The organism is Ensifer sp. R-19 (assembly GCF_049905105.1).
GTDB lineage: Bacteria > Pseudomonadota > Alphaproteobacteria > Rhizobiales > Rhizobiaceae > Ensifer.
The window spans coordinates 1346880-1404550 of the sequence record NZ_CP184569.1 but is presented as its reverse complement, the minus strand read 5'-3'; the positions used below and the strand labels follow the sequence as shown (position 1 = coordinate 1404550).

Here is a 57671-nt window from a genome sequence, read left to right as displayed (position 1 = left end):
ACGTGGACCAGCACGTCCTGCATGCCGTTGTCAGGCACGATGAACCCGAAGCCCTTGGCGACGTCGAACCATTTGATCACGCCCGTGATTTCGATGAGGTCGAGAGCGTCACTGCCAAAGTCGTCACCATGCATGACGTCTTTTGAAGATGTCCTATCCGCCATTCTCTCCCAGCCCCTCGTTTACGCGCGACTACCGATACGGTTAACTGATTCTTATTGACCAGAATAACATCGTCCCGCCGCGGATACGCAAGACCCTCGGCATATTTTGGCCGAGATCTAATATGCGGACGCAGCCTTGCCTCTGGCTTGCTGGCGGCTCAGTATACGCCATCTTCTGCAAAACAGGGACATTGCAATGCGCTATCTGCACACGATGGTTCGCGTCAAGAATTTGGACGAGGCCTTGAACTTCTACTGCACGCTTTTCGGCCTGACCGAAATCCGCCGTTACGAGAACGAGAAAGGCCGCTTCACGCTCGTTTTCCTCGCGGCCCCCGGCGACATCGATCGCGCACGCGGAGAACTCTCACCCTGCCTCGAACTCACCTACAACTGGGATACGGAAGATTACACCGGCGGGCGCAATTTCGGTCACCTCGCCTATGAGGTCGACGATATCTACGGCTTCTGCCAGCATCTGATGGACAATGGCGTGACCATCAACCGCCCGCCGCGCGATGGCCATATGGCCTTCGTACGTTCCCCAGATGGCATTTCGATCGAAATCCTGCAGAAGGGCGAGAACCGTCCGGCGCAGGAGCCCTGGGCTTCGATGGCCAATACCGGCGCATGGTAAGCCCCGCGCAATTCTGACTGGCGAGGATGCCCCTATGTGGCCGGTCATACCGGCTGGCATGGCCGAGTCGCCGATCAGCAGCAGCAATGAATGATCCAAGGCCCGGTCGATCCGGGCCTTTGCATGTGTGCAACATGCGGGCTCAAGGTTAGCGCCGGTTTACAAATCGCGTGTCGTTGAGTATTTTTTCGCGCGAAACGTTGATGCCGGGTCCTATCCGCGATGTCTCGTGGCGGCGACCCCCTTTGTACTTGGCCTGATCTTTTCCCGTGGCGTTCTTTCGGACCGCCGCGAGAAACATGAGTTTGTTTGTTCTGAGCGATGTTTCGGAACTGAGACTTAATGCACGACAAGGCGAAGGTTTCGCCCGTCATGCACGGAGAGCGGGGATAGGACGTTGCAACATCCGGATACGAAGGGCGCAGTGCTCGCTGCCATTGCGCGGGCGGCAGCTTTATCCGTCTCACTCCTGGCACTCAGCGGCTGCGTGTCGGCCGTTGCCGACAACGACGTCACCGCCGGGCTGGGCCTTGAGGGACAGACAGCGGCCCAGGCGGCCGAATCGGCCGAGCAAGGCACGGTCCGGGATGCGCAGGTGGCCGCGCTCGGCAGCGATCCGCAGGCGCAACAGACCGCCACCACGCAGGATTCCGGGCAAGCCCAGTCCCTGACGATGCAGAACACAGGCCTGCGTGCCGCTTCTTCCAGCATCTACGGACAGGCAGCGGCGACGCAGGGCATGCCGAATACCCAGCCGCAGGCCAATGGAACTGTGCCGCTGCCGGCGGGCCAGCCCGCCATGAACGCAACCACCAACAGCTTGTTCAGCGGCACCCAGCGACAGCCTCAGCCCATCATGACGCCGCAACAGGGTGCCGCGAACGAGGCCACCGCTGCGCCGGCAGACACGGCGGTCGCAGCCTACGCTCCCACTCCGGCGCCGGACGCCCTTCCCGCAGCCGTCCCCGTACCGCTCAGCGCCGAGGCGGCCGCCGGCGGCGAAAAATCGGCTGCACCTCAGGCCCTGGCCAATGCAGAGGTTGCGCCAGCCGCGGCTGAAGTGGCGATCGCGGAACCGATGCAGGCGACCGCGGAGGCAAAGGAAAGCGACGGCGACAAGGAAGCGCCGAAAACCTGGACACTCGCAACGCTCTTTGCCGGGAAACGCAAGGAAAAACAGCAGGAAGCACTGCGCGCCGCGCAACCAGCGGAAAAAAAGACGATTACCACCAGCAACGCGAGCCGGCCGCAGACGGCCTCCCTCGCCTACACGCTTCCGGGCGTCAAGCTGACTTCGCTCTATAATTTCGAGCACGAGGAACATCTCGGCGACGACGACGATGGCGCGCCGGTTCAGGTCGCATCCCTGTCGGGCCTGGCACGGCTGGCCCCGAGCGGGTTGATCCTGCAGACCGAGAAGGTTGATGCCGGCTGCTTCAAGCCTGAGCTCATGCAGATGCTGAAGAAGGTGGAAACGCATTACGGCAAGCAGGTGATGGTGACCTCCGGCCTCAGGCCGATCAAGGTCAACCGGGCGAAGCAGTCGCTGCATACCCGCTGCGAGGCAGCAGACATCCAGGTCCAAGGCGTCAGCAAGTGGGATCTTGCCGAATTCCTGCGCAGCGTTCCCGGTCGCGGCGGCGTCGGCACCTATTGCCATACGGAGTCGGTCCATATCGACATCGGCGCTCAGCGAGATTGGAACTGGCGCTGCCGGCGCGGCAAGGGCTGAAGCCAACCGCTTGTTTCCATGGATTATTCCAAGGAATCTACCCTTCGGCTCGCGACTGTGGAATTTTTACAGAAATATGAAGATTGCCGCTTGCGGTTCTCAAATCCGCTGGCTATAAGGCGCCCACACAGCGAGTGCGCCCTTCGTCTATCGGTTAGGACACCAGATTTTCATTCTGGGAAGAGGGGTTCGACTCCCCTAGGGCGTGCCACTGTGTTGAGCTTCCTCCCCCACATAAATCACTGATTTTCCCGCCTGACACAGCGATCTTTCCCGTCGCCGACGTCTTCCAATCCGGTCATTTAGTCCGCGGATTTTTCTCGTTGTTTTGAACAGGAAAAGCACAAAAATCCTGAGATTGGCGCTTGCGGTATCCAGAGTCGCTGGCTATAAGGCGCCCACACAGCAAGTGCGCCCTTCGTCTATCGGTTAGGACACCAGATTTTCATTCTGGGAAGAGGGGTTCGACTCCCCTAGGGCGTGCCACTGTGTTGATCTCCTCCCCCATGAAAATCGATATTTTCCTCGTCTGAAACGGTGATTTCCTGCCTCGGACACGTCTCCGATTCCGGCCTTCAGGCGCCGAATTTTTCTCGTTGTTTTGAACAGGAAAAGCACAAAAATCCTGAGATTGGCGCTTGCGGTATCCAGAGTCGCTGGCTATAAGGCGCCCACACAGCAAGTGCGCCCTTCGTCTATCGGTTAGGACACCAGATTTTCATTCTGGGAAGAGGGGTTCGACTCCCCTAGGGCGTGCCACTGTGTTGAATTTCTCCCCCACATCTCCAATATAGCTACGCAGCAAACTTGCGCTTGCGGCTCACTTTCGATCGAATCTCGCGACCTTGTCGCCGGAGCGATGCAGTTGGATTTATGTCGTCGTTTGCGCTGAAAAAGCATAATATCCGCAGCTGAATTGCTCACGGACGCAAGACTGCGTTGCAAGTTCATCAGTCAGAAGCATGGGCGCCCATCGTCTAGCGGTTAGGACGCCGCCCTCTCACGGCGGCAACACGGGTTCGAGTCCCGTTGGGCGTGCCAATCCCTGCTCGCAAGAGCACCAGCCGCCGCTCAAATCTGAGCTATTCCTGTTCGGCGAGGTTACAGGGCCCTCGCCGCATCCGTGACGCGTAGCTGCACGCGGCGCTGGCCTTGCCAAAGGTCCGCCGAGACCGAACCTGCCACATGAATAGACGTGCCGCGGCTCGCGAGCAGAAAATCGCCGAGTGGCGTCTCCGTTGCCCGGAACGCAATCCCGTCGAGCCGGCTGCCGTCCTGGCCTTCCAGCGTCACCTTGATGTGGTTGGCGCCCACCTGTCGGCTGTCGCGCAGCCGATGCTGCGGGAATGCGAAGACGGGCTGCGGATGCGCCGAGCCGTAGGGGCCGGCCTGCTCTAGGAGGTCGATGAGATCCAGCGTCGCGCCGGAGGCGGCGAGCGCGCCATCAACCTTGAGCGTCTGGATGGCGACGAGGTCGCGCACTGCCGCCTCCGCACGCTCCTCGAAGAATTGTCGGAGTTTGCCGAGCTTCGCACGCTCCACCGTGAGGCCAGCGGCCATCGCATGACCGCCGCCTTTGACCAGCAGGCCCCCATCAACCGCCGCCCGGACCATCTTGCCCATGTCGAAGCCATTGATCGAACGGCCAGAGCCGGTACCGCGCCCATTCGGATCGAAGGCGATGGCAAAGGTCGGCCGGCGGAATTTTTCCTTGATGCGGGCGGCGAGCAGCCCGACGATGCCGGGGTGCCAGTTTTCGCGCGCCGTAACGATCACCGAGGCGCCCTCACCGGTGCCGTACTCCGCAAGAACCTCGGCCTCTGCCTCGGCCAGCATGGCGGCTTCCATGGCCTGGCGTTCGCGGTTGAGTTCATCAAGCTGTGCCGCGATCTTTTCCGCCGCTCCGGCATCGTCCATCGCCAGAAGGCGACTGCCGAGCGCGGCGTCGCCGATGCGGCCACCGGCATTGATTCGTGGCCCCACCAGAAATCCCAGGTGATAGGGCGTGACCGGGCCACCGATCGCCGCCTTCCTCAGCAGCGCCGCGAGCCCAACATTGCCCATGTGCCGCGCGGCAATCAGTCCCTTGACGACATAGGCCCGATTGAGGCCCTTGAGCGGCACGACATCGCAGACGGTCGCCAGTGCCACCAGATCGAGCTGGGCCAGCAGATCGAAGGATGCAACACGGCCATCGCCGGCATTGCGGAGAACGCGCAGCGTGTTGACGAGAACGAGATAGACGACGCCGGCGGCGCAGAGATGTCCCTGCCCGGAAAGATCGTCCTCCCGGTTGGGATTGACGAGCGCATGACAGGCCGGCAGCGCTGAGCCAACCTGATGGTGATCGATGACGACCACATCAATGCCGCGTTTCGCCGCCACCGCGAGCGATTCATGGCTCGTCGAGCCGCAGTCGACGGTCACGATAAGTTCGGCGCCGTTGTCGATCAGTTGTTCGATGGCCACGGGATTCGGCCCGTAACCCTCGAATATCCGATCGGGAATATAGATCTCCGCATCGATGCCGAAATGACGGAGGAAGCGGGTCATCAGTGCCGAAGAGGCGGCACCGTCGACGTCATAGTCGCCGAAGACCACGACCTTTTCGCGCCGCTTGATGGCCACTGCCAGGCGATCGGCGGCCTTGCGGCAATCGGTGAGCGTATCGGGATCCGGCATCAGCGACCGCAGCGTCGGATCGAGGAAGCTCGCCGCGTCGTCAAGCACGACACCGCGGCCGGCAAGCACGCGACCGAGCAGATCGGAATAGCCGTGGACCTGGCTGATGGCGAGCGCCCGGTTCTGGCCGGCCTGATCAAGGCGCGACACCCAGCGCTGACCGCTGATCGACTGCTCGACGCCGAGAAAGGCCCGCTGTACCGGATCCACCAATTCTTCCATGCTCGTCCACCCGCCTGCGCTTAACGTTTCTTAGCGCATAACCCCGAAAATCGTGACCGTTTTTGGAACGACATACACAGAGATCCACGTTCCGCGATCCCTTTTTGGCACCAACCTCCTGCCCTGCCCAAATCAGGAAGCCTCGCCGGCATGCTTGCACGACGAGGCTTCCATTCTATCGGTGGCAGTCCAGCGCTACGCGCCGTCGTGCCTTGCGGCCTGAGGGCTATGCCGTCCTCAGTTCGCCTTCGGGCGTTCGATGCGGATGACCTGCGGTTCGCCGACCAGATAGCCCTCGCCCTTGATCGCCTTGATGGCATCGCGAACGGAATGCTCCGAAGTCGCATGCGTGACCAGGATGATCGTCTGCGGCTCGCCGCCTTCCATGAGTTGCTTGGAGTGCTGCATGATCGATTCCAGCGAGATGCCGTTGTCCGCCATGCGGGTGGCGATGCTGGCGAAAACGCCGGTGCGGTCGACGACCTTCAGGCGGATGAAATAGCCGCCCTCGTGGCTCTGGATCTGTGCGCGCTTGTAGGGAAGCAGCGCATTGGTCGGACGGCCGAAGGCCGGAACGTGCTGGGCGCCGGGACGGCTCTTCGCAATGTCGGCGATATCGCCGAGAACCGCCGAGGCGGTTGCATTGCCGCCGGCACCGGGGCCGACCATCAGCAATTCGCCGAGAATGTCGGATTCGATCGCGACCGCATTGGTCACGCCGTCGACCTGCGCGATGACGGAATCATAGGGCACCATCGTCGGGTGGACGCGCTGCTCGATGCCGCTGTCGGTGCGCTGTGCGACGCCCAGAAGCTTGATCCGGTAACCGAGATCGGCTGCCGCATGGATGTCGTCGATCGAGATGTTGGTGATGCCTTCGAGGTAGATGTCGTCGGCCGCAATCGCTGTTCCGAAGGCAAGGCTCGTGAGGATCGACAGCTTGTGCGCCGTGTCGTTGCCTTCGATGTCGAAGGCGGGATCGGCTTCGGCATAGCCGAGGCGCTGCGCTTCCTTGAGGCAGGCTTCGAAGGAAAGCTCTTCCTTCTCCATCTTCGTCAGGATGTAATTGCAGGTACCGTTCATGATCCCGTAGACGCGCGAGATCGTGTTGCCGGTCATGGATTCGCGCAGAGCCTTGATAACCGGGATACCGCCGGCAACCGCCGCTTCGTAGTTAAGCAGCGCGCCCTTCTCCTCGGCGATCTTGGCGAGTTCGATGCCATGAGCCGCAAGCAGCGCCTTGTTGGCGGTCACGACATGAATGCCGCGCTCAAGCGCCGCCTTGACGGCCGAATAGGCCGGATCGCCCGAGCCGCCCATCAGCTCGACGAAGACGTCGATATCGGCGTCCCGCGCCAGCGAAACGGCATCTCCGAACCAGGTGGCCTTCGAAAGATCGACGCCGCGATCCCTGTTGCGGTCGCGCGCGGTTACGGCCGTGGTCTCGATTGCCCGCCCGCACGTTGTCGCAAGCATCTCGTGACGATCCTGGAGGATTCGCACGAGCGAGGCACCGACGGTACCCAAGCCCGCAATGCCGATTTTGAGGGCATCTGCCATAGCCATTTCCTAACATGTAGAGGGCGAGCCGCGAGAACCGCGGTGCCGGCGTGGAAGGAGGCGCACACGTAGCGCGCCTCCCGTCTTAATCACCTGTGTGCGTTGAGCGAGATGACGTTATGCATCGTCTCGTCGGCAGTCGACAGGAATTTCTTGATGTTGCGCGCCGCCTGGCGAATGCGGTGTTCGTTCTCGACGAGAGCGAGACGCACGTAGTCGTCGCCCTGCTCGCCAAAGCCGATGCCCGGAGCAACTGCCACATCAGCCTTCTCGACCAGGAGCTTCGAGAACTCGAGCGAACCGAGATGACGGAACTTTTCCGGGATCTTTGCCCAGGCAAACATGGTCGCTGCCGGCGGCGGCACTTCGAAGCCGGCCTTGCCGAAGCTCTCGACCATCACGTCGCGACGGCGCTTGTAGACGTTGCGGACTTCGGCGATGTCGCTGCCGTCGCCGTTCAGCGCCTGCGTGGCCGCCACCTGGATCGGCGTGAAAGCGCCGTAGTCGAGGTAGGACTTCACGCGCGTCAGCGCTGCGATCAGCCGTTCGTTGCCGACGGCAAAGCCCATGCGCCAGCCCGGCATCGAGAAGGTCTTCGACATCGAGGTGAACTCGACGGTGCAGTCGATCGCGCCCGGAACTTCCAGAACAGACGGCGGCGGCGCGTCGTTGAAGTAGATTTCCGAATAGGCGAGATCGGAAAGCACGATAATGTCGTGCTTCTTCGCGAACGCGATTACGTCCTTGTAGAAGTCGAGCGTTGCCACCCGCGCCGTCGGGTTCGACGGATAGTTGAGGATCAGCGCCAGCGGCTTCGGGATCGAGTGCCGCACGGCGCGTTCCAGCGGCCCGAAGAACGTTTCGTCGGGTTCGACCGAGATCGAACGGATAACGCCGCCCGCCATCAGGAAGCCGAAGGCATGGATCGGATAGGTCGGGTTGGGGCACAGGATCACGTCGCCGGGCGCTGTGATCGCCTGCGCCATGTTGGCGAAGCCTTCCTTGGAGCCCAGGGTGGCGACGACCTGCGTATCCGGGTTCAACTTGACGCCGAAGCGACGGGCGTAATAGGCGGCCTGGGCACGACGCAGCCCGGGAATGCCCTTCGACGACGAATAACGATGCGTGCGCGGGTCCTGAACGGCCTCGCAGAGCTTGTCGACAATCGACTGCGGAGTGGGAAGATCCGGATTGCCCATGCCGAGGTCGATGATGTCAGCACCGGCCGCTCGCGCGCTTGCTTTCAAACGGTTGACCTGTTCGAAAACATAGGGCGGCAAACGCCGGACTTTGTGAAACTCTTCCATCTCCAAACCTCATTTGGCGCACGCTCCCGCCAGCGGCTCAAGCCTTGGGAAACCGTGCGCTGTGGTGAACGGCCGTCCATGCGGCCATTGAACGCTTTGCGTCCAAATCACCGGAAAGGCAAGCGCTAATTCTGGATCTCTTTCAGCGTGTCGGTACCGTGCTGTTCGGCGAGTGCACGCATTTCTTTCAGACGACGCTGATATTCGGCCTCCGAGATCGCGCCGGACTTGCGCGCAGCGCCAAGCGACGTCAGGCGCGCCTGCATGTCGGCCGCCTCCTCATTGGTCATCTGCGTCGTCGCGGCCGGCTTCTGGCCATAGACCGAAGGATAGTTCTCGAAGTTTGTCTTCTGACTGTTGCAGCCTGCAAGCGTACCTAGCAGAACGATCCCGGCAAGCCAGGTGATGGAACGCTGTTTTCCGACGGCAAGCATACTGAAGACGACCTCTGTTTTGACACGCGACGATGCGCTAGCCCTTGTAATCATTTTCGGGCAGAATGTAAAAATACAAAACAAACAAGATGCTGTGGAGGACGCCGGGTGACAGCAGAGAGGAATGCGGAAGGCACCGCTGGCAAGGACGGCTTCACGGGATTCGACCCCAAATCCGTCGAACCTTATATCGTCAAAGACCCGGAAAGCCTCGCCATCAACCTCGCCCGCGCCATGGAGCAACTCGGCAAGGCAGCCTCCGCCTGGCTGGCGCCGCGTGAATCGGGACAGAAATCGGACGTCTTCGCCGAACCCGTCACCGACATGGTGAAAACACTCTCCAAGGTCTCCGAGTACTGGCTTTCCGATCCCCGGCGCACGCTTGAAGCGCAGACGCACCTGATGGGCAGCTTCTTCGAGATCTGGTCGCGGACGCTCCACCGCATGTCCGGCGACGTCGGAATGCCGGAGCCTGCCGCTCTCCAGCGCACTGACAAGCGCTTTACCGACGAGGATTGGGTGAAGAACCCGTTCTTCGATTTCATCCGGCAGGCCTATTTCGTCACGTCGGATTGGGCCGAGCGCATGGTCGAGGACGCCGAAGGGCTCGACGATCACACCAAGCACAAGGCGGCTTTCTACGTCCGCCAGGTTTCGAGCGCGCTCTCGCCCACGAACTTCGTCACCACCAATCCGCAACTCTATCGCGAAACCGTCGCATCGAACGGCGCCAACCTCGTCAAGGGCATGCAGATGTTCGCCGAGGACGTCGCCGCCGGCCGCGGCGACCTCAAACTGAGGCAGACGGATACCAGCAAGTTCGCGATCGGCGAGAATATCGCAATCACGCCAGGCAAGGTCATCGCCCAAAGCGACGTCTGCCAGGTGCTGCAGTATGAAGCAACGACGGAGACGGTGTTGAAGCGTCCGTTGCTGATCTGCCCGCCGTGGATCAACAAGTTCTACGTTCTCGATCTCAACCCGCAGAAATCCTTCATCAAATGGGCCGTCGACCAAGGGCACACGGTGTTCGTGATCTCCTGGGTGAACCCGGATGAACGGCATGCGACCAAGGACTGGGAAGCCTATGCGCGCGAAGGCATCGGCTTTGCGCTCGATATCGTCGAGCAGGCGACCGGCGAGCGCGAAGTCGATGCCATCGGCTATTGCGTCGGCGGCACCTTGCTTGCGGCGACCCTCGCGCTGCATGCCGCCGAAGGCGACGATCGCATTCGCTCCGCGACCCTCTTTACCACGCAAGTCGATTTCACCCATGCGGGCGACCTCAAGGTCTTCGTCGACGAGGAGCAGATTCGCCAGATCGAACAGAACATGAGCGTGACGGGCTATCTCGACGGCTCGAAGATGGCGACCGCCTTCAACATGCTGCGCGCCTCCGAGCTGATCTGGCCTTACTTCGTCAACAACTACCTCAAGGGGCAGGATCCCCTTCCCTTCGACCTGCTCTACTGGAATTCCGATTCGACAAGGATGCCGGCCGCCAACCACTCCTTCTATCTGCGCAATTGCTACCTCGAGAACAAACTCTCGAAGGGCGAGATGATGCTGGCGGGCCGGCAGGTGTCCCTCGGCGACGTGAAAATCCCGATCTACAATCTCGCCACCAAGGAAGACCACATCGCCCCGCCGCGGTCGGTTTTCCTGGGCAGCTCTTCCTTTGGCGGCAAGGTCACCTACGTGCTTTCCGGCTCCGGCCACATTGCCGGTGTCGTCAACCCGCCGGACAAGGGCAAGTATCAGTTCTGGACCGGAGGCGCGCCAAAGGGCGAATTTGACGATTGGTTCAAGGCTGCGAAGGAAACGCCGGGATCCTGGTGGCCGCATTGGCACCAATGGATCGAGAAGCTCGACAAGAGGCGCGTTCCGGCCCGCAAGCCCGGCGGCCCGCTGAATTCGCTCGAGGAAGCGCCGGGCTCGTACGTTCGCGCCCGGGCATGAAACAGTTGCAGGACATGTCTTGATCTTCGACCCGCCGCTCGCACAGGCAACCCTCGTGCAGCGCTACAAGCGCTTTCTCTTCGATGCGATCCAGCCCGACGGTACCGCCATGACCGGCTCCTGCCCGAACACAGGCTCGATGCGAGGCCTGACGACGCCGGGCTCGCGCATCTGGATGTCGGAACACGACAGCCCGACGCGGAAATACCGTCACATGCTCGAAATCGTCGAAGCCGACGGCACACTCGTCGGGATCAATACCGGCTTGCCGAACCGACTCGCTGAAGAAGCCATTCGGCTGGGCCTCGTTTCCGATCTGCATACATATCAAGGCTTCGCGCGGGAACAGAGATACGGCCGCAATTCGCGGATCGATATCCTGCTCAGCGACGCCGATCGAGGCCTTGCCTATGTCGAGGTGAAGAACGTGCATTTCAGTCGCACGCCCGGTCTCGCGGAGTTTCCGGATAGCCCGACGGCACGCGGCGCCAAACATCTCGACGAACTCGGCGACATGGTCGCAGCCGGTCACCGCGCCATCATGATCTATCTCGTGCAGCGCGGCGACTGCGACCGTTTGAGAATCTGCCGCGATTTCGATCCGGCCTATGCGCAAGCCTTCGATCGCGCCATGGCGCGTGGGGTCGAGGCCTATGCGATCAAATGTCAGGTATCGCCGACGCAAATCCGTCCGACCGGATTGATGGCAGTGGACGAAGGCGCCCTCGCTGCTCTATGAAATCCGACTTGGAACAAATGAAAGCTTTGGAATGGTGACTTACATCGAGGCAGGGTCGGCCCCCTACAAAAACACCGGCGTTATCCGGCTCTACGGACCGGAAGATTTTGAAGGCATGCGCAAGGCCTGCCAGGTGACGGCGCGCTGCCTCGACGAACTCGTTTCGCACGTTCAGCCGGGCGTCACGACCGACGAGATCGACCGCTTCGTTTTCGAGTTCGGCATGGACAATGGCGCCCTGCCCGCGACGCTGAACTACCGCGGCTACACGAAGTCCTCCTGTACCTCGATCAATCACGTCGTCTGTCACGGCATCCCCAACGACAAGCCGCTGCGCGAGGGCGACATCGTCAATATCGACGTCACCTATGTCGTCGATGGCTGGCATGGCGACTCGAGCCGCATGTATCCGGTCGGCGAGATCAAGCGCGCGGCCGAGCGGCTGCTCGATGTCACCCATGAAAGCCTGATGCGCGGCATTGCCGCCGTACGCCCGGGTGCTCGCACCGGTGCCATCGGCGAGGCGATCCAGACCTATGCCGAAGCGGAACGCTGCTCGGTCGTGCGCGATTTCTGCGGCCACGGCGTCGGCAAGCTTTTCCACGACGCGCCGAACATCCTGCACTACGGCCGCGCAAACGAGGGCCCCGAATTGCGCGAGGGCATGATCTTCACCATCGAGCCGATGATCAATCTCGGCCGCCCGCATGTGAAGGTGCTCTCGGACGGCTGGACCGCTGTTACCCGCGACCGGTCGCTTTCTGCGCAGTACGAGCACACGGTCGGCGTGACCGCCGCGGGGTGCGAGATCTTCACGCTGTCGCCGGCAGGCCTGTTCAAGCCGGGCCTCAACAACGTCGGCGCTGCATGAAGAAGCGTCCGATCTCCCCTGAAGGCGACGAAACGCCATCGGCGGACGAGAGGACGTTTTTCCCGCAATTGCAGTTGGACGGCGGACCGGCGGCCAAGAAGGCGCCGGCGCCCGAAGCGCATTATCACGGCCATCGCGATCGGCTGCGGGCGCGTTACCGCGAGCACGGCGACGCGGCGCTGGCCGACTACGAGATCCTGGAAATGCTCTTGTTCCGGCTGATCCCGCGCAAGGATACCAAGCCGATCGCCAAGGCGCTCATCAGCCGTTTCGGTACGCTTGCCGGCGTCTTCGGCGCGCCGATTGCGCTATTGCAGGAGGTGAACGGCATCGGCGAGGCCGTTGCCCTCGACCTAAAGCTGATCTCCACCATCGGCCATCGCACCCTGAAAAGCGAGCTTCGCCAGAAGCACCTTCTCTCCTCCTGGAGCGCCGTCATCGATTATTGCCACGCGGCAATGGCCTACGAAACCAAGGAGCAGTTCCGGATCCTGTTTCTGGACAAGCGCAACACGTTGATCGCCGACGAGGTGCAGCAGACCGGCACGATCGACCACACGCCTGTCTATCCGCGCGAGGTGGTCAAACGCGCACTCGAACTCTCCGCCACCGCGATCATTCTCGTGCACAACCATCCGTCCGGGGACCCGACGCCGTCGCGCGCCGATATCGACATGACCAAGCTGATCGTCGAAACGGCGAAACCGCTGGGGATCGCCGTGCACGATCACATCATCATCGGCAAGGATGGGCATGTCAGCCTGAAGGGCCTACGCCTGTTCTGACGGCGCAGCGCGATCAGAGCCACTTCGCGCGACGGAAGAGGCGAAAGAGCGTCAGGCACAAACCGATGATCACCGCCAGCACGACGAAGTAGCCGTAGCGGAACTTCAACTCCGGCATATCGTCGAAGTTCATGCCGTAGATACCGGCTATCGCCGTCGGCACGGCAAGGATCGCGGCCCAGGACGCCAGCTTGCGCGAAATTTCCGTCTGTTCGGATTGCCCGACCATCAGGCTCGCCTCGAAGGTAAAGGCAAGCACCTCGCGCAACGCATCGATATCCTCCTGGACGCGGCGCACGTGGTCCGTCACGTCACGGAACAGCGGCTGCAGCGCCGCATCCATGCCTGGCAGATCGATGTGCTCGTGGCGACGGCAGACATCGACGAGTGGCACCACGGCATTGCGCAACCTGAGAAGATTGCGGCGCATCAAGTAGAGCCGTTCGATGTCACCCTTGACCAGTCGCTCCCGCAACAGCCGATCTTCCAGTTCCTCGACCTCCTCATGGATCGCCTCGATGACCGGCATATAGTTGTCGACGATGAAATCGAGGATCGAATAGAGGATATAGTTTTCGCCATGGGCGAGTGCTGCCGGGGAAGATTCGCAGCGCTGACGCACCGCCATGTAGGACGTGGACGCACCGTGCCTGACCGAGACGACATAACCTCGCCCGACGAAGAGATGGGTCTCGCCGAAGGCGATCTCGTCACCAACCATGTGCGCGGTGCGCGCCACGACGAAGATCGAGTCGCCATAGATCTCTAGTTTTGGCCGCTGGTGCGCCTTGCAGGCGTCCTCAATCGCCAGGTCGTGCAGGTCGAACTCCTGCTGTATCTGGCGCAGCAGTTCCGCATCAGGCTCATGCAGCCCAATCCAGACCACCGCGCCCGGCCGCGAGCGCCATTTGCCGGCATCTTCGATGCCGATATCGCGTACCCTTACGCCGTTTTCATAGACCGCCGCCGCAACGACACCCGGCCGATGGTCCGGTTGCCGGATGACGCCCTCGTCGTCAGGCTGCGGCACCGCCCTGTTCGTCAGCTCCAATCCCATCGCCACCCTCCCAGGCAAATACGACACCGATGGGCCCGGCATGTCGTAACGAAGCCAAGCATACGCACATTCCCTTATATTCTCATCCAGCTGTTTCGGCTATGAAAACCACTTCATTAAACCGTGCCATTGACGGTATAGACGCTTGCAAGCGAGAGTTTTTGCGATGCACAACGATTCTTCCCTTCAAACGGAAATGCCCATGACTCAGTTCGATCTCATCGTCGTCGGAAGCGGGCCCGCCGGCCGCCGCGGCGCCATCCAGGCCGCCAAGCTCGGCAAGAAGGTCCTCGTCATCGAACAGGGAAAACGCGTCGGCGGCGTTTCGGTGCACACGGGCACCATCCCCTCCAAGACGCTGCGGGAGACGGCGCTCAATCTTTCCGGCTGGCGCGAGCGGGGCTTCTACGGGCGGGCCTATCGCGTCAAGCAGGAGATCAGCGCCGACGATCTCCGGCAACGGCTGATCATCACCCTCAATCACGAGGTCGAGGTCCTCGAACACCAGTTTGCCCGTAACCGCGTGCAGCAGATGCGCGGCAAGGCAAGCTTCGTCGATCCGACCACGCTCGAGGTCGTCAAGGACGACGGCGAGACCCTGCTTGTTTCAGGCACCAGCATCATGCTTGCCGTCGGCACCAAGCCTTTCCGTCCGGACTACATGCCCTTCGACGGCAAGAGCGTGCTCGACAGTGACGAACTGCTCGATATCGCAGAACTGCCGCGTTCGCTCGTCGTCATCGGCGCCGGCGTCGTCGGCATCGAATATGCGACGATCTTCAGCGCGCTCGACACGCACGTGACGGTCATCGACCCGAAGACAACGATGCTCGACTTCATCGACAAGGAGATCGTCGAGGATTTCATCTACCAGCTGCGCGATCGCAACATGAAGCTGCATCTCGGACAGAAGGCCGAGACGGTCGAGCGGCTCGACGATGGTAAGGTCCTGCTGACGCTCGACAATGGCCGCAAGATCGTCACCGACATGGTGCTTTTCGCCGCCGGACGCATGGGGGCAACCGATACGCTCAACCTGCCGGCCGCCGGGCTCGAGGCAGACAGCCGCGGGCGGCTCAAGGTCAATCCGGAGACGTTCCAGACATCGGTCCCGAACATCTATGCCGCCGGCGACGTCGTCGGATTCCCGAGCCTTGCCTCGACCTCTATGGAACAGGGCCGCATTGCGGCTCGCGTTGCTGTCGGCGCGATTGCCATGGAACCGCAGAAGTATTTCCCCTACGGCATCTACGCGGTGCCGGAAATCTCCACCTGCGGCCTTTCGGAAGAAGAGGTGAAGGAACGCGGCATCCCTTACGAATGCGGCATTGCCCGTTTTCGCGAGACCTCGCGCGGTCACATCATGGGTCTCGAATCCGGTCTTCTGAAGATGATCTTCTCGATGAAGACCCGCCGTCTTCTCGGCGTGCACATCATCGGCGAAGGCGCGACCGAGCTGGTCCACATCGGTCAGGCTGTGTTGAACCTCAAGGGCACGGTCGAGTATTTCGTCGAGAACACCTTCAACTACCCGACGCTTGCCGAAGCCTACAAGATTGCCGGCCTCGACGCCTGGAACCGCATGGGCGAGATCAAGCAGGAACTGCCGAAAGCGTAAGCCGCTAGCGACATATCTGAGCACGCATCAAACGACGACAACGGCAGTCAAAGGGATCCAATTCGATAGGTGACGAGCAATACCGCTTTGTCACCTATCGCCCAGAGCGCCGTTCAAGATTGCGTGCACGCCACCATGCCAGCGAATCGGGTAGCCTTGCCGCTCCTGATGAAGAGACATGAACGCCATGCGCATCCTTTCCCTCAATGCCTGGGGCGGCAAGCTCCATTCCCCATTGATGAGATATCTGGCGGAAGTCGACGCCGATGTCCTGTGTCTGCAGGAGATCGCGCGGTCGCCGACGACCGACGCCGAATGGCTCACCTATCGCGATACAGATGTCGAACTGCCGCAGCGCGCCAACCTCTTCGATGAGATCGCGGCAGCACTTCCTTGGCATGATGGCTGCTTCTGCCCGACGGCGCGCGGCACGCTCTTTGACGGCGACAGGCCGGTGGCCTCGGAATTTGGGCTCGCGACCTTCGTCCGACGCTCCCATTCCGTCATCGGTCAGGCGCTCGGCTTCGTGCATGGCAGCTTTTCATCCGAGGGCTGGGGGCCACATCCACGTGCCCGCAATGCCCATTGCATCCGCCTGTTCGACCATGATGCCGGCACGGCAATCACCATCGCCCAGATGCATGGCCTACGGGAGATCGGCGGCAAGAACGACACACCGGCACGGCACGCGCAGGCAGACGCGCTGGTAAACCTCATCCGTCAGGTCTGGCCGGGCGATGAGCGGCTTGTCGTGTGCGGTGACTTCAACGTGCTCCCGGACAGCGTGACCTTTCAGGTGCTCGCAGAGCTAGGGCTGACTGACCTGGTCGTTTCCCGTGGCCACACGGATACTCGGACGTCGCACTATCTGAAGGGCGGCCGCTTTGCCGATTACATGCTGGTGAGTGGCGAGGTTGATGTCGCCCGGTTCGATGTCGTCGAACGGCCGGAAGTCTCCGACCATCGCGCCCTCCTCCTGGACATCGGCCGGGCCATTTCGCCACGCCGCTGAGACGGCGACGTCACCGACGCCCCTCAAACGAAAAAAGCCCTGCCGCAAGCGGCAGGGCTTTTTGATTCCTAAGGCTTCGGTCCGATTACTCGGCGCTGTCGTCAGCGGCCTTCTTCTTGGCCGGAGCCTTCTTCTTCGGAGCGGCGGCTTCTTCGCCTTCGGCGGCTTCAGCCTTGGCAGCGGCCTTCTTCTTGGCCGGAGCCTTCTTGGCAGCCTTGCCTTCGCCCTCTTCGTCGTCAGCCGTCAGCTCTTCCTTGGAAACCGTCTTGTCGGTTACCGAGATTTCGCCGAGCAGGTGGTCGACGACCTTTTCTTCGAACAGCGGAGCGCGCAGCGAAGCGGCAGCACCGGGGGTGTTCTTGAAGTAGTCGAGGATCTGCTTTTCCTGGCCCGGGAACTGGCGGAGCTGTTCGAACAGCGAACGCTGCAGTTCGTCGTCGCTGACCTGGACGCCGGCCTTTTCGCCGATTTCCGAAAGAACCAGGCCGAGGCGAACGCGACGCTCGGCGAGCTTGCGGTATTCGGCGCGGGCTTCTTCTTCGGTGGTTTCTTCGTCAGCGAAGGTCTTGCCGGCCTGCTGCAGGTCGGTGTTGATCTGGCGCCAGATGTTTTCGAATTCGGCTTCGACGAGGCGCTCCGGCGTTTCGAACTGGTAGAGTTCGTCGAGCTGGTCGAGGATCTGACGCTTGACCTTCTGACGGGTCAGGTTGCCGTACTGGCTTTCGATCTGGCCGCGGACGATTTCCTTCAGCTTGTCAGCCGATTCGAGGCCGAGCTTGGTGGCCAGTTCGTCATTGATTTCGATGTCCTGGGCGGCAGCGACGTCCTTGACGGTGATGTCGAAGGTCGCTTCCTTGCCGGCGAGGTTTGCAGCCGGGTAGTCAGCCGGGAAGTTGACAGTGATGGTCTTTTCGTCGCCGGCCTTCAGGCCAACGAGCTGCTCTTCGAAGCCCGGGATGAAGCGGTTGGAGCCGAGAACCAGCTCAGCGTCTTCGTCCTTGCCGCCGTCGAAGGCAACGCCGTCGACCTTGCCGAGGTAATCGATCGTGACGCGGTCGCCGTTAGCGGCCTTGCCCTTCTTCGATTCGTAGCTGCGGGCGCTTTCGGCGATCTTCAGGATCTGCTCGTTGACTTCCTCGTCAGCGATCTCGACGACTTCGCGGGTCACCTTGATGCCGCTCACGTCCTTGAGTTCGATCGCCGGGATGATTTCGTAGGCAACGGTGAACTCGAGGTCAGCTTCCGCGTTGAGGATCTTGTCGGCTTCGGCCTCGTCCTCGGTCATCGCGACTTCCGGCTGGGTCGCCGACTTCTCGCCGCGGCCCGACAGGATCTCGGTCGGCTTCTCGCGGACGATCTCATTGACGAGGTCAGCCATGATCGACTTGCCATAGACCTTCTTCAGGTGCGCAACCGGCACCTTGCCCGGACGGAAGCCGTTGATCTTCACACGGTCCTTCACTTCGGCCAGGCGCTCGTTCATCCGAGCTTCCATGTCCTTGGCCGGGATAACGACCTTGAGTTCGCGCTTCAGCCCTTGAGCGAGCGTTTCGATAACCTGCATGTTCAAACCTTCATTTCACGTTGACTGTGCTCTTCCCCTTCGAAAGGTCTGGCGAGCACGTGAGCCGATCCATTTGCCGGGAGTGGCTTTACGCAGTTCTGCAACCGTTTTGCAAGCAAAATGGCACTCCAGCCCCCTTCATCCTCGCAGAATCCGGACTTTAGGCGCGATCGCTGTCTGGTGCGGGTAGAGAGACTTGAACTCCCACGCCTTGCGGCACCAGAACCTAAATCTGGCGTGTCTACCAATTTCACCATACCCGCGTTCAGACAATCGCACCGCCTGACCGTATTTCCGCAAGTCCAACCAGCGGAATACCGCGGATACAATGGGCATGCTGAAAGTTCAGGGCTTTCCCGAGCGCGGCGTCTCTATATCACTCGTTTTCACGGGATCAAAGGGAAAATGCGGAATTCCACGACGGATCGGAGCGCGTTCGCGGAGCCTCAATAAAGGGGCTCTTCATAGACCGGGCTGCCGTTGACCGCGATCTCGCGAATCTGTGCCCTGCCCTTGCCATCAACGCGGATGTTGACGGAGAGCGCCTCGGCATTGCGCGCCTCTTCCAACGTGCGCCCTTCACCCTCCGGCACGTAGAAGCGCTCGATGCCGTAATCCACGGTCATGGGTAGCGGCGACGGCGACGGATAGTAGGAGAATGGAAGCGAGTGGAGCACGACGCTGTCGCCGGTCACCGGCAGCGGCTGGAACGACGCTTCGGTCGCCGTCCAGAAACCGTCGGGCTGCTTCTCCAGCCGAACATAGAGCATCACCTCGCCCGATTGTGTCGGAAGACCACCTTTGAACAGTTCCGGCTGCAACCTGGAAATATCGTAGCTCAGTATCACGTAGTCGCCCCTGAGCAGGTCGCGCGGATCGACGGGCACGGTCTTCAGAAGAACATCCCGCCCGCTTCTGAGGATCGAAGCCCTGCTTTCGATCATGTAGCCGAGCGCCGCCGTCTGGACGCCGGCGACAAGCAGGGCGGCGAGTAGCGGGTTCAGCCAACGTCTCGTCGATGCGCCACTGTTCATTGGGAAACCTCCGCCTGGCGCGTTCGCGCCATGTGCCCCTCGATCCGAATGACCAGCCAGGCGATGCACGCGACGACCAGGCCCGAAATCAGGAAGAAGCCCGATGTGCCAAGCATCGATCCCAAGGTTTCGAAGGCGAGATAGAGAAGCTCGCCGGCAAAGGCGATGTAACCGAGATAACGCACCGCCCCGTTCTGCGCACCGGCAAGCGCAATGCCCAGGAGCGCAACCAACAGCGTGCCTGTTCCGGTCGCGACCTCCGTCGTCAGCCCAACCGCCTCGTATTGAAGTCCGGTGAAACCAAGCAGGGCGAGCGCGAAGGAATAGAAAGCGGGCGCTGAACCCGCCTCGAGCGCAAGTTGGCGCACGGGCGAACCCGGCAGGGTCGCCGCCAGAAAGGCCGCAAGGCCGAGGACTGCGAGGCCGACCGCGAAAGCAAGTGACGGACTATCCAGATAGAGCCAGCCGAGCCAGGAAAGGACGAGCAGATAGGCCAGATGCCGGGCCCTGCCCGCCTCCGTGAAGCGTACCAGAAGAACGACGATCACGGCCAGAACCGGCACGGACCACAAGCGCCAGTCAGAAGCCGTGCTGAAACCATTTTCCGTCAACATGGTACCGAAATAGAACCACGCGAGCCCGCCAGCGACCGTTGCCATCGCTGCAGAGCGAAACGCGAGCGCCGAAAGGCAGGCGCCGACGAACCAGAGCAGCGCTGCATCCGCCGCGTCGCCCGACAAATGATACATCTGCCCGATGAGCGCGATGCCGCCGCCAAAGGCCGCCGCGCCCAGAACCAGCGCCGCGGCGGCAAATGTCGTCCTGCCACTCTGGATCAGCCAGGCAGCAGCAAAGTGGAAGCCCCAGATCAGGGCGACGATGCCGGCGACGCGCGCGAGGCGCGGCAGTTCCTCCCAATTGGCGGCAACAAGCAACAGGATCGATGCGGATAACAGGAGGGCCGCCAGCATAAGCAAAACGCGCCCTGCCCGGAACGTCGACTCGCGTCCGTCATACTCGGCAAGCATGGCGCGCGCGGCATCTTCCTGCAGCAGCCCCTTGTCGATCCAGTGTTTGAAGTCTCGCTCGAGACGCGCGCGATACATCCTGCCCCCAGCCCTAAGAATCCAATGCTTGAAATGATCCCGTTGCGTCACCAACTAACCACGTATCGGCGCGGAAACACAATCGCTCTGTCGCGACTGAGGCCCCGAGCCGAAAGGGACTGATGAACGGCTTGCGCGATGCGCATATCTTCCATGCGGATATTGCACTGCACAAATCGATTTAAAGCCCCTATATTCAAATCATCAAAGGCGAACGACGGCATGAAGCCAGACGGTCGCCGGCGGAAACGGCCAAACGCCTCAGTTTACTGAGAAAGGCCCGGGCAAAACCCGACGGAATTCGGTCGAGCGTACTCCTCCTCCCAACGCTCCTCCGATCAGATTGGCAACACTCCTCCTCCCAGTTGCCAATCACTTCAAATGACGCTCGCTGGACCTCCTCCCCCAGCGGGCGTTATTGTTTTCAGCCCTCCCACAGCAAGAAAATCTCCGACTTTGCGCAATTGCACAATATTCGTGCACACTTTCTCTGTATTCGCTCGCAGCCATGCACTCGGTGCATAGGTGCCATTCTGGATCAGCGCTACCCTTCCGCCCGGCTCCATACTATCTTCAACTCATCGATCGGGGCGGCGCACTCCTCCTCCCAGCGCCCCTCGATTTGGATCGGCGACACTCCTCCTCCCGGTTGCCGATCAGAACAAAGCGACGCTCGCTGGATCTCCTCCCCCAGCGGGCGTTGTTTGTTTTCCGGCCCTCGATTTGGGTCGAAAGCTTCAATCATCAGAACCTGATTGCAGGTGCGTTTCGAACGCCATCCGACATCTGTCCGCCGCGCTCAGGCTTGCACGTGCTGCATGGGTGCGATGCAGCATTATCTCTGTAACTTCTGGTCAAAACGATTATATTCCAGAGCATCAGATGACGGCCAGCAAGAGAGATGAGCGCTGGCACACGACCCTAGAAAGGATAGGATCATGAACCTCGCACGTTCTTTCAACAATTGGCGCAAGTATCGTCAGACCTGCAACGAACTCGGCCGCATGAGCGACCGTGAGCTGAGCGACCTCGGCATCGGCCGTGGCGACATCCCGTACGTTGCCCGCCAGGCGATCAAGTAATTCAGGCTGCGCTTCAAGCGCGACCGACCTCCAGTAAACGCCCTCCGGTTCATTCCGGGGGGCGTTTTCTTTTGCCTCTTGCTCTGGCGTCACCGCCGCCCTTTCGCACTTGCGAAACGCTGTTGCGCACCTGGCCGGCGACACCGGAGCGAGCAGCGAGCGCCACCCTCGTGGCGCGCATTGCGACCGCTCGCGCTCGAATTCCAAAAAGATATGAAAAACAAAACACTAGAGCGTAGCAAACCGCATTTTAATCAGTCGTTAATTGATGCTGCCTTTTGAAGCGGTGCCCATCTATGCGGCGATGCACTGCACAAATGCATAGCAGCTGCATTTTCTTTGCACTCCACCTTCTAATTAGACAAGCGTATAAGAACCTCAACGACGCAGACAGATGGCTGTCGCGACAAACCGATCTTGAGGAAAAAGTCATGAACCCGATTCGTATCGCAAAAAGCTGGATCAACTACCGCCGCACCGTCAGCGAGCTCGGCAACCTGTCGAACCACGCTCTCAGTGATATCGGCATCACCCGCTACGATATCCGCAACATTGCGGCCCGTTCCTTCCGTTAATCTCAACGGTTCGAACTGACTTCCAAAACGGCGCCCTTCGGGCGCCGTTTTCGTTTATTGACATTGGAACGAAGGGCCGAGCCGTGATAGGAAGCCGCCCATGAGCAAAGACACCTCTTCCCATTCTCCCATCCATGTCGTCGGCGGCGGCCTTGCCGGTTCGGAGGCTGCCTGGCAGATCGCCGAGGCCGGAGTCCCGGTCATACTGCACGAGATGCGCGGCGTGCGCGGCACCGACGCGCACAAGACCGACGGCCTTGCCGAACTCGTCTGTTCCAACTCGTTCCGCTCGGATGATGCGACTAGCAATGCGGTCGGCGTTCTGCATGCGGAAATGCGCCTTGCCGGCTCACTGATCATGAAGTCCGCCGACGCCAACCAGGTTCCGGCCGGCGGCGCGCTCGCCGTCGATCGCGACGGATTCTCTGACGCCGTCAGCGCTGCGATTGCGGCCCATCCGCTGATCACGGTCGTGCGCGAAGAAATCACCGGCCTGCCGCCGAGGGAATGGGACCTCGCGGTCATCGCGACCGGCCCTTTGACGGCACCCGATCTTGCAGAAGCCATCCGCACGGAAACGGGCGCCGATGCGCTCGCTTTCTTCGACGCCATCGCGCCGATCGTCTACACCGAGACGATCGACATGGACGTCTGCTGGTACCAGTCGCGCTACGACAAGGTCGGCCCCGGTGGCACCGGCAAGGACTACATCAACTGCCCGATGACCGAGGAGCAGTACCACGCCTTCGTCGACGCGCTGGTTGCCGGCGACAAGACCGGCTTCAAGGAATGGGAAGGTACGCCCTATTTCGATGGCTGCCTGCCGATCGAGGTCATGGCCGAACGCGGCCGCGAGACGCTGCGTTACGGACCGATGAAGCCGATGGGCCTCACCAATGCCCATAACCCCACGGTCAAGCCCTATGCCGTCGTGCAGTTGCGCCAGGACAACGCGCTTGGCACGCTCTACAATATGGTCGGCTTCCAGACGAAGCTGAAATACGGCGCCCAGGCGGAAGTCTTCCGGATGATCCCGGGCCTGGAGAATGCCGAATTTGCACGCCTCGGCGGCCTGCACCGCAACACCTACATCAATTCGCCGACGCTGCTCGACCGAACGCTGACGCTGAAGTCGCGCCCGGGCCTGCGCTTTGCCGGTCAGATCACCGGCTGCGAAGGATACGTGGAGAGCGCCAGCATCGGCCTGCTCGCCGGGCGCTTCGCCGCCGCTGAGCGCAAGGGCGCGACTTTGGCCGCACCGCCAGCGACCACCGCCTTCGGCGCGCTGCTGAACCATATCACCGGCGGGCACATCGTTTCCGACGATGAGCCGGGCAAACGTTCGTTCCAGCCGATGAACGTCAATTTCGGCCTGTTCCCGCCGCTCGATCCGGGAGCAATCACCAAGCCGGAGGGCGCCAAGCGCTTCCGTGGCAAGGAAAAGGCCGCTGCCAAGAAGCAGGCAACGGCGTCGCGTGCGCTCGCAGATTGCGCCGCATGGCTCGGCAAGTCCGCCTGACGGCGAATATTATACCAGAACACGAAACGGCCCGCTCGCGATGACGCCAGCGGGCCGTTTCTTTTGAATGGATCTGTGATGTCGCTACTCGCTCGCCTGCGCCGTAGGGGACGGTTCCGAGTCGGGCTGCGTGAATTCCGATTTCGGGTTGAAGCTGCCGAGCAGCCAGAGAGAAACTTCCGCCGCCTCGCCGGCGTTCTGGAACTCGAAGGCATTGTCCAGATAGGCAAAGTCCGGGAAATGCACGATCAGCCCGCGGCCGGTCTCCGAGCTGTTCACCCGGACCTTTCCAGGCTGGATGACGTGGCAGACATAGTGCGTGCCATGCGATTGGATGAAGCCCGCCTTGCCGTCGTGCAGCCTCAGGAAGATCGCCTTCCGGTCCGCGGTGGAATGCAGCGCCCGGATCGCTTCATCCGGAAATGCGCGCCCGAATTCCACCATCGCAGAACCTGCATCGGGATTGTCCCAATCCCGCTCCGCACGAGCGTTCATCCACATGTAGAATGCGCCGGCCAGAACAATGACGGCGATGAGCAATAACCAAAGCATCCGCGGGCGCTCCCCTTCGCTCGGCATGACGCCGATAAACCGCTTCTATAGACTACGAGGCTTGTGCCAATTTGGCGTCCCGTCGGGCGCGCCGACGCGGAACGCATCGGGTTTTTACCGGGCAGGCGTTCCGCTACAGCCGGCTGCCTTGCCGCGCTAGATCATTTCACTGTTTCATCGAAACACTGAAGTGATCTAAGTTTTTTGAAATTACGCAATTCCGGACGGAAAACCGTTTCACACTTTTCCAGGAATTGCCCTAGAAGCGACGACGCCGAGCGGCACGCCACATCCACCATTGCCGTAGCCATTGCGCCGGGCGAATGGGCGCCTTCAAAAGTCCAGCGCCAGCCGCCTCGGCGCGATCGAAGATCGGCTCGGCCAGCGCGAGCGGCACGAACGCCGGAAAATTCGACGGCGAGATCGCCGCCATCTGAGCCCGTGCCTTGGCCAGATGATCCCGCCCGAACCCAGAAAATGCCCTAATCGCCCGGCCGATACCGTCGCTGTCTTTGCCGGCAATAAGCGTTTCCCGATCAAGGCCGGTCGCGCGCAGCAGTTCTGCCGGCAAATAGACCTGGCCGCGTCTCAGATGCAGCGGCAACAGCATCAGGAGGCCGGCGACAGTCTGCGCCACACCGGCGTGACCAGCGGCTTCCGCCGATTTGGCCGCATTCTGCGGGTCGAGCACCAGCGACGAGAGCTGGATCAAGGCCGAAGCGGTCTCGCCGGCGTAACCTTCGAGCGCCGAGCGGTCTTCCAAGGGGTCGTCATAGAGATCGAAGATCCGGGCATCGATCATGTTCTGCAGGACCGAGACCGGCAGCCTGTGCTCGCGAATGCACTGCAGAAGCGCTTCGGCGAGCGGATGCCCCTCACCGGAGGCTGCATCGTTGCCGATGAGATCGCGCCACCACTGCATGCGGATTTCGCCTGGAATCGGCTCATGCACGAGATCGCGAATTCGCGCGATTTCCGCGTTGAACGCATAGAGTGCCGCGAGCGAGCGCTGCTTGTCGGCGGGGGCAAGCAGGCAGGCGAGATAGCGGTCGCGGTCCGTATCCCTGAGGTCGGCCAGGATCTGAGCGGAAATATCTTGCACGTCGTCTTCCCCGAATGCCCGATCAGACAGCGATCAGCGCGACGGCGACAGCACGCGATTCGGCCAGCATCACATTGTAGGTGCGAACCGCAGCCCCGGTGCTCATCGGATCCGACGATACATTGACGGCACGCAGCGCGGCCTTCAGGTCTGCGGGCAGCGGGCGGATGTCCTTACCGGTGCCAACCAGCAGCACTTCGATGTCTTTCGCCTCATCGATGACCCTGAGGAATTTCTCGACGGCCAGGGGATCGCCTTCGGCCACGTCCCACGCATAGACGCCCGAGGGCAGCATCAGGATCGAGCCGCGATGCGACATGTCCGCAAAGCGAAAGCCGCCGTTGCCATAGGCATCGATCGGTGCGCGGCCCGGAAAATGCGCTTCGCGAATTTCAATACCCTTGGGCATTTCAAACTGTACCCTTTGCCGCGCCGGCAGCACCCGTATCCGCGCCGGACGCGTTTTCGTCCCCCGGAATGTGGTCGGTCCGCTTCCCGAAGAGGATGAGGATCGGGCCGGCGATATAGATAGAGGAGATCGTCCCGGCGACGACACCAAACAGCATGGTGATGCTGAATGAGCGAATGAGGCCGCCGCCGAAGAGATAGAGCGCGGCGAGCGCCAGAATGGTCGTCAGCGCCGTCAGGATCGTGCGCGAGAGTGTCTGGTTGATCGACGTATCGATCAGCACCGAAAGCGGCATGCGGCGATAGCGGCCGAGATTCTCGCGAATGCGATCGTAGATCACAACTGTATCGTTCAACGAGTAGCCGACGATGGTGAGAACGGCGGCGATACTGCCGAGATTGAACTCGATGCCCGTCAGCACCAAGAACCCAATCGTCAGCAGCACGTCGTGCACGGTTGCGATAATCGCACCGACGGCAAAGCGCCACTCGAAACGCAGCCAGACATAGAGCAGGATCGCCACGAAGGAGATTGCGAGCCCAAGCGTTCCCGCGCGCGTCAGCTCGCTCGAAACAACCGGGCCAACCACTTCGACGCGGCGGAAGTCGTATTCGTCGGCCAGCTCCGTCCTGATGACGCTGGCTGCGGTCTGCTCGGCATTGTCGCCCGCTTCTTGAGACGGAACCCGCACCAGCACATCCTCGCCCGAGCCCAGTTGCTGGACCTGGACCTCGCCAAAGTTCAGCTCGTCGAGGCGGGTGCGGAGGTCGGCAACGTCGACGGGACCGCCCTTGGAGTGCAGCTCGATGATCGAGCCGCCCTTGAAGTCCACACCCAGATTGAGCCCGATACCCGCAAGCAGGAGCACCGAGGCCGCCGACAAGGCGGCCATCAGGATGAACACCGGATTACGGATCCGCATAAAACGGATGTCCAGATCGCTGAAGCGCCCGGTTCGAATGCCCTTCGGCAGGCGTTCCGACTTCCACTGCCGGAGCCAACGCTTCACGATCAGACGGGTCACCGTATAGGCGGTGAAAAGCGTCGTGACGCTGCCGATCGCGAGAGTGACGGCGAAACCGCGCACTGGCCCGGAACCGAGGTAGAACAGGATGGCGCTGGCGATCAGCATCGTCAGGTTGGCGTCGAAAATGCTGCTGAAGACGCGAGAGAAGGCGTTGTTGATCGTGCGGAGCAACGGCTCGCCACCACGAACCTCCTCGCGAAGGCGCTCGTAGATCAGCACGTTCGAATCGACCGCGACGCCGATCGTCAGGATGATGCCGGCAATCCCCGGCAGGGTCAGCGTCGCCCCCGACACGGAAAGCGCCGCAAGGATCAAGACGATATTCAAGGCGAGCGCGATGACGGCAAAGACACCGAAAACGCCGTAAAAGAAGATCATCGAGGCGGCGACGGCGATCGCCGCGACAAAGCCGGCCTTGAGGCCATAGGCAATCGCGTCGTCACCGACACCAGGGCCGACCGTCCGCTCCTCGACGAAAGTCAGCGGTGTCGGGAGCGGTCCGGTCCTGATGAGGGCGGCAAGATCCGCAGCAGAGTCGGCCGGAAGCTCGGCGGAGATACGCGCCGTGTCGCCTTTGACGGCATCCGAAAGCTTGGGCGTTGCGGCAACCTGGCCATCAAGAACGATCGCAATCTTCGCCTCGGGCTGCTGCTCCGTGACCGCGGCAACCCGCTGCTGCGCGGCCGCCTCGAGCTTGACCGCGACCGACGCCGTATCGGCGCCGGCATCTGCTTCCGGCTGCGCGGCGACAAAACTGGCCGCCGCCAGCAATGGTTCCTTCTGGACTAGATAGGGAACCGGCGGATCGTCATAGGAATAGAGGACTTCTGCGCCCGCTGGCACCTGGCCATCGACGGCTCGCTCAACCGGCACGGACGTATCCAGCAATCTGAAAGTCAGATGTGCGCTTTGGCTGAGCAGATCTTTCAGTCGTTGCGGGTCGTCGAGCCCCGGCACCTGGACGATGAGCCGATCTTCGCCACGGCGCTGGATCAGCGGCTCCAGAACGCCAACTTCAGCGACGCGGCGACGCACCACATCGATCGATTGTGCAAGGGCCAGTGACAGCCGGTAGTCGATGCCTTCGTCGGTCAGGCGCAGACGGACGAGTTCATCCTCGTCGGCGCTGTCAAACACAACTTCGGAAATCGACCCGGAGCCAAATCCGCCGGCATCGACCGGCGCCGTCAGTGTCTTCAGCTTATCGCGAGCGGCGGGGAGTTGCGCACGGTCCCGAACCCGGAACGAAATCGACTGACCTTCGCCCGATAGGCCGATATAGGCGATATCGGCATCGCGCAGGGACTTGCCGACTTCGCTGGCGACCGCTTCGAGCCTCTCGGCGACGATGTCGCTGCGCGCGGCCCGCAGCATGAAGTGCGAGCCTCCCTGGAGATCAAGGCCGAGCGCCACCTGGCGATGCGGCATCCAGGACGGTAATCCGGCTGCCTCTTCACGGCTCAGAACATTCGGCAACGCGAAGGCGATGCCGGCGAGAGCCACCAACCAGACGAGGATACGTTTCAACGGCGGAAATCTGCGCATGCCTCAAACGCTCCAGTTGTTCGTCGGATGGTGGCTGTCCGTGTCCCTTATTCTTTCACAGGTTCGCCTTTGACGCGAACTTCAGATACGCCGCTGCGAACGACGCGGATCTTCACGCCTTCGGCAATTTCGACTTCGAGTTCGTTGTCATCGACGACCTTCGTAACCTTGCCGACGATGCCGCCGCCGGTCACCACCTGATCACCGCGACGGATGTTCTTCAACAGCTCCTCGCGGCGCTTCATCTGGGCGCGCTGCGGACGGATGATCAGGAAATACATGACAACAAAGATCAGCAGGAACGGCAGGATGGACATGAGAATGTCCGCGCCGCCGGTGGAAGGGGCACCGGCTGTCTGCGCAAAAGCTTCGGTAATGAACATCGATCACTCCTTGAGTTCAAATATCGGCGGTTCCTCCGCACCAAATCGGCCGGAATATAGGGGCGCGCGGCCGCTCTGCAAAGCGGCGGCACCCTTACCCGTTCCTGTGCCTCTGACACAATTTGCACAAGAGGAGAACCCCCCGCACGGGGCTCTGCGGCCTTTTCCAGCGCAAACCCGCGTGCTACCGGGTGTCTGTTAACGGTAGCGTCGCAATTGCGGGGCAATCGCGTGCCGTTTCAGGCGTCCCGTTTTCATTGCAGCGCGACCAAATGATTGATTCAGTTGTTGGAGATAGACATATGCCGGAAGCAAAGATCGACGTTCTCATCAGGGAAATGCAGAAGCTTTCCGCGGCGATCGAGCGCATGGCCGGTCCAGCCGCAGCAAGCAATGAATGGGACGGCGCCGAATGCTTCGTCTGGGCTCCGGCCACACATCACCTGCAACCGGTCGCCAAGCCCAACCGTATCGAGTTGTCGCTGATATCAGGTGTCGATCACGTCCGTGACATCCTGCTCGACAACACGCTGCGCTTCGCCGAAGGTTTTCCTGCCAACAACGTTCTCCTGTGGGGCGCCCGTGGCATGGGCAAATCTTCGCTGGTGAAATCCGTGCATGCGCAGGTCGCCCGCGATACCGGCGTCGCGGTCAAGCTCGTCGAGGTGCATCGGGAGGACATCGCCACCCTGCCCGCGCTGATGGACATCCTCAAGACCGCACCGGTGCCCGTGATCGTCTTCTGCGACGACCTGTCCTTCGATCATGACGACACGTCCTACAAATCGCTGAAGGCCGTACTCGACGGTGGTGTCGAAGGACGCCCGTCGAACGTGCTGCTCTACGCGACATCGAACCGGCGCCATCTGCTGCCGCGCCACATGATGGAAAACGAGCAGTCGACCGCCATCAATCCTTCCGAAGCGGTCGAGGAAAAGGTGTCGCTGTCCGATCGCTTCGGGCTGTGGCTTGGCTTCCACAAGTGCAGCCAGGAAGACTACCTTGCCATGGTCGATGGCTATGCAAAGCACTATGGCTTCGCCGTCGAGGCCGAGACCCTGCATGCGGAAGCGCTCGAATGGGCGACGACCCGCGGCGCAAGGTCCGGCCGCGTCGCCTGGCAATTCATTCAGGATCTTGCCGGACGCATGCGCCATCGACTGGACGCATAGGCCTTAGCGATCGGATCGCTGGCCAAATCTGCTCGACCATAGACAAAAAACACCGCCCGCCGAAATCCGGCGGGCGGTTTCTGATTCTTACGCTTCCTACAGCGCCGCGCGTCTTATCAGACGCGCAAAGGTCGCTGTAGCACTTTGATTTTCTGCATGTCTTTGTCCTTAGATCGAGGTCGATTTAAGGAGACATGCAGTAGATCCAGTCGGACCCGGAGGCCGGACTATTCGAGGAAGGTCGAAGGGTTGACCGCGGTCGCATTCTTGCGCACCTCGAAGTGTACCTGCGGCTGGCTGGCGCGACCGGTCATGCCGGAAGCCGCGAGCGTCTGGCCGCGCTGTACCTTCTGGCCGCGCTGAACCTTGAGCTCGGAAGCGTTGCCGTAGACCGTGACCGTGCCGTCGTCATGGCGGACCAGGACAGCGTTGCCGAGTTCCTTCAGGCTGCTGCCCGAGTAGATGACGACGCCGTTCTCCGCCGCCTTGATCGGCGTGCCCTCAGGCACCGAGATGTTGATGCCGTCGTTGCGGTTGCCGTCGACGTTGGCGCCGTAGCCGGCGACCACTGCGCCGCGAACAGGCCAGCGATATTTGCTGATCCCGGTCGACTTCGGCGAGTCCTCATCGACATCCGCCTTGAGCGCAGCAACGTCCGTAACGCTCTGCTTGGCGGCCGGCGGCTGGTATTCTGCCGGCTTACCTTTTTCGAGTGAGGCAACCTGCGGCTGCTCAGTCTTCTTGCTCGGAACCGATGCGGTTTTGACCTGGTCCGGCGCGGCACCCGCCGCGCCCGGCAACTGCAGCGTCTGGCCGACGCGGATCGATTCTGCGCTCAGACCGTTCGCCTGCTTGAGGGCTGCGACAGACACGCCCGTCGTCTTGGCAATGCGATTGAGCGAGTCGCCGGGCTTCACGGTGTAGGTGCCGCCGCCACTGCCTTCGCCGTTCGTTGCCGGCTTGCCCGCAACGACATCCGTCTTGCCAGCGTTCTTGTCGCGAGACTGGGCGGAGCCCGGCAGGATTGCAACGTCGCGCTGATCGTTGGGCAAGGGCGAAGGCTGGCGCTTGCTACCATCGAGACCAGCGATCGAGTTGGTCGCAGCCCCCTTCGCAGGGCTACCGACGGAACCAAAGGTCGGGATGACCAGGCGCTGGCCGGTTTCGACCTGAGCAGCCGATTGCAGACCGTTGGCCTTCAGAATTTCCTTCTCGGGAACGCCGAAGCGCTTGGAGAGAACTGCGACGTTGTCGCCGGGCCGAACCATGATCGTCGGCGCATTCTGCGTCGTCCAGCCGCTCTTGCTTGCGGTTTCGTTGACGGCCGCCGGGAGCGTCTGCTGCGTCGCGATTGCCGCCTGCTGACGAGCAGCGGGGAACGGCTGCGCTTCCGGACGCTGACGCGTCGTCGCGCTCGGATCGGCCAGGGTCGTGCGCTGGACGGAGATCGGCGTTGACGCACCACGGGCAGCCGACACCGGAGTGGAAGCGGTATTCACTGGATCATAGCCACCCTGCGCGCTTGCAGTCGGATAGGGTTGGCCGAGAGCACCGTTATCCGCCGGAGAAGCTGCCGCCATCTGGCCGACTGCCACGTCGCCACGCGGAACCGGCGTCGCATCGCGCGGAATTGAATTTGTGGTGATGTTGTCCGACCGGGAGAACAGGCCATCAAATCGGCTGGCATCCGAACTGCAGCCCGTTGCGGCGCCTGCTAGCAGGACCGCCACGCAAAGGCGGATCGTGGACTTTCCAACCCCGGGAGATACAAACTGACGCATGACGCTTACCCACTCCGAACGCAACTCGATGTGGGATGATTAAAGCGTATTAGAGTTACCGCCCGGTTAAGGTCAGCACCACCAAAGGACTAATTTGACGAAACGCTAACCATAGGCCCGGCCGGCCATCTGAGAATGCCGATCGGCCTGGCCGCACGCCGCGAGCGTCCCGCCACGCTTCGCGGGCGCAGAAGCCCCGCGTGCGGCAATCGCGAGAACCTAGCTCAGTTCGGAATAGAGACGCTCGATTTCCGAAACGGAACGCCGCTCCGTTGGTTCATCTTCATAGCTGATGCTTGTCAGATCCCAGGCGAAAATCGGACGCCCCTCGGGACGGACCGGGGTTTCGGACTGAGCGGTCTTGTCTTCTTCAAGCAGGACACTCACCAGCGTCTGGAACGTGGTGTCGCCGTCCGCACCGCTCGCCCGTTCATATTCAAGCGACCGCAGACCGGCCACGGCGGCCTCACGCGTCCCAAAATAGCGCAGGCTGTCCTGATCTTCGGGACGAAGGCTGTCGTAGTAGTCGATGAAGTTCTTGTAGTAGCCCTCATGATCCCCGGCATCGAGAAATTTGCCGAAGGCCTGGTATTCGCGCAACGCCAGCTGCGGAGACAGGCGGTTGTTCCACTCGTCGCGGCTGAGCGCCGGCTGTCCGTCCGATGCCTTCTTCGTCTGGCTGAGATAGAGCAGAGCATCGGCGGAAAGCGAGATGCGCGGAGTGGGGTCGAAGAGACTCGCCGCGAGCGCCTGTGCGGACTGTTCGTCCTTGCCGGCGGAATTCGCCTGGCCGGCGTTGCGCCCTGCAAGATTATTCAGCCCGTCGCCCGATGCTGCGGCCGTCAGCCTGTTCGCGATCTGCATTTGCCGTCTCCGTCAATCTCACGATCCGGCAGCAACATCCCAGTCGTGCAAGAGCGACGACTCGCGGGCGGAACCTATCGTGCAGTGGAGGGGTATGGCGCGAAGCTTGCGCGAGGCTGGACGCGGTTAAGAATTCCTTAACGCACCAAAGTGCCGGCGGAGATGTTCGGCAGCGGCCGTATCACAGGAACGACGCGAGCTGCGGCACGATCGGAAGGTAGGGCGCATCGAACAGATCCTCGCGATCGAAGCGGCTTCCCGTTCGGTTGACCCGAACGACCCGGCAATGAGTCTCACTCATCATGATCGGCACCACCAAGGTTCCGCCTGAGACGAGATGATCGGAAAACATGCGCGGCAGGCTATTGAAGGCAGCGGTGATCAGGATGCGGTCGAACGTGCCCTCGCCCGGCACCCCGGCGCTGCCATCCGCATGGCGAACGATGACGTTGCGAACGCCTGATTTCTCAAGGTTTTTCTGCGCCGTACCGACGAGTGTCTGATAGCGGTCGATCGTCAGGACGCGTTCAGCCACCCGCCCCATCACAGCCGCGGTAAAGCCGCTGCCGGTACCGACCTCGAGGATGCGCTGTCCTGTCTTCAGGTTCAGACAATGCAGCAACCGCACCGCGAAATCATAGCCTTCCATGAACGAGCCGCACTCGAGCGGAATCGTGCGCTGCGAGTAAGCCTCGGCCTGATATTGCGGCGGCGCGAACTGGCCGCGCGAGGTCTGCTCGACCGCCTTGAGAAGGTCATGATTGATGATGCCGGCGGCGCGCAGCCGCAGCACCATCTTGGCAAAGCCTTCCTGTTCCGAAACGCGCACGCTCAATCAATGAGCCCCTTCGTTCAAAGCCCGCATCAGACGGTCCTGGACGCTATAGTCCGTCAGGTCGAGCTTGAGCGGCGTCACCGAGATGTGATTCTCGCGCAGAGCGTGAATGTCGGTTCCGGCGCGAAAATCGCCGAACCGCTCGCCGAAGCGCAGCCAGAAGTAGGGAAAACCACGGCCGTCCGTCCGCTCATCGATCGACAGGCCAAAGTCGAGCTTGCCTTGCGACGTTACCTCGATCCCGGCAACGGTGTCAGCCGAGCAGTTCGGGAAATTGACGTTGAGGAACGTGCCATCGGGCAGGTCCACGGCCATCATTTTGCGGATCAGGCCCGGCGCGTGTGTCTCCACCACATCCCAAGGCACAGCCTTGCCGACGGCGTGGTGATAGGCCTGGCTGAGCGCGATCGCGCGAATACCCTGCAACGTGCCCTCGATAGCGCCCGCAACCGTGCCGGAATAGGTCACGTCATCGGCCATGTTGGCACCGATGTTGACGCCGGAGAGCACGAGATCAGGCTTGCGATCCAGCACCTTGCGAACCGCCATGATGACGCAATCCGTCGGCGTGCCCCGGAGGGCAAAGCGCTTCTCGGCGATCTGCCGGAGCCGCAGCGGCTCCGACAGGGTCAGCGAATGCGCCAAACCGCTCTGGTCCGCTTCGGGTGCCACGACCCAGACATCGTCCGAGATCGTCCTGGCGACCCTTTCGAGCACAGCGAGACCTTCAGCATGAATGCCGTCATCGTTTGTCAGCAGGATCCGCATGGTTGCCGTCCTTCCCTTGACGTCCGCTCAGACGGCCTTCTCGATGCGCGTCTGGCCGCCCATATAGGGCACCAGCACATCCGGCACCGATACCGAACCGTCTTCGTTCAGATAGTTTTCGATGACGGCGATCAGCGCGCGCCCGACGGCGACACCGGATCCGTTCAACGAATGAACGAAGCGCGTGCCCTTGTCTTCCTTGGTGCGGTAGCGGGCATTCATCCGGCGGGCCTGGAAATCGCCGCAGACCGAGCAGGACGAAATCTCGCGGTAGGTATCCTGTCCCGGCAGCCAGACCTCCAGATCATAGGTCTTGCGTGCACCGAAGCCCATGTCGCCGGTGCAGAGCGTCATCACACGGTAGTGCAGACCCAAGCGCTTCAGCACCTCTTCCGCACACGCCGTCATGCGCTCGTGCTCATCCACCGAAGTTTCGGCATCGGTGATCGAAACCAATTCGACCTTGTTGAACTGGTGCTGGCGCAGCATGCCGCGGGTGTCGCGACCGGCCGAACCCGCCTCCGAGCGGAAGGACGGCGTCAGCGCGGTGAAGCGCAGCGGCAGCTTTTCGCCTTCGAGGATCTGCTCGCGAACGATGTTGGTGAGCGGCACTTCTGCAGTCGGGATCAGCCAGCGACCGTCCGTCGTGCGGAACAGGTCTTCGGCAAATTTCGGCAGCTGTCCCGTACCGTACATCGCATCGTCGCGCACGAGGAGCGGCGGCTGCACTTCGGTGTAGCCGTGTTCCTGGGTGTGCAGGTCGAGCATGAACTGGCCGAGCGCACGCTCGAACCGGGCCAGCTGGCCTTTCAGGATCGTGAAGCGCGAGCCGGAAATGCGGGCAGCCCCTTCGAAATCCATGAGGCCGAGCGCCTCGCCGATCTCGAAATGCTCGCGCGGCTGGTGATTCCAGGTGGGCTTGTTGCCGACCACGCGCTTGACGACGTTGCCGGTCTCATCTTCGCCGACCGGAACGTCCTCGAGCGGGATGTTCGGAATGCGGGAGAGCGCGTCGTTGAGCTCTGTTTCCACCTTGCGGCTGTCTTCCTCAAGCGCCGGCATGGCGTTCTTGAGTTCGGCCACCTCGGCCTTCAGTTTTTCGGCAAGCTCGGCGTTCTTCTGCGCCATAGCGGCGCCGATGTCCTTGGACGCAGCGTTGCGGCGCGACTGCATGTCCTGCAGCGACTGAAGGATCGTGCGGCGGCGTTCGTCGAGGGCGATCAGCGACGCCGACAAAGGCTCCGCGCCCCGCTTCGCCAGGGCGGCGTCCAGCATCTCGGCATTTTCACGGATCCATTTAATATCAAGCATTGTCGTTCCACGCGTTGGTCAACTCACGGCGCGAAATCTCGAATGCTCAGCCCTTGGCGGGGCCGACCTCTCCGGAAGATCCTTCCTGCGACTCGGCAACTTCGCTCTTGAGCGCGTCCGCTGCCCGCTGTCTTTCGATGAGTCGCGCCGTATAGATCGAAATTTCGTAGAGAAGGATGGCTGGCAGTGCAAGGCCGATCTGGGAAACGGGATCGGGCGGCGTCAAGATGGCTGCGACGAAGAACGCAATGACGATCGCGTACTTTCGCTTATCCTTGAGGCCCTGGGAAGTGACGAGCCCGACGCGCGCAAGCAACGTCGTCACCACCGGCAACTGGAAGACGAGGCCGAAAGCGAAGACCAGCGACATGATCAGACTCAGGTATTCCGATACCTTTGGCAGGAGCTGGATTGCCACCTGCCCTTCGCCGCCGCCCTGCTCCATGGCCAGAAAAAACCACATAACCATGGGCGTGAAGAAGAAATAGACCAGGGCGCCCCCCATGAGGAACAGTATCGGCGACGCGACCAGGAATGGCAGGAAGGCAGCGCGTTCGTTCTTGTAGAGGCCTGGGGCGACAAACTTGTAGATCTGCGCGGCGATCACGGGAAAGGCGATGACCATAGCGCCGAACATCGCCACCTTGATCTGGGTAAAGAAGAATTCCTGCGGGGCCGTATAAATCAGCTCGACATTGCGATGGTTCAGGCCGGCCCAGCCCACTGCCCATTTGAACGGCAGCACCAAAAGGTTGAAGAGGCCCTTGGCAAAGTAGAAGCAGACGAGGAACGCCATGAAGAACGCGCCGACGGCCCACATCAGGCGTCTGCGCAATTCGATCAGATGCTCGATCAGCGGCTGCGGCCGGTCCTCGATATCGCCGCTCATGCTTCACCTTTCTTGCGCGTGCTGGCGCGCGGCTTGGACGTCTTGGTAGCCGGCTCGGCTGGAGCGGGCTTCGACGACTTCTTCTCGGCCACCGCCTTTGCGGGTGCCTTTGCCGGAGTTTTGGGCGCAGCCGCCTTTGGCGTTGCAGATTTCTTTGCCACCGGTGCCGGATCGGCCTTCGCCTTTGGCATCCGCTTGGGCTTTTCAGCCGGGACGGCAACCTCGGCGCGCTCGAGCTGACGAGTGGCAGAGCCTACGGCCGCAGCGGCGACCGCATCTGCGGGCTTCGCTTCCGCGACAGCTACCGGAGCGGCCATGACCGGCTCCGCAGTCGCGGGCTCGGTGGTACCCGTCGTGGCGGGCTTGTCAGGCGTCGCAGCCTTCTGCAGGTCCGATTTGATATCGTTGCCGATCTGGCGAAGCGGATTCATCGCATCCCTGAGCGCATTGGCCGGGTTGAGACTTTGCGCATCGCTGATCGTTTTTCGGACGTCGTCCAGATCCGCTTCGCGCAACGCTTCATCGAACTGCTGACGGAACTCGGAGGCCATGCCACGCAATTTCGTGGTCATGCGCCCGAATGCCCGCAGCATCGGCGGCAGATCCTTCGGCCCGACAACGACAATGAGAACGATTGCAATGACGACAAGCTCGGTCCAGCCGATATCAAGCATTTGATATGTCCTGCAAATCCATGACCCAGCCCGCCTGGCATCAATGCCAGCCGGGCCCTACGGACGCTTGATCGTTAGCGAACTTCGTCTGACTTGTGGTCGACCGTCTTGTTGTCGATCGTCTTGTCAGCCGAACCGGCGTCGTCCTCGCTCATGCCCTTCTTGAAGTTCTTGATGCCTTTGGCAACGTCGCCCATCAATTCCGGAATCTTGCCACGGCCGAACAATAGCAGGACCACCGCCAAAAAGATTAGCCAGTGCCAGATGCTTAAGGACCCCATGCTCTTACTCCCTTGAGGCTCTCATCAAAATTAAGAGCCTGCCACATGTCAAATTTCAGGCGTGCCACGGACAATCGCGCCTTGCGATCGACCCTAAGACGTTGATGCGTCTTTTTCAAACAGCAATATATCCCGCTCGTTAACCGAAAGCATTACGTCACGCAATCCTTGCGGCAATTGGTCCGCGCGGATACGGGCGCGCACAATGTCCTCGCAGCCCGGCACGGCCAGTTCCAACAACTCCACCACACCGATGAACCGGCGGGAAACGATGCGCGCAGGCGTGTCGCCATTCTCCTCGCCGACGCGCACCCCGGAAAGCCGCACCGCGACCGAAACGCGCTCCCCTTCGCCGTGGCGCCCGGCCGCTACGGTGCCGACCGGCGTATCGACGCGGCCATTGCGAACCTGCGCATTGAACACGTTGATTTCCGAGAAGAAACCGGCCGCAAAGAGGTTTCTCGGATGGCGGTAAAGCTCATCTGCCGTACCAACCTGGACAAGTCGCCCATCTTGCAGCAGCGCAATTCGATCGGCCATGCGCATCGCTTCTTCCGCATCGTGGGTGACGACGATCGCCGTCGCCCGGGTCTCTCTGAGGATAGCGAGCGTATCGGCGCGGATCGAATCCTTCAGACGCGAGTCGAGGCCGGAAAACGGTTCATCCATCAGAAGCACGGCAGGACGCGGCGCAAGCGCGCGCGCAAGCGCCACACGCTGCTGCTCGCCGCCGGAAAGCACGTGCGGGTACTGGTTAGCGTAGTGGGAGAGCCCCACACGCTCGAGTGCCGCGTCCGCCTGGTTCAGGGCTTCCTTCTTTGGCAGCGCCGTCAGGCCAAAGCGGACGTTGTCGCGAATGGACATGTGCGGGAAGAGCGCGAAGTCCTGGAACATCAGCCCGACACCGCGTTTTTCGGGCGGCAGGAAAACCGTGGGGCCGGAAATCTCCTGGCCATTGAGCAGAAGGCGTCCCGTGCTCTGCTTCTCGATCCCTGCGGCGATACGCAGCAAGGTCGTCTTGCCGGACCCAGACGGACCGAGCAGGCAAAGGACCTCGCCGGCCTTGGCCGCCAGGCTGACGCCCTTGATCGTTTCCTTGGCGTGATAGCTGTGATGAATATCTTCGAAGGCCAGGCTCGCCGCGAAGGATACACCCGCCGTCCGTCGCGTTGTCATGACGGGAGCGTCCTGCGGATCTGAAACCATGCTTGCATTCCTTGACACCAGTCGCGCCCGCTGAAACGGCCGGGCGCCAGGGAAAGCCGATATCCCCATTCAGGTTTTAATCAGCTTCTTCGCCCTTCGGTGTCAAGAGCCCCAGTTCTTCAAGGTCCAGCTGGGTGATGGGGTCTTCGTTCTCGGCAAGTTCGTCTTCGCCTACCGGAACGGGAATATTGAGATTGGACGGCACGCGGCCGGAAAGCAGCCCCGCCCCCTTCAGCTCCTCGATACCCGGCAGGTCGCGCAGTTCTTCGAGACCGAAGTGATCGAGAAAATCGCGGGTGGTGCCGAAGGTGACCGGCCGGCCCGGCGTGCGCCGGCGTCCCCTGAAGCGGACCCAGCCCGCTTCCATCAGCACGTCGAGCGTGCCCTTCGACGTCTGAACCCCGCGGATATCCTCGATCTCCGCGCGGGTCACCGGCTGGTGGTAGGCAATGATGGAAAGAACTTCGAGCGCAGCGCGCGAGAGCTTGCGGACCTCCTGTTCGTCGGTCTGCACGACGAAGGAGAGATCGGCTGCCGTGCGGAAAGCCCAATGGTCGGCGACCTGAACCAGGTTGACGCCGCGCGTCGCGTAGAGCGCCTTCAGCCGCATCATGATGCGACCGACATCGGCACCACGCGGCAGGCGACTTTCGATATAGGTCTCCGACACCGGCTGCGCCGAAGCAAACACCAGGGCTTCCGCGATCCGCTCGGCTTCCTGCTCCATCCGAGGATCGAAGGTCGGCGTCGCTCCGATCTCATCGTCCTCGTCGGAAGCTTCGGGCACGTACTTTTGGGCTTCAGCCACGGGCTGCCTCCATTTCGGCAAGCGTCTCCGCATCGATCGGGTTCGGTCCGCGCCGAAGATAGATGGGCGCAAAGGCCTCTTCCTGGCGGATCTCCAGCCGGCCCTCGCGAACCATCTCGAGCGAAGCTGCGAAGGAACTGGCGATCGCCGTTGCCCGCTCCTTCGGCGTCGTCATGTAGCGGATGAGAAAATGATCGAGCGCTGTCCAATCGTCGAGACCGCCGATCATGCGCGCCAGTATCAGGCGCGCGTCGGCAAGCGACCACACATGGCGCTTCTCGATCGTCACCTGCGTGATCGCCTGACGCTGACGCAGGCTCGCATAGGCGCTCAGGAGATCATAGAGCGAGGCATCGAAGCCGGACTTCTTCTCGGTGACGATATGTTCCGGGGCACCGCGAACGAAGACATCCTGGCCGAGCCGGTTTCTATTGATGAGCCTTGTTGCCGCCTCACGCATCGCCTCCAGGCGTTTCAGCCGGAAAGCCAGGGCCGAGGCCATTTCCTCGCCCGTTGGACCGTCGTCCTTCGCCTGTTGTGGGATCAGCAGGCGCGATTTCAGATAGGCAAGCCATGCCGCCATGACGAGATAGTCGGCGGCAAGCTCGATGCGGATGCTGCGCGCCCGCTCGATGAAGGCGATATATTGCTCGGCGAGTGCAAGTACGGAGATGCGCGAAAGATCGACACGCTGGCTGCGGGCAAGATGAAGCAGGAGATCGAGCGGGCCTTCGAAACCGGCAAGATCAACCACCAGCGCTTCTTCATGCAGCCCGCGCTCTGAAGTCTCTTCCTGCCACAGGGGCTCCATCGGCGCCTTCGACGCAGGCTTGCCTTGTCTTTCGCCCGCATTGCTCACTGACAGTCCAATCCTTTCCTGCCGGCCGCGCCTACCTTACACCGTCGCGAACTGGCCGTTAAACTCCGTCCGTAGATCGCTTTCGCTCGCATCGTCAGGCGCCCGGAACGCCGCTTCGACAGCCTTCGCCCGACGCAGGCTCTCGCCGGCGAGAACCGGCACCACGTCGGCGACGGCCTTCATTTCTTCCATTATGCCATGACAATGCAAGACGAGATCAAGCCCCGCGGCGATGATGTTGCGCGCGCGAGCGGTCATATCGCCGGCAAGCGCGTTCATCGAGACGTCGTCCGACATCAAGAGACCGTCGAAACCGATGTGACCGCGAATGATCTCGCGGACGACCTTCGCCGAGGTTGTCGCCGGATTGTCCGGGTCGATCGTCGTGAAGACCATGTGCGCCGACATCGCCATCACCTCGTCCTTCATGGCAACGAAGGGCAGGAAGTCGCTGCCAGCAAGTTCTTCGAAAGTAGCACTGACCACAGGCAGATTGTGGTGCGAGTCGACGAAGGTGCGGCCGTGACCGGGCATGTGCTTCATGACAGGCAGCATGCCGCCGGCCTTCAACCCCTCGCCCATCGCACGGCCGATCGCCGTTACGGTCTCAGGGTCGTGACCATAAGCGCGATTGCCGATGACGTCGTGGCTGCCGGGCACCGGCACATCGAGCACCGGCAGACAATCGACGGTAATGCCGAAGCGCATCAGGTCGAAGGCGTGGAGGCGTCCCATCAGCCAGGCAGCGCGCAGACCGAGCTCCCGGTCGCGTCGGTAGATTTCGCCGATCGCCGCGCCATTCGGGTATTGCTGGACGAGCGGTGGGCGAATGCGCTGCACGCGCCCGCCTTCCTGGTCGATGAGCACAGGTGCGTTCGGATTGCCGATGCTGTCGCGAAGCGACGCCACCAGATCGGCGATCTGCTGCTCCTCGCCGATATTGCGCCCGAACAGGATGAAGCCCCATGGCCGCTCGCCGGCAAAGAACTGGCGTTCGTCTTCGTTAAGAGAAAGGCCCTTGCAGCCCGAGATAAATGCTTTTGATTCGCTCATTGAGAGAGCATAGAGCGGGCGTCGCCCGGCGCGAAGCCACAAAGACGAAGCCCCGTCGTTCATGCACAAGGCCATGGGGCAAACGAAAACCCTGAAATGCGAAGGGCGCGGCCTATGAGCCGCGCCCTCCTCAACTCTATCCGTTGTGCCCGGCTTACTTGGTCACCAGGCAGCTTCCGCCAGCGCCCTTGTACTTGGAGCACAGGGCATTTGCCTCTTCCTTGGAGCCGGCCGGGATGCGGACACGATAGTAGGTGCCCTTGCCGGCGATCTCCGCCTTGCGGATATCGACGCCACGGCCGCCAATGACGCTGCCGAACTTGCTGGAAAGGCTGTTGTAGGACTTCTGTGCTTCGGCTTCGGACGGCAGGGATGCGACCTGGATGAAGTATCCGCCGGTCGGAACCGATGCGGTTGCAACCTGCTGCGCCGGCTGGGCTTCTGCAGTGGCAGCCGCCGGCTCTTCGGCCGGACGCACGTTGCTGCGCTCGGTAGCAGTGCCGGCAACATTAGCCGGCTGCTCGACCGGACGCGCCTGCGGCGTTGGCGCCTTGTCGCCTGTTGCCGTCGTCGTCACGCTGCGAACCGGAACCTGTTCGATATCGGCATTGCCCGTTGCGGCAAGCGCCACCTGATCGACATTGGCCGATGCCTGACCGGCAGCAGTGACATCAGCCGAAGCGACTTCCTTCGAGGGCGCTTCCGGCAGCGGCTGCGTCGCACCGGCGACATCGGTCGCCGGTGCGGCAACCGGCTCTTCACGAGCAACCAGCGTGCCATCCGGCTTGACGATCATTGTGCGCACTTTGCGCGGTGCAACGGCCGGTGCCTTGTCTTCTTCCTGAGCGGCAGTCTGGGTGCCGCCATCCGGCAGCAAGCGAGCGCCGTCCTCGTCATCGGCCGGCAGGTTGGCCTGCAGGCCATCCGAGTCGTCGCTGCCTTCAAGCGGCAGCGTTTCCGGCGTCAGCGTCTTCTGAACGACGTCCATCGGCTCTTCGGTCGAAGAAACCAATGCTTCCTGCTGCGGCGCACCGGCTTGGGCTCCAGCGACGCGGTCGTAAACGGCCTTGTCCTGGTTCGGAACGGTCTTGCCGCCCTTTTCTTCCGGCACGACCTTAACCGGCCCCTTGTCGGCGAGAATGATCTTGGGACCCTCGGCAGAGGTTACCGCACCACTGCCGCCCATCCAGGCGTAGACAGCCGCGCCACCGAGAATGATGACGCCAGCAACGCTTGCCGCGAGCAGCATCGTACGCTGCGACCGCCGGCCCGAGCCGTAGTCGCGAGAGTCGCCCGCATCGTCCTGGCTCTGCACCGGGGAAACCCGCTCGGCATCACGCGTCGGGGACTTCCGTTCGGTCATGGAGCGGCGGAAGTCCTCTTCCATCGCCTTCTCGAATTCGTCGAAATCGTCGAGCGCGCCGCCTCCGAACGACGGATTTGCATTTGCTGCCGAGGTCGGACGAGCCACCTCGGCCTTTTCAACCGCGGCCGGACGGGGATCCTTGGCGGCCGGAGCCGGCGTGCCGAACAGCTGCGCCATTTCCGCGTCGATATCGAGATCGTAGTCTGCTGGATAGGCGACCGGCTTTTCCGTTTCGATGACGGGCAGCTGCGGCACGTCCATGTCGGCGATCGGCGCAACGCCATTCTCGGCTTCGGCGATCATCGAGGGATCGAAGGGCAGCGTGCTTTCAGGCTGCACGTCCTGCTGCTCCACCGGGGCCGGAGCCACGAAGGTTTCGACGGAACGTTCCGGTTCACGCTGCGGAGCAACCGCTTCGATGACCGGCTGCGCAGCAGCCTGCGACACGACCACAGGTGCGACGGCAATCGGTTCGGTCGGCCCGAGGTCCGCAAGATCGAGCTTCAGTGCGGCATCGGAGAGCTCCATTTCGAAGTTCTCGATGTCGAAGCCCGGCTCGTTCTCCTGTTCTGCAACGGGCTGGACCGGCTGGACAGCCTCAACCACCGGCGAAACGGCAGGCGTGGCGACTGCGGCAGCTGCGGGTGCCGCAACAGGCGCTGCCTGCGTCACGAGCGGACCGGCGAAGGCGCGCTGCTGGCTGGCGCCCGAGGGCGAAGCAACGGGCGTCGCCCGGCTGAAGGTCGGCGTAAAGGGATAGGGACTCTTCTTCGCCGGCGCCGCAACCGTGTTTACCGGCGCGGCGGCGGGAGCAACGACCGGCTGTTGCGTGGCGTGAAGGGCCGGATGAGACTGCACGGCAGCGGCAACCACGGCGGTGATCGGCGGAACCGGGAAGCGCTCGATATCCGCAAGAAGATCGTCGCGGGCAGTGTCATGGCCAGCGGGCTCTTCCGGGATTGTCTCGCTCACGTATACGGCATCGTCCACGCGCTCCTCCGGAGCGACGTCAAGGCTAGCAACGTCAAGGTTGGCAACCTCAAGGCTCGGCTCGTCGTAAACCGGGAACGCTTCGGCGACAGCAGCGGGCTCGGCCCAAGCCGTCGACAAATCTGCGGCCGGCGCTTGCCAGTCGTCGACTACCTGTTCCTTCGCCTCAGATACCGGCTCTTCTTCGAACGGCAACAGATCGGCTTCGCCGAGCGACAGTTCGAGCTCGCGCTCCAGATCGAACGCCGGCTCGTCGGCGACGAATTCGGCGTTATCGACTTCGGCAGCCTGAGGGGCGGCCGAGAACGACTGCACCTCGACAACCTGCTCCGGTTCCTCTTCGGCGACAGCGGCCGGTGCTGCGACCGGCTCGGGCTGACGGAATATCGGCGCCTCGTACTCTTCCGCGAATTCGGCTACCGGCTCGATCCGGGCCTCTTCGACCGGCTGCGGCGCCGAAACCGGCTCCACAGCAGGCTGCTGCCCAGCACGGGGCGCATCGTAGCTGTCGAAAGCGCGAAGGAGTTCGTCTTCGAGATCGAAGGCGGGCTCCTGACGGACCGCCTCCTGATGTCGCTGCAACTCTTGCAATTGCTGTACGGCCGGACGGGCATCGTAACCGACGATCCGGGCGAGTTCGGCCAACGGATCATCGTCTGCCAATACATCGAATTCAGCCGGCCCGCTTCGTGCGAATTGTTTGTCTGCCATGCTCTCCACTCACAATTGCCTGTATTTATGTGCCAGTGCATTGTGGGAAAATGGTGACAATACTTATCGCATTTCCTCCGGTGCGGAGGTGCCTGTAATAGACAGGCCGGACTTCAATACCGAAGCGACAGCATGCACCAGCCCGAGTCTGGCAGTACTTAATTGTCTATTTTTATCGTTAACAAAACGTAATTCCGGATTCTCTTTACCTTTGTTCCAGTGTCCGTGGAAGGCAGCGGCAAGATCGTACAGGTAAAACGCGATACGATGCGGCTCCTGAGCCAGTGCCGCGGCCTCGATCACCCGCGGATATTCTGCGAGCTTGGCAACGAGCTGAAGCTCCGTCGGATCCTCGATCTTTCCCTGAACCGCACCGGCGAGATCAAGCGATTCGATGTCCAGATCCGGGAACGCGTCCGCCGCCTGGCGGAACACAGACCGGCAACGCGCATGCGCATACTGCACGTAAAAGACCGGATTATCCTTGGACTGTTCTGTAACCTTGGCAAAGTCGAAGTCGAGCGGCTCGGAATTCTTCCGGTAGATCATCATGAAACGAACCGGATCACGGCCGACTTCATCGACGACTTCGCGCAGCGTGACGAAATCGCCGGAGCGCTTCGACATCTTCACCGGCTCACCGTCGCGGAAGAGCTTGACCAATTGGCAGAGCAGAACCGTAAGTTTCGACGAACCGCCAGACACGGCGCGCGCCAGCGCCTCGAGCCGCTTGACGTAACCGCCATGGTCGGCGCCCAGCACATAGATCATCTCGTCAAAGCCGCGGTCGAACTTGTCCTTGAAGTAGGCGACGTCAGCGGCGAAGTAGGTGTAGCTTCCGTCCGACTTGATCAGCGGCCGATCGATATCGTCACCGACCTCCGTCGAGCGGAACAGCGTCTGCTCGCGATCTTCCCAATCCTCCGGGAGCTGCCCCTTCGGCGGCGGCAACGTACCCTTGTAGACGTGCCCCTTGAAGGTCAGGTCGTTGATTGCCGTACGAATCGCAGCCGCCCCATTGGCGTGAAGCGTGCGTTCGGAGAAGAAGACGTCGTGAGTGACGTTCAACGCCGCGAGATCCTCTCGGATCATCACCATCATGGCATCGATCGTCCGGTCCTTGACGAGCGGCATCCACTTGTCTTCGGGCATCAGGCGCAGGCTCGTGCCGAATTCATCGGCGAGCGCTTCGCCAACCGGAACGAGATAATCACCCGGATAAAGACCCGGCGGGATTTCACCGATGTCTTCACCAAGCGCCTGGCGATACCGCATGAAGGCAGAACGTGCGAGAACGTCGATCTGCGACCCGGCGTCGTTGATGTAGTATTCCTTGGTCACCGCATAACCGGCAAAGGCCAAAAGGTTGGCAAGCGCGTCGCCGACCACGGCGCCGCGGCAATGGCCGACATGCATCGGTCCCGTCGGGTTGGCCGAGACATACTCGACGTTAACCTTGCGGCCCGAACCGACAGTGCTGCGGCCATAGTCGGGGCCGGTGCGCACCATGTTCGACAGCAGCTTCTGCCAATAGGAAACCGAAAGCCGGACGTTGATGAAGCCCGGGCCGGCAACGGTCACTTCGGTGACTTCCGGATCCTGCTTGAGCTTCTCAACGATGAGCTCAGCGAGCGCCCGCGGGTTCAGGCCGAGGGGCTTGGCCAGCACCATGGCGGCATTGGTCGCGACATCACCGTGGCTTGGATCGCGCGGCGGCTCGACATTGACACGGCCGAAGTCAAGCTCGGATCGCTTTTCTCGAACGCTGTCAAGCGTTTCGAGAATGTCCTTAATTCTTGATTCGAAGTCCGTGAAGAGATTCATCTGATCCGTCCGCTTTTCCCGACCACATGTGGCCGGCGCAAAACTCAAAAAGGAGGCTCGGTTCGCTTGAACCGTAAGCCTCCGGGCGGGGCGTCCCTACCGCAAATCCGGCGTGTGGTCAAACAAGCGCTTGTGCACGCTGATCGCGAAGGTATCGGTCATGCCGGCCAGATAGTCGCCGACATGACGGGCCCTCGCCGGTTCGGCCATGCCCGAGATCTGATCGATCCAATAGTGCTCCCGCATCAATTGTGGGTCGTCCATGAAGGCATGATAGAGATCGCAGACGATCGACGCCGCACCTTCCCGCACCCGCATCACTTCCGGGTGGCGATAGATCCGGGTCATCAGCAGACGCTTGATCTGCTTGTCCGTCTCGCTCATCTCCTCGGAGAACGTCGCCATGACCGTACCCGCCTGACGTACCTCGGCTGCGCTCTCGGGGCGAATGTCCGCGATACGCTGCTGGGCGACGCCGATCACGTCCTCGACCATTGCCGTGATCTGACGGCGCATGATTTCGTGCGTGAAGCGGCTGCTTTCAAGACCGGGATAACGATCGTGAACCTCGCGCATCAGACGGGCAAGGAACGGCACGTCTTCCAGCATCTCGAACGTCAGGTAGCCGGCCCGCAGGCCATCATCGATATCATGGGTGTTGTAGGCGATATCGTCGGCGATGGCCGCGACCTGCGCCTCCAAGCTCGCATAACTCGCCAGTTCCAGATCGTGAAGCGCACAGTAGTCCAGGATCGGCTGAGGCACCGGTCCGCGCGTACCCTGGCCGTCGGGCGTGAGTAACGGCCCATTGTGCTTGACCAGCCCCTCAAGACTCTCCCAGGTCAGGTTCAGCCCGTCGAACTCGGCGTAGCGCCGCTCGAGTTTGGTGACGATGCGCAGCGACTGGGCATTGTGGTCGAAGCCGCCATGGGGCTTCAGCATCTCGTGCAGGGCGTCCTCGCCCGTATGGCCGAACGGCGTGTGACCGAAATCGTGAACGAGGGCGACGCCTTCGGCGAGGTCCTCGTCGAGCTTGAGGGCACGCGCCAGGGCGCGGGCGATCTGCGCCACTTCGATCGTGTGCGTCAGCCGCGTCCGATAGTGGTCGCCGTCGGCAGCGATGAAGACCTGTGTCTTGTGCTTCAGCCGGCGAAAGGCCGTCGTGTGGACGATGCGATCGCGATCGCGCTGGAAATCCGAACGTGTCGCGCTCGACGCTTCCGGATAGAGCCTGCCGCGCGTCGCCCAGGGGTTCGACGCGAACGGCGCGTGTTCACCATAACCGAAGCCCAGCGCATTTTTGTCGAATGTCATTTTCCACCCAAATCGTCATCCCATTGACGGGACATTGAAGCCTTCATACCTATAGTGAAAGCCACGGAAACGCGTCGCGCAAGCATCGACCGATTCCGCAAGCGAAAGCAACGGCTTGGCCGCGGGGGTTGAAACGACCTCCGGCGTTGGCCGAGGCGGTGCTGCAAACGACAATCAAATCTCTCCGGTTCTTGACCCCGGCAGGAGGCAGATATGACGCAAGAAACCGTGACCCTTTCGGACGCTGCTGCAAAGCGGATCGCCACGATCCTTCGTTCGGACAGTCACAACAACGCGATGCGGGTGTCCGTCGAAGGCGGCGGCTGCTCGGGATTCTCCTATAAGTTCGACCTGGTCGACAGCGCCAACGACGACGATCTGGTGCTGGAGAAGAACGACGCCAAGGTGCTGATCGACAGCCTGTCGCTCGTCTATATGGGCGGCTCAGAGATCGACTTCGTCGACAACCTGCTCGGCCAGTCGTTTCAGATCAAGAATCCGAATGCGGTCGCAAGCTGCGGATGCGGAACGAGTTTTTCCATCTGAGCCAACGGCCACCTGGCCTGCCTGCGGTCGCCGTCAGAGATACGGCGACCCCAGCCAAAGCACACGGTTCGCCAGCCGGTCGATAAGTGGCTTGGCGCGCAAGGCCTCGAGCGTGACCGGTTCGGCCGAAGCCAGCACATCCGATATCATGCCGCCGATCGTATGGGCGAAACCATCGTCCAGCACTTCGAGATCGAACTCGAAGTTGAGACGCAGGGAACGCGGATCGAGATTGGTCGACCCAACATAGGCCCAGCGCTCGTCCACGATCAGAAGCTTCGAATGGTTGAAGGCGCCCTCGGCGCGCCAGACCCGACAATGACCTTTCAATACCTGATCGAACTGGGCGGTCATTGCGCGATCGACCAGAAGCAGATTGTTGACCGCCGGCACGATGATGTCGACCTCGACGCCCCGGCGCGCCGCGGTCACCAAGGCGCTGATCAGTTCGCGGTCCGGAAGGAAATAGGGCGACATCAGGCGGATGTTCTTGCGCGCCACCGAGAACGCCCCCATCAGCATCTTGTGATTGGTTTCGTTCGTGGCGTCCGGCCCTGAGGGTATGGCGCGCATCAGCACAGAAGACGTTTCTGCCGGCAAAGGCATTTCTTCGAGCGCCCAGGCACCGCCCGTCAGCATCTCCCCGCTGGAAAACTGCCAGTCCTCGGCGGCGACCTGAAAGATGTCGGCGACCACCGGGCCCGTTACCCGAAAGTGCGTGTCGAGGGCCGGCTCCTCGCCGGCAATCTCGCTGCTAAAGCCCGCCCGGATGTTCATGCCGCCGGCAAAGGCGACGCGGCCGTCGACCACGAGAATCTTTCGGTGCGTGCGCAGATTGGCATAGGGCAACCTCAGCCCCATGATGATATTGCCGTTGAAGACGGCCGTCGGAACGCCGGCCGTCTTCAGATGACCGACAATGCTGGGGACGGAGTAGCGCGCGCCGACTGCGTCGATCAGTACGCGCACCTGGACGCCACGCGCGATCGCGGCGATCAAGGCGTCGGCAAAGCGAAGGCCGACCACGTCGCGATCGAAGATATAGCTCTCTATCAGGATGCTGCGCTGCGCACCGGCAATGGCCACCAGCATGGCCTCATAGGCAGCATCCCCGCCGGCCAGCACCTCGATGCCGTTGCCGGAACACATGCGGTGCCGGGAAACACGGTCGCCGAGGATTTTCATCGCGGCAAAACGATTCCCGAAACTTCCGGCAATATCTGTTTCAGAGATATCGAACCTGCCGAACTGATCGGGGCCTTGCCCGCGCAGCAGTGCGCGTTGCGAGCCGATCGAGGAGCGGCGGATACGGTTGATGCCGGCAACGGCATAGAGCAATGCCCCGACGATCGGCGAGAGCAGAACGACACCGACCCAACCTGCGGCGGCGCGAACGTCGTCCTTGGTCATGGCGGCGTGAATGGCAGCCGGGATGCCAAGCGCGAAGGACAGCAGCGCCAGGATATGCGGCCAGTAGTTCTGCACGAGATCGATCATGCGCCGGACTATAGCCGGCCATGGATCGGAATCAATTCAAGCAGCCGCAACCTATACCGTATATAAACTGCGCGCGGCGTCGCCCGTCGTCGTTGCAGCTCTGCCCAGCGCTGAAAGTCCGCAGGTATCGGATTTGTCAAAAGAATCCGGAGCGGCTAGAAGAGTCCCGCCGCAAGGACTCACCTGTATGGAAGGGCGTTTCGAGCCATGAAGATTGCCACCTGGAACATCAATGGCGTCAAGGCGCGAATCGACAGCCTGTTGGCATGGGTGAAGGAAGCCAATCCGGACATCGTCTGCCTGCAGGAGATCAAGTCTGTCGACGACGGCTTTCCTCGTCTGGAGATCGAAGCCCTCGGCTATCATGTCGAGACCCACGGCCAGAAGGGCTTCAACGGCGTCGCCCTGCTCTCCAAGCTGCGTCCGGACGAAGTCAACCGCGGCCTGCCGGGCGACGACTCCGATGAGCAGTCGCGTTTCATCGAAGGCGTGTTCTCGGTTGCCGGCGGCGTGATCCGTGTCTGCTCGCTCTACCTGCCGAACGGCAATCCGGTCGATAGTGAGAAGTACCCCTATAAGCTCGCCTGGATGCGCCGGCTGACCGCCTATGCCGAGCAGCGCCTTCTGCTCGAAGAGCCCTTCATCCTGGCAGGCGACTACAACGTCATCCCGGAGGAGCACGACTGCTGGGACATCAAAGTCTGGCAGAACGACGCACTTTTCCTGCCGGAGACGCGCGCGGCCTATCGGCGCCTGCGCAATCTCGGTTTCACCGACGCGGTGCGGGCCACCTCAGACGCGGTGCCGCTCTATACGTTCTGGGATTATCAGGCCGGCTGCTGGCCGAAGAATTTCGGCATTCGCATCGACCATCTGATGCTGTCGCCGGAGGCAGCCGATCGACTGGTTTCGACGTCGATCGACAAACATGTTCGCGCCTGGGAAAAGCCCTCGGACCACGTTCCTGTTATCGGCGAGTTTGCTTTCGCGGCCGCCTGAGGTGCGGATCTGCCGTTCGGCTATTCGGTGCTGGCTGAGGGGTAGCCGCGCGGCGAACTCAGTCGTCGTCGCCCTGCATATGTAGATTCTGCGAAAGCGAGATTGCCGTACGGCGATCATCTTCGGTGGCAAGCGAGAATGCCTGCTCCTGCATCGACTGGAGCCAGGGCCGATCCTTCGGCGAACACTGGTCGAGCGCGGCGGTCATATAGGCGAGACCGCGAATGGTCTGGCCTTCCTGGAAGATTACGTTGCCGAAGACACCCATGGCACCGGCATGGCCGCTCTTGCGGGCACGGTTGAGCCACTTCTTGGCTTGCTGAACGTTGACGCTACCGCCCTCGCCCGACAGCAGCATGCGCGCAAGCTGGAACTGCGCCTCAGCGACACCAAAGGTCGACGCCGCCTGGAAATAGAGCTGCCGCGCCTGGGCCATATCCGACTGGATCGGGCTGTCGGGAATGCCGCGTCGGTAGTAGCCGGCAAGAGAGATCAACGCGTTGACGAAATAGCCGGTATCCTCAGAACCCGGCTCCACACCCTGCTGGGCGATCTCGCTGTAGATCTTGAAGGCCTCGAGGTCGTTTTCGGCGACACCGTCGCCATAGGCATACATGTTGGCCAGAGCCCAGCGGGAGCCGGTATGCCCCTTCTCCGCAGCGTATTTGTAGGCCTCGACGGCCTCGTCCTTGCGGCCGTTCTTGTAAGCGGAGAAACCGAACTTGAAGAGCGCGAAGGGACCGGATTCCTTCGTGACGCCTGCCCCCGGATCAAAGGCAAGGGCCGGCATGGTGCTGGTCCCGCAGACCGCCAGCGACACGCCGAGTATCGCAACCTTCAGTGACTTCAGTTCACCCGCAAGCATCACAGTCTAATTCTTCCGTTCCAGCCGGCCACGCCGAACTCATCACCGCTGCAAACACAAACGCCCGGACGACCCGTCGCCGCCCAAAACTTCACCAATTCCGCCGAGAACATCGACGCACCATTCCAGAACGAAACTTCGACAGATGCACCGAAAAGACCATTTCAGTCGACCACTTGCACAAAAGTGCCGAAGGCCACATCTGACATGAACATCGACGGTCCAAGTTTCACTTCACACCAAACGCCGCAGGTTTCGTTTTCACGGTTGCAGGTTTGTCCCTACTATCGCTGCTCCCTGTTTGTGGCGGGAAATGGACATAGCCGGGACGAGTCCGATGCTAGCAAACTCTAGCATTAAATGTGTTGCTGAATCGTCACATTAGCGAACGGTGCAAAGGCAACAGCGAACAGTTCCACATCAAAAAGAAAGGCCCGGTCGAAACCGGGCCCAAACACTCAGATTGGCGAAGGATCAGAACTTGACCTTAAGGGACGTCGATATGGCGCCGAAGAAATCGTTACCGTAGTCGTAGGACACATCGCCGCCGATAACCTGCCCGTCGAAGTTAACGGGGCCCGAACTGCCGCTCGTCAGGATGCCCACTGCACCAGCCAGTCGAAGCTCGATATTCTTGTTTGGCGAATAGGATACACCCGAGCCAAGCGACCAAGTATCGGACTGAGTGCCATAGCCGTGGCTGGTACCGCGGTCCCAGGTCAGGCTAACAGCGCCGTTCCACTGATCGTTGAACTTGTGACCAAAGCCGCCTGAAATCGTCCAGCCGTCTCGATAAAGCAGGTCAAGCGAGGTGCAGGGCTGAGCCAGGGTTCCGCCCGACGAAGGGCAAAACTTGAGAACCTGGAGTTGGCTCCAATCCGTCCATTTGACCGAGCCGAAGGCGACCCAGTCGGGCGCAATACCGGACTGAATCTTCAATTCGAGTGAATCCGGCATCGATGCAAAGCCGGAGACCCCATAGAAGTTAACCGGAGCCGGCCCGCGAACGTCACGCAGGTCGATCGTTCCCGCAAGGTTGTCGAGGTCCACGGCACTGTTGTAGACGAGGCTCGCCCGCACTGCGTATTCAGGAATTTCGTAGCCGACGCCAGCGCGCCAGCCCCAACCATCCCCCTCGAGATCCAGCCGACCGATGCCGGTACGCCCGGCGGCCAATACCGGTGGCACGCCCGTGAAATCCTGAACCAACCGCTCCTTGAAGCCGCTGACCTCTTGGTAGAAGACGCCGCCGATGATGCGGAACTGACCTTGGCCGACGTCCCATTTATAGGAGCAGGTTGCGGCGTAGTTGTCGCTTTCGACCTTCGTCTCGACGTTGTTGTTTGCACCGGCCCAGTTGAGGCCCGGGTTGGTATGCGCACCCCAGGGCTGCGAATAGTCGGCCATACAGTCGATATCGTCAGCAAAGCGCGCCTTGACCCCAACGCGCGGAACCCAATAGCTCTCGGTATCGTCGGCGGTATTCGGTCGGGAATTCAAGTTACCACCGCCAGCACCCGGCCCCGTTCCATTAAACGGGAAAACCGCAGACGTCGTATCCGTGTCTCTGACATTCTTCAGTTCGCGCTGCGGATTGACGTAGGTCGCCGAAGCTTCGCCGGCGTAGTCCGACGGGTCGAACAGCAGATCGATGTTGTAACCACCGCGCTCAAGACCGCCGGCGTGGGCCGCCGACGCAACCAGCAAACCAGCCGCCACCGTCAGGACGCCACGCTTAAAATTCATGTGAGCCATCAAGCTCCTCCCCTGCACTGCAATCTGCGACATTCCACCTCATGCCGCGTATGGCGGAAGTATTCTCACGAACATGTGAAATCGCAAATGCCAGATGCAGAGGCGGTGCGGCACTATGCGTCACATAATTTACGTAAGATTCTCACGATTTAGACACATTCGCGCATTTCCGAAATGATATTCCGGAAAATAGGTAAATAACCCAATAAAATAGGAAAAACTTCCAACACTCGCGAAAGCTGTGTCGTGGAGACAACAATATTGGTTTTTGCTGGAGATCAACAAAAATGGCCGTTGAAACTCCGCCTGCCCATGCCAAGCGATTTCGTGAACGGCCGACAGTATTCAGCTCAGCGATTCGATCGCGAAGCGCGCCCCGGTAAGTATATAAAATCATACTAAAATAGAAAATCCGCGACGGACCTGTCGCGGATTTTGACTTCCTTGGCCGGTCAACCCTGTGGGCGGTTGCACCCTTAGCGTGCTTCCTAACCGGCTTCCGCCACGCGCGTGAGCGCGACGCCAAGCGAATCTTTCTGAAGATCGAGCTCCACCAGGCGCTCACGCTCCGCTTCCACCAGTTCCGGTTTTGCGTTCGCGACGAACTTTTCATTGGCCAATTTGCCAAGAATACGCTCGCGCTCCGCATCCACCTTGGCGATCGCCTTCTCCAGGCGCGACTTCTCGGCGGAGAGATCGATCAGGTTGCCAAGCGGCAGGCACGCGGTCGCCTCACCCACAACGATCTGGGCACTGCCGCGCGGGGCGACAGTCGCATAGTCGATGTGTTCGACACGCGCCAGGCGCGCAATTGCCGGAGCATGCTGCTGCAGGCGCTCGCGCGTCAGATTGTTCGCGCCGACGACGATCAGCGGCGCGGTTGCTGCCGGCGGAACATTCATCTCCGAACGGACGGAGCGGATGCCTGAGACTAGGTCGATCAGCCAGTTGATCTCATCGGCGGCCGCATCATCGGCATAGGAAGCCGCCGGCCATTCGGCGTGGCAGAGCAGCGTCTCGCGTTCGCGGCCCTCGCCTGCCGTCTGCCCCCAGAGCTCCTCGGTCATGAACGGCATGAACGGGTGCAGCAGCTTGTAGATCTCGTCGAGAACATAGGCGACGCAGGCCTGTGACTCGCGCTTGGCCGCCTCGTCCTCGCCGTTGAAGACCGGCTTCAGCAGCTCGAGATACCAATCGCAGAACTGGTTCCAGACGAAACGATAGAGACTGCCGGCGGCTTCGTTGAAACGATAGGCCTCGATCGCCTCGGTGACGTCGCGGATGGTGCGCGAAAGCTCCGTCAGGATCCAGCGGTTGATGGTGAGCGACGCGGCTTCGGGGATGAAACCGTCGCTGTCGACCACGCCGTTCATCTGGGCAAAACGCGTCGCGTTCCAGAGCTTCGTGCCGAAGTTGCGATAACCGGCGATGCGGGCGGGATCGAGCTTCACGTCGCGGCCCTGGGCAGCCATGATCGCCAGCGTGAAGCGCAGTGCGTCAGCCCCATATTCGTCGATAAGTTCGAGCGGGTCGATGACGTTGCCCTTCGACTTCGACATCTTCTGGCCGTTCTTGTCGCGAACGAGCGCATGGACGTAGACCGTATGGAACGGCTCGACTGGGGTGCCGTCGGCATCCTTCATGAAGTGCAGGCCCATCATCATCATGCGGGCGACCCAGAAGAAGATGATGTCGAAGCCTGTCACCAGAACGTCGGTCTGATAGTACTTCTCCAGTTCCGGCGTCTCGTTCGGCCAGCCGAGCGTGGAGAACGGCCAGAGCGCCGAAGAGAACCAGGTGTCGAGCACGTCTTCGTCGCGGGTCAGGATTTCGCCCGGCTTGAAGTTTTCAAGCAGGTCCTCGACATAGGCCTTCATCGGGCCTTCATGCGCGAGATAGTGCTGGATCGCGGCGTGCAGCGCCTCTTCCTCGGTCTTCTCGACGAAGACCTGGCCATCCGGTCCGTACCAGGCCGGGATCTGATGCCCCCACCAGAGCTGGCGCGAGACGCACCAGGGCTGGATGTTCTCCATCCACTCGAAGTAGGTCTTTTCCCAGTTCTTCGGAACGAAGTTCGTGCGGCCTTCCTTGACGGCGGCAATCGCAGGCTTCGCGAGCGTCTTGGCGTCGACGTACCATTGTTCCGTCAGGCGCGGCTCGATCGGCACGCCGCCACGATCGCCATGGGGGACCATGTGTTTGTGCGGCTCGATCTTGTCGAGCAGGCCAGCCTCTTCGAAGATGCGGACGATGATCTTGCGAGCCTCGAAGCGATCCTTGCCTTCGAGTTCGTCCCACGCACCATGCAGGGCTGCCGGATCGGAAAGCCCTTCGAGGAACTCCTCATTGTCCTTGATGGTGATGCGACCTTCGATCGTCATGATGTTGATCGCGCTGAGGCCCGCGCGCTTGCCGACGTCGAAGTCGTTGAAGTCGTGCGCAGGCGTGATCTTCACCGCGCCGGTGCCGGCCGTCGGATCCGCATAGCTGTCGCCGACGACGGGGATGCGCCGGCCGACGATCGGCAGGATGACATGCTTGCCGATCAGCGGTTTATAGCGCTCGTCGTCAGGGTTGACGGCAATGCCGCTGTCCCCGAGCATCGTTTCCGGGCGGGTGGTCGCGACGACCAGATAGTCGCGCTTCTCCCATTCGGTCGCCTTGCCTTCCTCATTGAAGGCAACCGGATGTTCATAAGTGACACCCGGTTCGAGCGGATAGCGCAGATACCAGAGATTGCCGTTGATCTCGTGCTGCTCGACCTCCAGATCGGAAATCGCCGTCAGAAGCTTCGGGTCCCAGTTGACCAGGCGCTTGTCCTTGTAGATCAGCCCTTCCTTGTAGAGCGAGACGAAGACCTCCAGAACGGCTTCCGAGAGGCCGTCGTCCATGGTGAAGCGTTCACGCGACCAGTCGCAGGATGCGCCGAGCCGCTTCAACTGATTGAAGATCAAGCCGCCGGATTCGGCCTTCCACTCCCAGACCTTCTCAATGAAGGCCTCGCGCCCCATCTGCCGACGGTGCTGCTGGGTTTCCATCAGCTTGCGCTCGACGACCATCTGGGTCGCAATACCGGCATGGTCCATGCCCGGCTGCCACAGCACGTCCTTGCCGCGCATGCGCTCGAAGCGAACCATGACGTCCTGAAGCGTGTTGTTGAGCGCGTGGCCCATGTGCAGCGAACCGGTTACGTTCGGCGGCGGGATCACGATGCAGAAGCTATCGGCGCCGGGCTTGGCACCCGCGCCTGCACGAAACGCGTTTTCTTCGTCCCACTTCTTGGCGATACGTGGGTCGACGGATGCGGAATCGTAGGTCTTATCAAGCATTTTGGAGCCAATTTTGGAGAGTGATGTCTGTGTCTTGTAAACCGGAACGGCCGGTGCAAGTCAACACGAACGCAAAAAGCCGCGACGGTCGCCGCGGCCCCACGCATCAAAAGATCTGAATTTCAGCGACGCGGCCCGCGGGCAACACGCTCGATTTCCTCGCGAACCAGCCGTTCGACGAGTGTCGGCAGATTGTCGTCCAGCCATTCCTGTAGCATCGGCCGCAGCATTTCCTGGGCAATTTCGTCGAACGAGCGCCTTGCGCCCTGATCGACCGCGAGAGCGAGGTTGTCGAAGGATTGCGCGACCTTCCGGCCGACTTCCGGAGAGACGATGGCTGCGATCGCCTTCTCGGGGGCCACCGTGTCGATCACGGGCGCCGGCGCCGGCGCTGGCGATTCGACGCTGTCGCGACGCTCCGATGGCTCTGGGGCAGCGACGGCTTCCGCATCCTCGTGTGTTTCTGGGGCCACGATCGACTGAACGGCCGGAGCCTTGGGCGCTGATACCGCGGCCATGCGCGACGTTACGACGGGGCTGTCCTGGATCGCCGGCGCTGGCGCGACTGGCTGCGTTTCGCGCGGGGCAAACCCCGTTGCGTGACGCTCCGAAGCCGCACGAACGCGTGCTGCGACATCAGCCAGCGAAAGCGGCGGCTGTGCAACCGACGCGCTGGCCTCGGACGAGACGATGGAAAGCTCTACGGCAGGAGCCGCGGGGGCGGGCCTCGATGTTTCGGCAGATTCCTCGCGCCGCCCGAAGGCTACGGTCTCGATCTCGCTGTCGATCGTCAGCTCGATCTCGTCACCCGCCTCGTCCTCGAAATGCTCCTGCGGCGAAAGCCCGGCCTGCCCAGGCTCATTGCTCTCGATGATCTTGCGAATGGATGCCAGGATCTCATCCATCGAAGGTTCACGCGCGACATTGAGCTGTGCCATTTCTATCCCCGTTTGACGCGGCCGGCATGTGTTTCAAAACAGGACATGCGCCGATTTCCGACAAACCTTATGTGAGTTCGCGGACGAAACATACGCCACGAATCAGCCACTCAGATCCTTGCACAGATTTGTTTTCAGGGGGAAAAAGAGAAACGCCCCGGGGAGACCGGGGCGTTTTCTTTAGCGACCGTCGACGGTTCGAAGACCGAACCATTTATCCTTGACCGCCTCGTAATGTTCTTCGGCGCGATATTCGGCCACCTGCAGACCCTGGCTCTTCACGGTCAGCCTCGCGGAGGCTGCAAGCAAGGTATAGCTCGCGACGACCGCATCGCGCTGCGCAAGCGCCAGGAGTTCCT

49 protein-coding genes and 5 tRNA genes (2 of these 54 cut by a window edge) are annotated in these 57671 nt (G+C 61.4%); 18 read left to right on the top strand and 36 right to left on the bottom strand.

The genetic code is table 11. The features are described 5' to 3' along the window. A protein-coding gene (locus ACN9MO_RS06895; RefSeq protein ID WP_043623636.1) for a cold-shock protein crosses the window boundary here: on the bottom strand, positions 1–164 show its 5' portion. The gene continues 415 nt to the left of window position 1, outside the view; 164 of the gene's 579 nt are visible here — the first part of the coding sequence; it begins with the start codon at positions 162–164; its stop codon lies beyond the left edge, outside the window. Between the two features lie 196 nt (positions 165–360). Between ACN9MO_RS06895 and ACN9MO_RS06890 the strand changes: the two genes are divergently transcribed. The 6 genes from ACN9MO_RS06890 (at position 361) to ACN9MO_RS06865 (ending at position 3574) form a co-directional block, all read left to right on the top strand. Continuing rightward, positions 361–801, top strand: coding sequence for a VOC family protein (locus ACN9MO_RS06890; RefSeq protein WP_057255868.1), 441 nt, complete (start codon positions 361–363; stop codon positions 799–801). 397 nt (positions 802–1198) lie between these two features. Next, positions 1199–2533, top strand: a complete 1335-nt coding sequence (locus ACN9MO_RS06885; RefSeq protein WP_113133174.1) for a YcbK family protein — start codon at positions 1199–1201, stop codon at positions 2531–2533. A 136-nt stretch (positions 2534–2669) separates the two neighbouring features. Next, a tRNA-Glu gene (locus tag ACN9MO_RS06880) sits at positions 2670–2744 on the top strand. 200 nt (positions 2745–2944) lie between these two features. After that, positions 2945–3019: transfer RNA gene (locus ACN9MO_RS06875), tRNA-Glu, on the top strand. Between the two features lie 198 nt (positions 3020–3217). Continuing rightward, a tRNA-Glu gene (locus ACN9MO_RS06870) sits at positions 3218–3292 on the top strand. A gap of 207 nt (positions 3293–3499) precedes the next feature. Beyond that, a tRNA-Glu gene (locus ACN9MO_RS06865) sits at positions 3500–3574 on the top strand. 60 nt (positions 3575–3634) lie between these two features. Here ACN9MO_RS06865 and recJ read toward each other — a convergent pair. The 4 genes from recJ to ACN9MO_RS06845 form a co-directional block, all read right to left on the bottom strand. After that, positions 3635–5437, bottom strand: a complete 1803-nt coding sequence (gene recJ, locus ACN9MO_RS06860; protein ID WP_113131814.1) for a single-stranded-DNA-specific exonuclease RecJ — start codon at positions 5435–5437, stop codon at positions 3635–3637. A 237-nt stretch (positions 5438–5674) separates the two neighbouring features. Continuing rightward, positions 5675–6997 (bottom strand): homoserine dehydrogenase, encoded by a 1323-nt coding sequence (locus ACN9MO_RS06855; protein WP_058320632.1) that lies wholly within the window; start codon positions 6995–6997, stop codon positions 5675–5677. Positions 6998–7086: 89 nt separating this feature from the next. Then, complete coding sequence (locus ACN9MO_RS06850) at positions 7087–8304, bottom strand: LL-diaminopimelate aminotransferase (RefSeq protein WP_058320631.1); 1218 nt, start codon at positions 8302–8304, stop codon at positions 7087–7089. Positions 8305–8429: 125 nt separating this feature from the next. After that, a complete protein-coding gene (locus ACN9MO_RS06845) occupies positions 8430–8738 on the bottom strand; it encodes a hypothetical protein (protein WP_057255859.1) in 309 nt (102 codons plus the stop codon). Between the two features lie 108 nt (positions 8739–8846). Here ACN9MO_RS06845 and phaC point away from each other — a divergent pair, with 108 nt between their 5' ends. The 4 genes from phaC to radC are packed head-to-tail and all read left to right on the top strand — an operon-like array spanning position 8847 to position 13092. Beyond that, entirely contained in the window at positions 8847–10697 is a 1851-nt protein-coding gene (gene phaC, locus ACN9MO_RS06840) for a poly(3-hydroxyalkanoate) polymerase subunit PhaC (RefSeq protein ID WP_058320630.1), read from the top strand. 19 nt (positions 10698–10716) lie between these two features. Continuing rightward, entirely contained in the window at positions 10717–11436 is a 720-nt protein-coding gene (gene sfsA / locus ACN9MO_RS06835; RefSeq protein WP_113131813.1) for a DNA/RNA nuclease SfsA, read from the top strand. Between the two features lie 31 nt (positions 11437–11467). After that, positions 11468–12307: a type I methionyl aminopeptidase gene (gene map / locus ACN9MO_RS06830; RefSeq protein WP_113131812.1), complete on the top strand. Its 840-nt coding sequence runs from the start codon at positions 11468–11470 to the stop codon at positions 12305–12307. Beyond that, positions 12304–13092: a RadC family protein gene (gene radC / locus ACN9MO_RS06825; protein WP_113131811.1), complete on the top strand. Its 789-nt coding sequence runs from the start codon at positions 12304–12306 to the stop codon at positions 13090–13092. The genes map and radC overlap by 4 nt, the downstream gene beginning before the upstream one ends. Positions 13093–13105: 13 nt before the next feature. Here the strand turns inward: radC and ACN9MO_RS06820 are convergent, their stop codons facing one another. Next, positions 13106–14149 (bottom strand): magnesium and cobalt transport protein CorA, encoded by a 1044-nt coding sequence (locus ACN9MO_RS06820; RefSeq protein WP_082640668.1) that lies wholly within the window; start codon positions 14147–14149, stop codon positions 13106–13108. A 202-nt stretch (positions 14150–14351) separates the two neighbouring features. Here ACN9MO_RS06820 and sthA point away from each other — a divergent pair, with 202 nt between their 5' ends. Further along, positions 14352–15767: a Si-specific NAD(P)(+) transhydrogenase gene (gene sthA, locus ACN9MO_RS06815; RefSeq protein ID WP_057255851.1), complete on the top strand. Its 1416-nt coding sequence runs from the start codon at positions 14352–14354 to the stop codon at positions 15765–15767. Between the two features lie 187 nt (positions 15768–15954). Next, positions 15955–16779: an endonuclease/exonuclease/phosphatase family protein gene (locus ACN9MO_RS06810; RefSeq protein ID WP_057256075.1), complete on the top strand. Its 825-nt coding sequence runs from the start codon at positions 15955–15957 to the stop codon at positions 16777–16779. A gap of 85 nt (positions 16780–16864) precedes the next feature. Here ACN9MO_RS06810 and tig read toward each other — a convergent pair whose 3' ends face one another. The 4 genes from tig to ACN9MO_RS06790 all read right to left on the bottom strand — a co-directional run bounded on the left by tig (position 16865) and on the right by ACN9MO_RS06790 (position 20483). Next, on the bottom strand, positions 16865–18343 hold the full coding sequence (gene tig, locus ACN9MO_RS06805) for a trigger factor (RefSeq protein ID WP_057255849.1): 1479 nt from the start codon (positions 18341–18343) through the stop codon (positions 16865–16867). A 178-nt stretch (positions 18344–18521) separates the two neighbouring features. Beyond that, positions 18522–18606, bottom strand: a tRNA-Leu gene (locus ACN9MO_RS06800). 183 nt (positions 18607–18789) lie between these two features. After that, positions 18790–19377: a GDYXXLXY domain-containing protein gene (locus ACN9MO_RS06795; RefSeq protein ID WP_113131809.1), complete on the bottom strand. Its 588-nt coding sequence runs from the start codon at positions 19375–19377 to the stop codon at positions 18790–18792. Beyond that, a complete protein-coding gene (locus ACN9MO_RS06790; RefSeq protein WP_113131808.1) occupies positions 19374–20483 on the bottom strand; it encodes a DUF2157 domain-containing protein in 1110 nt (369 codons plus the stop codon). The genes ACN9MO_RS06795 and ACN9MO_RS06790 overlap by 4 nt, the downstream gene beginning before the upstream one ends. A 938-nt stretch (positions 20484–21421) precedes the next feature. Between ACN9MO_RS06790 and ACN9MO_RS06785 the strand changes: the two genes are divergently transcribed. The 3 genes from ACN9MO_RS06785 (at position 21422) to trmFO (ending at position 23659) form a co-directional block, all read left to right on the top strand. Next, positions 21422–21565: a DUF1127 domain-containing protein gene (locus ACN9MO_RS06785; protein ID WP_065376908.1), complete on the top strand. Its 144-nt coding sequence runs from the start codon at positions 21422–21424 to the stop codon at positions 21563–21565. Positions 21566–21996: 431 nt separating this feature from the next. After that, positions 21997–22140, top strand: a complete 144-nt coding sequence (locus tag ACN9MO_RS06780; protein WP_082616298.1) for a DUF1127 domain-containing protein — start codon at positions 21997–21999, stop codon at positions 22138–22140. A 100-nt stretch (positions 22141–22240) separates the two neighbouring features. Further along, complete coding sequence (gene trmFO / locus ACN9MO_RS06775; RefSeq protein ID WP_113131807.1) at positions 22241–23659, top strand: methylenetetrahydrofolate--tRNA-(uracil(54)-C(5))-methyltransferase (FADH(2)-oxidizing) TrmFO; 1419 nt, start codon at positions 22241–22243, stop codon at positions 23657–23659. A gap of 84 nt (positions 23660–23743) precedes the next feature. On the opposite strand, the gene ACN9MO_RS06770 is transcribed toward trmFO, so the two are convergent. From ACN9MO_RS06770 to yajC, 5 genes are all read right to left on the bottom strand, one after another. Then, complete coding sequence (locus ACN9MO_RS06770; protein WP_058326614.1) at positions 23744–24211, bottom strand: hypothetical protein; 468 nt, start codon at positions 24209–24211, stop codon at positions 23744–23746. 259 nt (positions 24212–24470) lie between these two features. Beyond that, complete coding sequence (locus ACN9MO_RS06765; RefSeq protein ID WP_113131806.1) at positions 24471–25313, bottom strand: phytoene/squalene synthase family protein; 843 nt, start codon at positions 25311–25313, stop codon at positions 24471–24473. Between the two features lie 22 nt (positions 25314–25335). Then, a complete protein-coding gene (locus ACN9MO_RS06760) occupies positions 25336–25722 on the bottom strand; it encodes an Mth938-like domain-containing protein (protein ID WP_057255838.1) in 387 nt (128 codons plus the stop codon). Between the two features lies 1 nt (position 25723). After that, positions 25724–28294, bottom strand: coding sequence for a protein translocase subunit SecDF (secDF, locus tag ACN9MO_RS06755; protein WP_113131805.1), 2571 nt, complete (start codon positions 28292–28294; stop codon positions 25724–25726). Between the two features lie 47 nt (positions 28295–28341). Beyond that, positions 28342–28677 (bottom strand): preprotein translocase subunit YajC, encoded by a 336-nt coding sequence (yajC, locus tag ACN9MO_RS06750; RefSeq protein ID WP_057255835.1) that lies wholly within the window; start codon positions 28675–28677, stop codon positions 28342–28344. 302 nt (positions 28678–28979) lie between these two features. Here yajC and ACN9MO_RS06745 point away from each other — a divergent pair, with 302 nt between their 5' ends. After that, on the top strand, positions 28980–29849 hold the full coding sequence (locus ACN9MO_RS06745; RefSeq protein ID WP_065376916.1) for an ATP-binding protein: 870 nt from the start codon (positions 28980–28982) through the stop codon (positions 29847–29849). Positions 29850–30076: 227 nt separating this feature from the next. Here the strand turns inward: ACN9MO_RS06745 and ACN9MO_RS06740 are convergent, their stop codons facing one another. From ACN9MO_RS06740 to ACN9MO_RS06670, 15 genes are all read right to left on the bottom strand, one after another. After that, a complete protein-coding gene (locus ACN9MO_RS06740; RefSeq protein ID WP_058320622.1) occupies positions 30077–31630 on the bottom strand; it encodes a peptidoglycan DD-metalloendopeptidase family protein in 1554 nt (517 codons plus the stop codon). A gap of 219 nt (positions 31631–31849) precedes the next feature. After that, on the bottom strand, positions 31850–32494 hold the full coding sequence (locus ACN9MO_RS06735) for a hypothetical protein (protein WP_057255829.1): 645 nt from the start codon (positions 32492–32494) through the stop codon (positions 31850–31852). Between the two features lie 181 nt (positions 32495–32675). Then, positions 32676–33290, bottom strand: coding sequence for a protein-L-isoaspartate(D-aspartate) O-methyltransferase (locus ACN9MO_RS06730; protein ID WP_425987116.1), 615 nt, complete (start codon positions 33288–33290; stop codon positions 32676–32678). 39 nt (positions 33291–33329) lie between these two features. Next, positions 33330–34097: a 5'/3'-nucleotidase SurE gene (gene surE / locus ACN9MO_RS06725; RefSeq protein ID WP_057255825.1), complete on the bottom strand. Its 768-nt coding sequence runs from the start codon at positions 34095–34097 to the stop codon at positions 33330–33332. A gap of 27 nt (positions 34098–34124) precedes the next feature. Beyond that, positions 34125–35408, bottom strand: a complete 1284-nt coding sequence (gene serS, locus ACN9MO_RS06720; RefSeq protein ID WP_093232422.1) for a serine--tRNA ligase — start codon at positions 35406–35408, stop codon at positions 34125–34127. Positions 35409–35454: 46 nt separating this feature from the next. Then, the gene (gene tatC / locus ACN9MO_RS06715) at positions 35455–36297 is read right to left on the bottom strand and encodes a twin-arginine translocase subunit TatC (protein WP_057255820.1); all 843 of its coding nucleotides are present in this window, start codon (positions 36295–36297) and stop codon (positions 35455–35457) included. Further along, on the bottom strand, positions 36294–36971 hold the full coding sequence (tatB, locus tag ACN9MO_RS06710) for a Sec-independent protein translocase protein TatB (RefSeq protein WP_057255818.1): 678 nt from the start codon (positions 36969–36971) through the stop codon (positions 36294–36296). Before tatB ends, tatC begins: the two co-directional genes overlap by 4 nt. A 74-nt stretch (positions 36972–37045) precedes the next feature. Beyond that, complete coding sequence (locus ACN9MO_RS06705) at positions 37046–37252, bottom strand: twin-arginine translocase TatA/TatE family subunit (RefSeq protein WP_057255816.1); 207 nt, start codon at positions 37250–37252, stop codon at positions 37046–37048. Between the two features lie 93 nt (positions 37253–37345). Then, positions 37346–38458 carry an ABC transporter ATP-binding protein gene (locus ACN9MO_RS06700; protein ID WP_112995896.1) on the bottom strand — a complete coding sequence of 371 codons (1113 nt, stop codon included), beginning with the start codon at positions 38456–38458 and terminating at the stop codon, positions 37346–37348. Between the two features lie 76 nt (positions 38459–38534). Further along, positions 38535–39266 (bottom strand): SMC-Scp complex subunit ScpB, encoded by a 732-nt coding sequence (gene scpB, locus ACN9MO_RS06695; RefSeq protein WP_057255812.1) that lies wholly within the window; start codon positions 39264–39266, stop codon positions 38535–38537. Next, positions 39259–40077: a segregation and condensation protein A gene (locus ACN9MO_RS06690; RefSeq protein WP_112995935.1), complete on the bottom strand. Its 819-nt coding sequence runs from the start codon at positions 40075–40077 to the stop codon at positions 39259–39261. The genes scpB and ACN9MO_RS06690 overlap by 8 nt, the downstream gene beginning before the upstream one ends. A gap of 84 nt (positions 40078–40161) precedes the next feature. Then, positions 40162–41178, bottom strand: a complete 1017-nt coding sequence (gene nagZ, locus ACN9MO_RS06685) for a beta-N-acetylhexosaminidase (protein ID WP_112995897.1) — start codon at positions 41176–41178, stop codon at positions 40162–40164. 154 nt (positions 41179–41332) lie between these two features. After that, the gene (locus ACN9MO_RS06680; RefSeq protein ID WP_113131803.1) at positions 41333–44245 is read right to left on the bottom strand and encodes an SPOR domain-containing protein; all 2913 of its coding nucleotides are present in this window, start codon (positions 44243–44245) and stop codon (positions 41333–41335) included. Positions 44246–44308: 63 nt separating this feature from the next. Continuing rightward, entirely contained in the window at positions 44309–46069 is a 1761-nt protein-coding gene (gene argS / locus ACN9MO_RS06675; RefSeq protein ID WP_058320615.1) for an arginine--tRNA ligase, read from the bottom strand. Between the two features lie 96 nt (positions 46070–46165). Then, complete coding sequence (locus ACN9MO_RS06670) at positions 46166–47383, bottom strand: deoxyguanosinetriphosphate triphosphohydrolase (protein WP_093232416.1); 1218 nt, start codon at positions 47381–47383, stop codon at positions 46166–46168. A gap of 213 nt (positions 47384–47596) precedes the next feature. On the opposite strand from ACN9MO_RS06670, the gene erpA reads away from it, so the two are divergent. Beyond that, complete coding sequence (gene erpA / locus ACN9MO_RS06665) at positions 47597–47929, top strand: iron-sulfur cluster insertion protein ErpA (RefSeq protein WP_057255803.1); 333 nt, start codon at positions 47597–47599, stop codon at positions 47927–47929. Positions 47930–47962: 33 nt separating this feature from the next. Here the strand turns inward: erpA and ACN9MO_RS06660 are convergent, their stop codons facing one another. Then, positions 47963–49426 (bottom strand): phospholipase D-like domain-containing protein, encoded by a 1464-nt coding sequence (locus ACN9MO_RS06660; protein ID WP_058320614.1) that lies wholly within the window; start codon positions 49424–49426, stop codon positions 47963–47965. 207 nt (positions 49427–49633) lie between these two features. Here ACN9MO_RS06660 and xth point away from each other — a divergent pair, with 207 nt between their 5' ends. Further along, complete coding sequence (gene xth, locus ACN9MO_RS06655; RefSeq protein ID WP_113131802.1) at positions 49634–50425, top strand: exodeoxyribonuclease III; 792 nt, start codon at positions 49634–49636, stop codon at positions 50423–50425. Between the two features lie 58 nt (positions 50426–50483). On the opposite strand, the gene exoR is transcribed toward xth, so the two are convergent. The 5 genes from exoR to ACN9MO_RS06630 form a co-directional block, all read right to left on the bottom strand. After that, on the bottom strand, positions 50484–51290 hold the full coding sequence (exoR, locus tag ACN9MO_RS06650; RefSeq protein ID WP_058320613.1) for an exopolysaccharide production regulator ExoR: 807 nt from the start codon (positions 51288–51290) through the stop codon (positions 50484–50486). A 474-nt stretch (positions 51291–51764) separates the two neighbouring features. Next, positions 51765–53045 carry an OmpP1/FadL family transporter gene (locus ACN9MO_RS06645; protein WP_058320612.1) on the bottom strand — a complete coding sequence of 427 codons (1281 nt, stop codon included), beginning with the start codon at positions 53043–53045 and terminating at the stop codon, positions 51765–51767. A gap of 488 nt (positions 53046–53533) precedes the next feature. Further along, on the bottom strand, positions 53534–56374 hold the full coding sequence (locus ACN9MO_RS06640; RefSeq protein ID WP_112995899.1) for a valine--tRNA ligase: 2841 nt from the start codon (positions 56372–56374) through the stop codon (positions 53534–53536). Positions 56375–56496: 122 nt separating this feature from the next. Continuing rightward, on the bottom strand, positions 56497–57312 hold the full coding sequence (locus ACN9MO_RS06635; protein WP_057255791.1) for a PopZ family protein: 816 nt from the start codon (positions 57310–57312) through the stop codon (positions 56497–56499). A 180-nt stretch (positions 57313–57492) separates the two neighbouring features. Then, positions 57493–57671: the end of a TolC family outer membrane protein gene (locus ACN9MO_RS06630; protein ID WP_057255789.1), read on the bottom strand. It continues 1192 nt past the right edge of the window; only the last 179 of its 1371 coding nucleotides appear in the window; the start codon falls outside the window, past its right edge; the stop codon is at positions 57493–57495.

Excerpts from the sequence above, each read along its gene's own strand:
- tatC (WP_057255820.1), bottom strand. The coding sequence starts at position 36,297 with ATGAGCGGCGATATCGAGGACCGGCCGCAGCCGCTGATCGAGCATCTG.
- surE (WP_057255825.1), bottom strand. The coding sequence starts at position 34,097 with ATGCGGATCCTGCTGACAAACGATGACGGCATTCATGCTGAAGGTCTC.
- nagZ (WP_112995897.1), bottom strand. The coding sequence starts at position 41,178 with ATGAGCGAATCAAAAGCATTTATCTCGGGCTGCAAGGGCCTTTCTCTT.
- ACN9MO_RS06660 (WP_058320614.1), bottom strand. The coding sequence starts at position 49,426 with ATGATCGATCTCGTGCAGAACTACTGGCCGCATATCCTGGCGCTGCTG.
- sthA (WP_057255851.1), top strand. The coding sequence starts at position 14,352 with ATGACTCAGTTCGATCTCATCGTCGTCGGAAGCGGGCCCGCCGGCCGC.
- ACN9MO_RS06735 (WP_057255829.1), bottom strand. The coding sequence starts at position 32,494 with ATGCAGATCGCGAACAGGCTGACGGCCGCAGCATCGGGCGACGGGCTG.
- map (WP_113131812.1), top strand. The coding sequence starts at position 11,468 with ATGGTGACTTACATCGAGGCAGGGTCGGCCCCCTACAAAAACACCGGC.
- ACN9MO_RS06705 (WP_057255816.1), bottom strand. The coding sequence starts at position 37,252 with ATGGGGTCCTTAAGCATCTGGCACTGGCTAATCTTTTTGGCGGTGGTC.
- trmFO (WP_113131807.1), top strand. The coding sequence starts at position 22,241 with ATGAGCAAAGACACCTCTTCCCATTCTCCCATCCATGTCGTCGGCGGC.
- erpA (WP_057255803.1), top strand. The coding sequence starts at position 47,597 with ATGACGCAAGAAACCGTGACCCTTTCGGACGCTGCTGCAAAGCGGATC.
- ACN9MO_RS06890 (WP_057255868.1), top strand. The coding sequence starts at position 361 with ATGCGCTATCTGCACACGATGGTTCGCGTCAAGAATTTGGACGAGGCC.
- ACN9MO_RS06790 (WP_113131808.1), bottom strand. The coding sequence starts at position 20,483 with ATGTATCGCGCGCGTCTCGAGCGAGACTTCAAACACTGGATCGACAAG.
- serS (WP_093232422.1), bottom strand. The coding sequence starts at position 35,408 with ATGCTTGATATTAAATGGATCCGTGAAAATGCCGAGATGCTGGACGCC.
- ACN9MO_RS06700 (WP_112995896.1), bottom strand. The coding sequence starts at position 38,458 with ATGGTTTCAGATCCGCAGGACGCTCCCGTCATGACAACGCGACGGACG.
- yajC (WP_057255835.1), bottom strand. The coding sequence starts at position 28,677 with ATGTTCATTACCGAAGCTTTTGCGCAGACAGCCGGTGCCCCTTCCACC.
- ACN9MO_RS06645 (WP_058320612.1), bottom strand. The coding sequence starts at position 53,045 with ATGGCTCACATGAATTTTAAGCGTGGCGTCCTGACGGTGGCGGCTGGT.
- tig (WP_057255849.1), bottom strand. The coding sequence starts at position 18,343 with ATGCAGGTTATCGAAACGCTCGCTCAAGGGCTGAAGCGCGAACTCAAG.
- ACN9MO_RS06690 (WP_112995935.1), bottom strand. The coding sequence starts at position 40,077 with ATGGAGCCCCTGTGGCAGGAAGAGACTTCAGAGCGCGGGCTGCATGAA.
- exoR (WP_058320613.1), bottom strand. The coding sequence starts at position 51,290 with ATGCTTGCGGGTGAACTGAAGTCACTGAAGGTTGCGATACTCGGCGTG.
- ACN9MO_RS06640 (WP_112995899.1), bottom strand. The coding sequence starts at position 56,374 with ATGCTTGATAAGACCTACGATTCCGCATCCGTCGACCCACGTATCGCC.
- ACN9MO_RS06820 (WP_082640668.1), bottom strand. The coding sequence starts at position 14,149 with ATGGGATTGGAGCTGACGAACAGGGCGGTGCCGCAGCCTGACGACGAG.
- argS (WP_058320615.1), bottom strand. The coding sequence starts at position 46,069 with ATGAATCTCTTCACGGACTTCGAATCAAGAATTAAGGACATTCTCGAA.
- ACN9MO_RS06810 (WP_057256075.1), top strand. The coding sequence starts at position 15,955 with ATGCGCATCCTTTCCCTCAATGCCTGGGGCGGCAAGCTCCATTCCCCA.
- radC (WP_113131811.1), top strand. The coding sequence starts at position 12,304 with ATGAAGAAGCGTCCGATCTCCCCTGAAGGCGACGAAACGCCATCGGCG.
- secDF (WP_113131805.1), bottom strand. The coding sequence starts at position 28,294 with ATGCGCAGATTTCCGCCGTTGAAACGTATCCTCGTCTGGTTGGTGGCT.
- ACN9MO_RS06670 (WP_093232416.1), bottom strand. The coding sequence starts at position 47,383 with ATGACATTCGACAAAAATGCGCTGGGCTTCGGTTATGGTGAACACGCG.
- ACN9MO_RS06680 (WP_113131803.1), bottom strand. The coding sequence starts at position 44,245 with ATGGCAGACAAACAATTCGCACGAAGCGGGCCGGCTGAATTCGATGTA.
- tatB (WP_057255818.1), bottom strand. The coding sequence starts at position 36,971 with ATGCTTGATATCGGCTGGACCGAGCTTGTCGTCATTGCAATCGTTCTC.
- ACN9MO_RS06740 (WP_058320622.1), bottom strand. The coding sequence starts at position 31,630 with ATGCGTCAGTTTGTATCTCCCGGGGTTGGAAAGTCCACGATCCGCCTT.
- recJ (WP_113131814.1), bottom strand. The coding sequence starts at position 5,437 with ATGGAAGAATTGGTGGATCCGGTACAGCGGGCCTTTCTCGGCGTCGAG.
- ACN9MO_RS06795 (WP_113131809.1), bottom strand. The coding sequence starts at position 19,377 with ATGAACAGTGGCGCATCGACGAGACGTTGGCTGAACCCGCTACTCGCC.
- xth (WP_113131802.1), top strand. The coding sequence starts at position 49,634 with ATGAAGATTGCCACCTGGAACATCAATGGCGTCAAGGCGCGAATCGAC.
- ACN9MO_RS06850 (WP_058320631.1), bottom strand. The coding sequence starts at position 8,304 with ATGGAAGAGTTTCACAAAGTCCGGCGTTTGCCGCCCTATGTTTTCGAA.
- ACN9MO_RS06745 (WP_065376916.1), top strand. The coding sequence starts at position 28,980 with ATGCCGGAAGCAAAGATCGACGTTCTCATCAGGGAAATGCAGAAGCTT.
- ACN9MO_RS06730 (WP_425987116.1), bottom strand. The coding sequence starts at position 33,290 with ATGGTGCTGCGGCTGCGCGCCGCCGGCATCATCAATCATGACCTTCTC.
- ACN9MO_RS06780 (WP_082616298.1), top strand. The coding sequence starts at position 21,997 with ATGAACCCGATTCGTATCGCAAAAAGCTGGATCAACTACCGCCGCACC.
- ACN9MO_RS06785 (WP_065376908.1), top strand. The coding sequence starts at position 21,422 with ATGAACCTCGCACGTTCTTTCAACAATTGGCGCAAGTATCGTCAGACC.
- ACN9MO_RS06855 (WP_058320632.1), bottom strand. The coding sequence starts at position 6,997 with ATGGCAGATGCCCTCAAAATCGGCATTGCGGGCTTGGGTACCGTCGGT.
- ACN9MO_RS06770 (WP_058326614.1), bottom strand. The coding sequence starts at position 24,211 with ATGCTTTGGTTATTGCTCATCGCCGTCATTGTTCTGGCCGGCGCATTC.
- ACN9MO_RS06760 (WP_057255838.1), bottom strand. The coding sequence starts at position 25,722 with ATGCCCAAGGGTATTGAAATTCGCGAAGCGCATTTTCCGGGCCGCGCA.
- ACN9MO_RS06635 (WP_057255791.1), bottom strand. The coding sequence starts at position 57,312 with ATGGCACAGCTCAATGTCGCGCGTGAACCTTCGATGGATGAGATCCTG.
- ACN9MO_RS06845 (WP_057255859.1), bottom strand. The coding sequence starts at position 8,738 with ATGCTTGCCGTCGGAAAACAGCGTTCCATCACCTGGCTTGCCGGGATC.